This is a genomic window from Staphylococcus gallinarum (assembly GCF_029774255.1).
In the GTDB taxonomy this organism is placed as follows: domain Bacteria; phylum Bacillota; class Bacilli; order Staphylococcales; family Staphylococcaceae; genus Staphylococcus; species Staphylococcus gallinarum.
The window spans coordinates 1,614,799-1,672,469 of record NZ_CP069082.1; the positions used below are offsets into that span (position 1 = coordinate 1,614,799).

General features: G+C 33.5%; 53 protein-coding genes and 1 pseudogene (1 of these 54 running past the window's edge). 9 read left to right on the forward strand and 45 right to left on the reverse strand.

From position 1 onward, the window contains the following. The 3 genes from tkt to sosA form a co-directional block, all read right to left on the reverse strand. On the reverse strand, positions 1–1,811 hold the 5' portion of the coding sequence (gene tkt / locus JN168_RS07590; protein ID WP_042738779.1) for a transketolase. Its footprint begins 178 nt before the window's first position; the window shows 1,811 of its 1,989 coding nt (coding positions 1–1,811); the start codon lies at positions 1,809–1,811; the stop codon falls past the left edge of the window. A gap of 81 nt (positions 1,812–1,892) precedes the next feature. Continuing rightward, on the reverse strand, positions 1,893–2,138 hold the full coding sequence (locus JN168_RS07595) for a DUF896 domain-containing protein (RefSeq protein WP_229367166.1): 246 nt from the start codon (positions 2,136–2,138) through the stop codon (positions 1,893–1,895). A gap of 117 nt (positions 2,139–2,255) precedes the next feature. Next, positions 2,256–2,498, reverse strand: a complete 243-nt coding sequence (gene sosA, locus JN168_RS07600; protein ID WP_279525736.1) for a DNA damage-induced cell division inhibitor SosA — start codon at positions 2,496–2,498, stop codon at positions 2,256–2,258. A gap of 144 nt (positions 2,499–2,642) precedes the next feature. Between sosA and lexA the strand changes: the two genes are divergently transcribed. Next, the gene (gene lexA / locus JN168_RS07605; RefSeq protein ID WP_042738782.1) at positions 2,643–3,266 is read left to right on the forward strand and encodes a transcriptional repressor LexA; all 624 of its coding nucleotides are present in this window, start codon (positions 2,643–2,645) and stop codon (positions 3,264–3,266) included. Positions 3,267–3,473: 207 nt separating this feature from the next. Here the strand turns inward: lexA and JN168_RS07610 are convergent, their stop codons facing one another. The 3 genes from JN168_RS07610 to rpsN all read right to left on the reverse strand — a co-directional run bounded on the left by JN168_RS07610 (position 3,474) and on the right by rpsN (position 5,952). Continuing rightward, on the reverse strand, positions 3,474–4,439 hold the full coding sequence (locus JN168_RS07610) for a CAP domain-containing protein (RefSeq protein ID WP_405051317.1): 966 nt from the start codon (positions 4,437–4,439) through the stop codon (positions 3,474–3,476). 67 nt (positions 4,440–4,506) lie between these two features. After that, positions 4,507–5,484 (reverse strand): GMP reductase, encoded by a 978-nt coding sequence (gene guaC, locus JN168_RS07615; protein WP_042738784.1) that lies wholly within the window; start codon positions 5,482–5,484, stop codon positions 4,507–4,509. A gap of 198 nt (positions 5,485–5,682) precedes the next feature. Further along, the gene (gene rpsN, locus JN168_RS07620; RefSeq protein ID WP_042738785.1) at positions 5,683–5,952 is read right to left on the reverse strand and encodes a 30S ribosomal protein S14; all 270 of its coding nucleotides are present in this window, start codon (positions 5,950–5,952) and stop codon (positions 5,683–5,685) included. Between the two features lie 248 nt (positions 5,953–6,200). Between rpsN and rpmG the strand changes: the two genes are divergently transcribed. Continuing rightward, positions 6,201–6,350 (forward strand): 50S ribosomal protein L33, encoded by a 150-nt coding sequence (gene rpmG / locus JN168_RS07625; protein ID WP_042738786.1) that lies wholly within the window; start codon positions 6,201–6,203, stop codon positions 6,348–6,350. Positions 6,351–6,450: 100 nt separating this feature from the next. Here rpmG and JN168_RS07630 read toward each other — a convergent pair whose 3' ends face one another. After that, the gene (locus JN168_RS07630) at positions 6,451–7,938 is read right to left on the reverse strand and encodes a catalase (RefSeq protein ID WP_042738787.1); all 1,488 of its coding nucleotides are present in this window, start codon (positions 7,936–7,938) and stop codon (positions 6,451–6,453) included. A 223-nt stretch (positions 7,939–8,161) separates the two neighbouring features. Here JN168_RS07630 and JN168_RS07635 point away from each other — a divergent pair, with 223 nt between their 5' ends. Next, positions 8,162–9,607 (forward strand): amino acid permease, encoded by a 1,446-nt coding sequence (locus tag JN168_RS07635; RefSeq protein WP_042738788.1) that lies wholly within the window; start codon positions 8,162–8,164, stop codon positions 9,605–9,607. Between the two features lie 210 nt (positions 9,608–9,817). Further along, a complete protein-coding gene (locus tag JN168_RS07640) occupies positions 9,818–10,132 on the forward strand; it encodes a hypothetical protein (RefSeq protein WP_042738791.1) in 315 nt (104 codons plus the stop codon). A 458-nt stretch (positions 10,133–10,590) separates the two neighbouring features. Here the strand turns inward: JN168_RS07640 and JN168_RS07645 are convergent, their stop codons facing one another. From JN168_RS07645 to JN168_RS07660, 4 genes are read right to left on the reverse strand one after another with little or no spacing between them, the layout of a single operon-like run. Beyond that, positions 10,591–11,400, reverse strand: coding sequence for a Cof-type HAD-IIB family hydrolase (locus tag JN168_RS07645; RefSeq protein ID WP_042738792.1), 810 nt, complete (start codon positions 11,398–11,400; stop codon positions 10,591–10,593). A gap of 43 nt (positions 11,401–11,443) precedes the next feature. Continuing rightward, positions 11,444–12,364 carry a homoserine kinase gene (gene thrB / locus JN168_RS07650; protein WP_042738793.1) on the reverse strand — a complete coding sequence of 307 codons (921 nt, stop codon included), beginning with the start codon at positions 12,362–12,364 and terminating at the stop codon, positions 11,444–11,446. A 1-nt stretch (position 12,365) separates the two neighbouring features. Continuing rightward, a complete protein-coding gene (gene thrC / locus JN168_RS07655) occupies positions 12,366–13,427 on the reverse strand; it encodes a threonine synthase (protein WP_279525737.1) in 1,062 nt (353 codons plus the stop codon). Between the two features lie 5 nt (positions 13,428–13,432). Then, positions 13,433–14,713 carry a homoserine dehydrogenase gene (locus JN168_RS07660; protein WP_279526272.1) on the reverse strand — a complete coding sequence of 427 codons (1,281 nt, stop codon included), beginning with the start codon at positions 14,711–14,713 and terminating at the stop codon, positions 13,433–13,435. 190 nt (positions 14,714–14,903) lie between these two features. Between JN168_RS07660 and JN168_RS07665 the strand changes: the two genes are divergently transcribed. Next, complete coding sequence (locus JN168_RS07665; protein ID WP_042738795.1) at positions 14,904–16,271, forward strand: aspartate kinase; 1,368 nt, start codon at positions 14,904–14,906, stop codon at positions 16,269–16,271. A gap of 62 nt (positions 16,272–16,333) precedes the next feature. Here JN168_RS07665 and JN168_RS07670 read toward each other — a convergent pair whose 3' ends face one another. Continuing rightward, positions 16,334–16,948, reverse strand: a complete 615-nt coding sequence (locus JN168_RS07670) for a hypothetical protein (protein WP_042738796.1) — start codon at positions 16,946–16,948, stop codon at positions 16,334–16,336. Positions 16,949–17,023: 75 nt separating this feature from the next. Then, the gene (locus JN168_RS07675; RefSeq protein ID WP_279525738.1) at positions 17,024–17,479 is read right to left on the reverse strand and encodes a sugar phosphate isomerase family; all 456 of its coding nucleotides are present in this window, start codon (positions 17,477–17,479) and stop codon (positions 17,024–17,026) included. Positions 17,480–18,044: 565 nt separating this feature from the next. Here JN168_RS07675 and JN168_RS07680 point away from each other — a divergent pair. After that, positions 18,045–18,908 (forward strand): hypothetical protein, encoded by an 864-nt coding sequence (locus tag JN168_RS07680; protein ID WP_279525739.1) that lies wholly within the window; start codon positions 18,045–18,047, stop codon positions 18,906–18,908. A gap of 173 nt (positions 18,909–19,081) precedes the next feature. Here JN168_RS07680 and nucI read toward each other — a convergent pair whose 3' ends face one another. After that, positions 19,082–19,612: a thermonuclease NucI gene (gene nucI / locus JN168_RS07685; protein ID WP_107512968.1), complete on the reverse strand. Its 531-nt coding sequence runs from the start codon at positions 19,610–19,612 to the stop codon at positions 19,082–19,084. A 207-nt stretch (positions 19,613–19,819) separates the two neighbouring features. Between nucI and JN168_RS07690 the strand changes: the two genes are divergently transcribed. Beyond that, the gene (locus JN168_RS07690; RefSeq protein WP_042738800.1) at positions 19,820–20,011 is read left to right on the forward strand and encodes a hypothetical protein; all 192 of its coding nucleotides are present in this window, start codon (positions 19,820–19,822) and stop codon (positions 20,009–20,011) included. 574 nt (positions 20,012–20,585) lie between these two features. Here JN168_RS07690 and glnA read toward each other — a convergent pair. The 4 genes from glnA to hflX all read right to left on the reverse strand — a co-directional run bounded on the left by glnA (position 20,586) and on the right by hflX (position 25,060). Next, the gene (gene glnA / locus JN168_RS07695; RefSeq protein ID WP_042738801.1) at positions 20,586–21,926 is read right to left on the reverse strand and encodes a type I glutamate--ammonia ligase; all 1,341 of its coding nucleotides are present in this window, start codon (positions 21,924–21,926) and stop codon (positions 20,586–20,588) included. Between the two features lie 21 nt (positions 21,927–21,947). Continuing rightward, the gene (locus tag JN168_RS07700; RefSeq protein WP_162846345.1) at positions 21,948–22,316 is read right to left on the reverse strand and encodes a MerR family transcriptional regulator; all 369 of its coding nucleotides are present in this window, start codon (positions 22,314–22,316) and stop codon (positions 21,948–21,950) included. A gap of 254 nt (positions 22,317–22,570) precedes the next feature. Continuing rightward, positions 22,571–23,809 (reverse strand): methionine gamma-lyase family protein, encoded by a 1,239-nt coding sequence (locus JN168_RS07705; RefSeq protein WP_042738802.1) that lies wholly within the window; start codon positions 23,807–23,809, stop codon positions 22,571–22,573. A gap of 15 nt (positions 23,810–23,824) precedes the next feature. Further along, on the reverse strand, positions 23,825–25,060 hold the full coding sequence (gene hflX / locus JN168_RS07710) for a GTPase HflX (protein ID WP_042738803.1): 1,236 nt from the start codon (positions 25,058–25,060) through the stop codon (positions 23,825–23,827). A 104-nt stretch (positions 25,061–25,164) separates the two neighbouring features. On the opposite strand from hflX, the gene JN168_RS07715 reads away from it, so the two are divergent. Further along, the gene (locus tag JN168_RS07715; protein ID WP_042738804.1) at positions 25,165–25,638 is read left to right on the forward strand and encodes a glutathione peroxidase; all 474 of its coding nucleotides are present in this window, start codon (positions 25,165–25,167) and stop codon (positions 25,636–25,638) included. Between the two features lie 368 nt (positions 25,639–26,006). Here the strand turns inward: JN168_RS07715 and hfq are convergent. The 18 genes and pseudogenes from hfq to JN168_RS07805 form a co-directional block, all read right to left on the reverse strand. Then, positions 26,007–26,219 (reverse strand): annotated as a pseudogene (gene hfq, locus JN168_RS07720) (RNA chaperone Hfq). Between the two features lies 1 nt (position 26,220). Then, positions 26,221–27,171 carry a tRNA (adenosine(37)-N6)-dimethylallyltransferase MiaA gene (miaA, locus tag JN168_RS07725; protein WP_229367161.1) on the reverse strand — a complete coding sequence of 317 codons (951 nt, stop codon included), beginning with the start codon at positions 27,169–27,171 and terminating at the stop codon, positions 26,221–26,223. A 24-nt stretch (positions 27,172–27,195) separates the two neighbouring features. Next, positions 27,196–28,131, reverse strand: coding sequence for an alpha/beta fold hydrolase (locus tag JN168_RS07730; RefSeq protein WP_229367160.1), 936 nt, complete (start codon positions 28,129–28,131; stop codon positions 27,196–27,198). Between the two features lie 374 nt (positions 28,132–28,505). Further along, positions 28,506–30,179 (reverse strand): glycerol-3-phosphate dehydrogenase/oxidase, encoded by a 1,674-nt coding sequence (locus JN168_RS07735; protein WP_042738808.1) that lies wholly within the window; start codon positions 30,177–30,179, stop codon positions 28,506–28,508. A gap of 146 nt (positions 30,180–30,325) precedes the next feature. Next, positions 30,326–31,828, reverse strand: coding sequence for a glycerol kinase GlpK (glpK, locus tag JN168_RS07740; protein ID WP_042738809.1), 1,503 nt, complete (start codon positions 31,826–31,828; stop codon positions 30,326–30,328). A gap of 182 nt (positions 31,829–32,010) precedes the next feature. Beyond that, on the reverse strand, positions 32,011–32,829 hold the full coding sequence (locus tag JN168_RS07745; protein ID WP_042738810.1) for an MIP/aquaporin family protein: 819 nt from the start codon (positions 32,827–32,829) through the stop codon (positions 32,011–32,013). 170 nt (positions 32,830–32,999) lie between these two features. Further along, a complete protein-coding gene (locus JN168_RS07750) occupies positions 33,000–34,034 on the reverse strand; it encodes a S66 family peptidase (RefSeq protein ID WP_279525740.1) in 1,035 nt (344 codons plus the stop codon). Positions 34,035–34,163: 129 nt separating this feature from the next. Further along, positions 34,164–34,697 carry a glycerol-3-phosphate responsive antiterminator gene (locus JN168_RS07755; RefSeq protein WP_042738812.1) on the reverse strand — a complete coding sequence of 178 codons (534 nt, stop codon included), beginning with the start codon at positions 34,695–34,697 and terminating at the stop codon, positions 34,164–34,166. Between the two features lie 12 nt (positions 34,698–34,709). Beyond that, the gene (gene mutL, locus JN168_RS07760; protein ID WP_232165205.1) at positions 34,710–36,788 is read right to left on the reverse strand and encodes a DNA mismatch repair endonuclease MutL; all 2,079 of its coding nucleotides are present in this window, start codon (positions 36,786–36,788) and stop codon (positions 34,710–34,712) included. A 12-nt stretch (positions 36,789–36,800) separates the two neighbouring features. Beyond that, positions 36,801–39,512, reverse strand: coding sequence for a DNA mismatch repair protein MutS (gene mutS, locus JN168_RS07765; RefSeq protein ID WP_279525741.1), 2,712 nt, complete (start codon positions 39,510–39,512; stop codon positions 36,801–36,803). A gap of 396 nt (positions 39,513–39,908) precedes the next feature. Continuing rightward, a complete protein-coding gene (gene thiW, locus JN168_RS07770; RefSeq protein WP_042738815.1) occupies positions 39,909–40,406 on the reverse strand; it encodes an energy coupling factor transporter S component ThiW in 498 nt (165 codons plus the stop codon). Between the two features lie 29 nt (positions 40,407–40,435). Continuing rightward, on the reverse strand, positions 40,436–40,801 hold the full coding sequence (locus tag JN168_RS07775) for a YlbF/YmcA family competence regulator (RefSeq protein ID WP_042738816.1): 366 nt from the start codon (positions 40,799–40,801) through the stop codon (positions 40,436–40,438). Continuing rightward, a complete protein-coding gene (gene miaB, locus JN168_RS07780; RefSeq protein ID WP_232154963.1) occupies positions 40,801–42,342 on the reverse strand; it encodes a tRNA (N6-isopentenyl adenosine(37)-C2)-methylthiotransferase MiaB in 1,542 nt (513 codons plus the stop codon). Before miaB ends, JN168_RS07775 begins: the two co-directional genes overlap by 1 nt. A 192-nt stretch (positions 42,343–42,534) precedes the next feature. Further along, positions 42,535–42,831: a thiamine-binding protein gene (locus JN168_RS07785; RefSeq protein ID WP_042738818.1), complete on the reverse strand. Its 297-nt coding sequence runs from the start codon at positions 42,829–42,831 to the stop codon at positions 42,535–42,537. A gap of 125 nt (positions 42,832–42,956) precedes the next feature. Next, positions 42,957–43,586 (reverse strand): poly-gamma-glutamate hydrolase family protein, encoded by a 630-nt coding sequence (locus JN168_RS07790; RefSeq protein ID WP_279525742.1) that lies wholly within the window; start codon positions 43,584–43,586, stop codon positions 42,957–42,959. Between the two features lie 108 nt (positions 43,587–43,694). Further along, positions 43,695–44,561 carry a 2-oxoacid:ferredoxin oxidoreductase subunit beta gene (locus JN168_RS07795; RefSeq protein ID WP_042738820.1) on the reverse strand — a complete coding sequence of 289 codons (867 nt, stop codon included), beginning with the start codon at positions 44,559–44,561 and terminating at the stop codon, positions 43,695–43,697. Continuing rightward, entirely contained in the window at positions 44,562–46,322 is a 1,761-nt protein-coding gene (locus tag JN168_RS07800; RefSeq protein ID WP_279525743.1) for a 2-oxoacid:acceptor oxidoreductase subunit alpha, read from the reverse strand. Between the two features lie 114 nt (positions 46,323–46,436). Next, a complete protein-coding gene (locus tag JN168_RS07805; RefSeq protein ID WP_042738822.1) occupies positions 46,437–47,225 on the reverse strand; it encodes a TIGR00282 family metallophosphoesterase in 789 nt (262 codons plus the stop codon). Positions 47,226–47,386: 161 nt separating this feature from the next. Between JN168_RS07805 and JN168_RS07810 the strand changes: the two genes are divergently transcribed. Next, entirely contained in the window at positions 47,387–47,602 is a 216-nt protein-coding gene (locus tag JN168_RS07810) for a hypothetical protein (RefSeq protein ID WP_042738823.1), read from the forward strand. A 191-nt stretch (positions 47,603–47,793) separates the two neighbouring features. Here JN168_RS07810 and rny read toward each other — a convergent pair whose 3' ends face one another. The 9 genes from rny to yfmF form a co-directional block, all read right to left on the reverse strand. Beyond that, positions 47,794–49,353, reverse strand: a complete 1,560-nt coding sequence (gene rny, locus JN168_RS07815) for a ribonuclease Y (protein ID WP_107512619.1) — start codon at positions 49,351–49,353, stop codon at positions 47,794–47,796. Between the two features lie 399 nt (positions 49,354–49,752). Further along, positions 49,753–50,799, reverse strand: a complete 1,047-nt coding sequence (gene recA / locus JN168_RS07820) for a recombinase RecA (RefSeq protein WP_042738825.1) — start codon at positions 50,797–50,799, stop codon at positions 49,753–49,755. Between the two features lie 168 nt (positions 50,800–50,967). Next, positions 50,968–52,116 carry a CinA family nicotinamide mononucleotide deamidase-related protein gene (locus JN168_RS07825; RefSeq protein ID WP_279525744.1) on the reverse strand — a complete coding sequence of 383 codons (1,149 nt, stop codon included), beginning with the start codon at positions 52,114–52,116 and terminating at the stop codon, positions 50,968–50,970. Between the two features lie 188 nt (positions 52,117–52,304). Further along, the gene (gene pgsA / locus JN168_RS07830) at positions 52,305–52,883 is read right to left on the reverse strand and encodes a CDP-diacylglycerol--glycerol-3-phosphate 3-phosphatidyltransferase (protein ID WP_042738827.1); all 579 of its coding nucleotides are present in this window, start codon (positions 52,881–52,883) and stop codon (positions 52,305–52,307) included. Between the two features lie 37 nt (positions 52,884–52,920). After that, positions 52,921–53,313, reverse strand: coding sequence for a helix-turn-helix domain-containing protein (locus tag JN168_RS07835; protein WP_042738828.1), 393 nt, complete (start codon positions 53,311–53,313; stop codon positions 52,921–52,923). Positions 53,314–53,352: 39 nt separating this feature from the next. Then, the gene (locus JN168_RS07840) at positions 53,353–54,183 is read right to left on the reverse strand and encodes a DUF3388 domain-containing protein (protein ID WP_042738829.1); all 831 of its coding nucleotides are present in this window, start codon (positions 54,181–54,183) and stop codon (positions 53,353–53,355) included. Positions 54,184–54,380: 197 nt separating this feature from the next. Next, complete coding sequence (ymfI, locus tag JN168_RS07845) at positions 54,381–55,085, reverse strand: elongation factor P 5-aminopentanone reductase (protein ID WP_107527218.1); 705 nt, start codon at positions 55,083–55,085, stop codon at positions 54,381–54,383. A 3-nt stretch (positions 55,086–55,088) separates the two neighbouring features. Continuing rightward, a complete protein-coding gene (gene yfmH, locus JN168_RS07850) occupies positions 55,089–56,375 on the reverse strand; it encodes an EF-P 5-aminopentanol modification-associated protein YfmH (RefSeq protein ID WP_279525745.1) in 1,287 nt (428 codons plus the stop codon). Beyond that, positions 56,372–57,664: an EF-P 5-aminopentanol modification-associated protein YfmF gene (gene yfmF / locus JN168_RS07855; RefSeq protein WP_279525746.1), complete on the reverse strand. Its 1,293-nt coding sequence runs from the start codon at positions 57,662–57,664 to the stop codon at positions 56,372–56,374. Before yfmF ends, yfmH begins: the two co-directional genes overlap by 4 nt. Between the last annotated feature and the right edge of the window lie 7 nt (positions 57,665–57,671).

A 57,671-nucleotide genomic window follows, 5' to 3' on the forward strand; every position in this document is an offset into this window, starting at 1 on the left:
GCTGCTGGTAATACTGACTCTTTATATTCAGCTGATTGTTGATCAAATGCATTCCAGTTCGGCATAGAAACAACACGTACACCTTTACCTTGTGCTTCTAAATCTTTAGCAGCTTCGATAGCTAAGTTTACTTCTGAACCAGTTGCTAATAATAAATATTCTGCGTCTTTGTCAGACTCAAATACTACATAACCACCTTTACGTACACCTTCTTCAACTGTTTCTTTAGGAAGGTCCATAGCAGTAAGGTTTTGACGAGTCAATACTAATGAAGTTGGTGTGCCTTCTGATTCTAATGCTACTTCCCAAGCAACACGAGTTTCATTACCATCAGCTGGACGAATCACGTTCATGTTAGGAATCGCACGTAAACCTGCTAATTGTTCAATTGGTTCATGTGTTGGACCATCTTCACCTACAGCAATTGAATCATGTGTAAAGATGAATGTTGAATTTAAGCCCATGATTGATGATAATCTTAATGCTGGTTTCAAGTAGTCACTAAATACGAAGAACGTTGCACCGTATGGATGTAATCCACCATGCGCTGCCATACCATTAACTGCAGCACCCATTGCAAATTCACGTACACCGAACCAAATATTTTTACCTTCTGGTGTTTCTTTGTTAAAGTCACTTGCATCTTTAACATTAGATTTGTTTGAACCAGCTAAATCGGCTGAACCACCAAAGAATGAAGGTACTGATTTACTAATTGCTTGAATAACTTCACCAGAATCAGCACGTGACGCACCACTGTGTCCAGCTTCAAATTCAGGTAACGCTTCTTTGTAGTCCACTGGTAACTTACCACTAATAGCTAATTTGAATTCTTCAGCTAATTCTGGATATTTAGAAGTATAGTCTTCAACTAGTTTTTCCCAAGCTTCTTCTTTTTCGTTTGCACGTTTTAACATACTTTGTTGGAATATTTCATAAACTTCTTGAGGTACGTTGAAACGTTGTTCTGGGTCTAAGCCATATTGTTCGAAAGTTAATTTTCTTTCATCTTCACCTAAAGGTGCACCGTGCACACCATGTGTTGCTTGTTTATTAGGTGAACCATAACCAATAATTGTTTTTATTTCAATAATAGTAGGAACATCTTGTGCTTTAGCTTCTTCTATAGCTTTATCAATTGCATCGATGTCATTGCCTTCTTTAACTAAGATATGTTTCCAACCATATGCTTCAAATCTACCTTTAACATCTTCAGAGAAAGCCTTGTTTAAATCTCCATCTAATGAGATATCATTTGAATCATATAATACTATTAATTTATCTAATTGATTGTGACCTGCTAATGAAGCAGCTTCATGTGAAATACCTTCCATTAAATCTCCATCTGAAGCAAGTACATAAGTATAATGATCAACAACTTTAGCATCTTCTTTATTAAACTTACCTGCTAGATGTTTCTCAGCCATTGCAAAACCTACTGACATTGCAAACCCTTGTCCAAGTGGGCCAGTTGTTACTTCTACACCATCAGTATGTCTATATTCTGGATGACCTGGTGTTTTTGAACCCCATTGTCTAAATTGTTTTAATTCTTCCAATTCTAAACTACCAGAAACATGTAATAAACTATAAAGTAAAGCTGAGCCATGACCGGCTGATAATACAAATCGATCTCTGTCAAAGAAATCTTTTGATTGGGGATTAAAGTTTAAATGACGAGTCCAAAGCGTATATGCCATTGGTGCTGCGCCCATTGGTAAACCTGGGTGACCTGAGTTTGCTTGTTCAACTGCGTCGATACTCAAAGCTCTAATTGTATCTATCGCTAATTGATCTTTTTGATTATTCATCTTAAAATGACTTCCTTTCTTCTAGCTAGTTTAATTCCTATTATACATGATTTAACAGAAAATTAACAAAAAATTGAATTGCTATTTGCCTTGATTATTTTTTGAATCTAAAATATTTTTTACTTTTTCTGGAGTAACGTCATTACCTTCAGGGTCAATTACTCGTGTGCTTTCTAATTGTTGTTTAAATTTCTCTCTAAATGAGTCTAAGTATGCTTTTCTTAGCTTGGATTGTTCTTTAGCTTCGGCTTGAGTTAAGCCTTCTGTCTTTTTCTTCTTTGCGAGCTCATTAATTCTATCCAAGTCTACGCCATCAATGTTTCCCATAATAAACCTCCGTTATCATTAATATAAAAGAATATAACAAAAAAATAAGCGAAACTAAATAGTTTCGCTTATTTTATCCCATTTATTCTATTAACTTGTTCATCCCAAATAAATTGATTAGTTTACGGCAGCTATAAGTGGTGTAACTTGATGTTCGCTTTGTTCGCTGTCTTGATGATCACTTTGTGCTTTTTCTTTATCTTGTTTAATATTTTCAGTAACATTATGATCAGTCATTTCGTACGTTTGTTCTGTCCCATCACTATGATGTGCCGTTAATATAAATATAGTACATAATAACATTGTAGCAACTAATACCATTAGATACGTCTTAACTTGCGATTTATATAATTTAATCATAATTTCCACTCCTAGAACATTTGTTTGTATTAACAATTTATCAGAACATCTGTTCTTAGTCAATAGCAAAACGAACAAACGTTTGTAAAAATTGTTAGCCCATGCTATAATGTAACTAAATTAAAGCTAGGGAGTGCCTAAATTATGAGAGAATTAACGAAACGACAAAATGAAATTTTTGAATATATCAAGCAAACTGTTCAATCAAAAGGCTATCCTCCAAGTGTTAGAGAGATTGGTGAAGCTGTAGGCCTTGCTTCTAGTTCTACAGTGCATGGACACCTATCACGACTTGAAGAAAAGGGCTATATTAAACGAGACCCAACGAAGCCAAGAGCAATTGAAATAGTAAGTGAATCTATTGGCGAACCTGTGAACATGGAAGAAACAATTCATGTTCCCGTTATAGGTAAAGTTACAGCAGGTATTCCAATAACTGCTGTAGAAAATGTTGAAGAATATTTTCCACTTCCAGAGCATTTTACTTCTACTCATAATAGTGATATCTTCATTTTAAATGTCGTTGGAGATAGTATGATTGAAGCAGGTATATTAGATGGAGACAAAGTAATTGTTCGTAGCCAAACTATTGCAGAGAACGGCGATATTATCGTTGCTATGACCGAAGAAAATGAAGCAACTGTCAAACGTTTCTATAAAGAAAAAGCGCGTTATCGTTTACAACCTGAGAACAGTTCTATGGATCCAATATATTTAGAACAAGTTTCTGTGTTAGGTAAAGTGGTCGGTCTTTTCCGTGAAATGTAGATAGATATAACTTTTATTGGTTACAGTTATATATCAATAAAAATAAGAGGTTAAGCATAATGCTTAACCTCTTATTTCTCGTCTTTTTTCTCTAAGACTTCTTTAATTTTTTCTAGTATATCATCTGTTTTATCTGTTTTTTTTGTTGTCATAACTAACTCATCCTCTACAAGTTAAAGGATACCCTTTAAACAAGAAAATCAAACATTATCCTGTATAATTTTCTGTCCAATATGGTTGTCTATTATTATTAAATTCAACACCTACGCCAAGTGTATTGAAGTCTCGTTTCAGAATATTTTTCCGATGACCGAGTGAATTCATTAGTCCTTGATGCGCATATATACTGCTCGTTTGACCATATGCTAAGTTTTCTCCTGCTGCACTAAAATCATGTCCATCTGCTTCTAATCGATCAAATGGTGAATTACCTTCCAAGTCAGTATGATCAAAATAATTCTTATTAGCCATATCTTCACTATGCTTTCTCGCTGTATCAGAAATGCTTTCAGAATATTTTAGTGTCGGCAGTTCATGTTGTACTCTTTCAGCATTAACCAAATCAAAATTTTGTAGTTCAAAGCTGTGTGCTAATTCATCTGACGGCGCTCCATATTGTTGCTGCAATCGTGATTCCATTCTCTCACTCACTTGCAATATGGCAGTTAAATTATTATCACTATGTTTATCATAAAAAGCTGTTGTATATATTTGATCATCATGGAAAGTATCATACTCGTCATCTTTAATTTCATAATTTGTATGACCTTTTCTAATTTCAGTTATCGGCGTTCCTAATCTATCACGAACAGTAGATTTTGGTGTTCCATATTTTATTTTGCTTTTTGATGAGATTACGTTTTGATTGCTATACAGCCCGTTTACTTTATTATCAATATAACTTACCATTACAAACGATCTATAGTCATCAGAATAGTAAGTGTACCATTTTGTACCATATTCATTAGTGGTTATACGTTTGGGTTTCCCTAACTTTTCAGTAACAGTAGACTTATCCATATTCATTTGAATATTATTTACTGCAAAAGCTTGTTTGCTAGGTACTTTTAATGGCTTATTTGATGTCGTTGTTCCTGAAGTCCAACTGGCTACTTTAGACTTAAATTGTTGTTCAAATCCAACGACCGGCTTAAATTCTTTAACAGGTATCACTAATACAATTAATAATATAACAACGATATATCCTATTAATTTTCTAATTTTTTACACCTACTATAGTTTAGTCGCGATCTCCATTGAAAATTGAATTACGTACGATTACATAATCTACTTTTCTTAATGAATTAATATCTTTACCACCTGCATAAGAGATTGAACTTTGTAAGTCTTGTTGCATTTCTATAAGTGTATCGAGTAATGCACCTTTATGTTCAACAAACATTTTCTTACCTTCAACGTTTTTATGTTCACCTTTTTGGAATTCAGATGCACTACCAAAATATTCTTTATACAACTTGCCATCTAACTCAACCGTTTCACCTGGTGATTCTTCATGTGCAGCAAATAATGAACCTATCATTACCATTGAAGCACCAAATCTCATTGATTTTGCAATATCTCCATGAGTTCTAATACCACCATCTGCTATGATTGGTTTTCTAGCTGCTTTACTGCATTGATTTAAAGCTGCAAGTTGCCATCCGCCAGTACCAAATCCAGTTTTGATTTTAGTTATACATACTCTACCTGGACCAATACCAACTTTAGTAGCATCTGCTCCTGCATTCTCTAATTCACGAACACCTTCTGGCGTACCAACGTTACCAGCAATTACAAATGACTGAGGAATATGTGCTTTAATATGTTTTATCATTTTAATCACTGATTCTGAGTGACCGTGTGCAATATCGATTGTAATATATTCAGGAATAATTTCTTCGCTAGCTAATTGCTTTACAAAATCAAATTCGCCGGCTTTTACACCAACAGAAATTGATGCAAATAGTTGCTGTTCATGCATTCTTTTAATAAATGGAATACGTGCAGCTTCATCAAAACGATGCATAATATAGAAATAATCATTTTTAGCAAACCATTCTGCTAATGATTCATTCATGACTGTTTGCATATTTGCAGGTACAACAGGTAATTTAAAACTTCTTGGACCAAACTCAATCGTTGTGTCACATTCTGAACGACTTTCTACAATACATTTATTTGGTATAAGTTGGATATCTTCATAATCGAATATTTTCATAATAAAACAAACCCCTAACATTTTTTATATAACACTTGTACATTGGTAAGATTTTTATAACTATTCCATTCTATTACAACGTAAAATCTATTATATTTTACTTAATTCCCGAACAATAACTATTTATTCATCTTTACCATTAGATAATATACAATGTTTTATACTAAATGTAAATGGACTATAGTCGGAGTTTGAAAATTACCAACTTGATTTCTTCACACCAGGTATTTGACCTTTATATGCATGCTCTCTAAATGCAATACGAGACATCTCAAATTTTCTATAAACGCCTCTTGGTCGACCTGTCACTTTACAACGTCTTGTTAAACGCGTCGGTGAACTATCTCTGGGTAATTTACGCAATGCTTCATAGTCACCTTTCGCTTTCAACTCTTTTCTTAACTCAAAATATTTATTTACAAGTTCTTCTCGCTTTTGCTCTTTTACTATTTTAGATTTTTTTGCCATTTTATCTCTACCTTTCTCTTTAAATCGTAATCATTACGTTTTATATCGTAACATATTCTTTTATTTACGCAAATCATTTATTTTATTTTTGTTGAAAAAATTATCTTTAAAGTTAGAGATATGACATCATATCGTATATCTTCTATAATTAATGTAGTCCTTTATAACAACATTAAATTTGAAATCGTCATAAATGTATGCTAGAATTTTAAAACGTAACAATTCCTATTAAGAAAGAGGTGTTTATTTTGCGCGTAAATATTACTTTAGCTTGTACAGAATGTGGAGATCGTAACTATATCACCACTAAAAACAAACGTACGAATCCAGAGCGTATTGAACTTAAAAAATACAGCCCAAGATTAAATAAATATACTGTACACCGCGAAACTAAATAACATTCTGTTGTTAAAATTACTTTTTTAAATACGACAAATTAAAAAAGAAGTCACACATGTTAAACATGCGTGACTTCTTTTTAGTTTATATAGTAGCAAACTAGTCTGCCACTTCTAAATCAACATCATTAATATCAATACCTAACGCATTCGCTACACCTTTACCATACTCTGTATCAGCTTTGTAGCAATGACGGATGTGACGGTGTTGAACTTCTAATGTTGTACCCTGCATCTCATTGGCAGTATTTTCAAAAATGCGTTGTTGTTGCTCTTTTGATTGTAATCTAAACAATCTACCTGGTTGTTCGAAGTAATTATCATCATCTTCGCGATAATTATATTCATAAGCTTCACCTTCGACTTCTAGGCCAGGTTTTTTAAATTCAGGTTGATCCTCAAAACTTCCATCACTATTAGGATAATAGTGTGTTCCTCCACCTTGGTTATTATCTAAGATACGCATTTGACCATCTCGGCTGAATGGGCAAATATTTTCAACTCCAACACCTTTTGGTTGGTTTACTGGTATTTGCCAGTGATTGACGCCAAGTCTATAACGTTGAGCATCACCATAAGAGAATATACGACCTTGTAACATTTTATCTGGAGAAAAATCTATACCAGGAACAATATTTGTCGGTGCAAATGCTGCTTGTTCTACATCTTGGAAGTAATTATCTGGGTTACGATTTAACTCAAACTCACCAACTTCTATAAGTGGATAATCACCTTTATACCATACTTTTGTTAAATCAAAAGGATTGTCTTTATGATTTTTCGCTTGTTCTTCAGTCATTACTTGAATATACATTTTCCATTTTGGGAAGTTTTTGTTTTCAATTGCTTCAAACAAGTCACGTTGAGATGATTCTCTATCATCAGCAATGATTTTCGCCGCTTCATCTGGTTGTAAGTTTTCAATACCTTGTTGCGTTCTATGGTGGAATTTAACCCACACACGTTCTCCTTTATCATTATACATTGAATACGTATGTGAACCGAAACCATGCATATGTCTATAGCCGTTTGGAATACCACGGTCAGTCATTAAAATTGTTACTTGATGTAACGCTTCAGGTAATGATGTCCAGAAATCCCAGTTATTTTGCGCACTACGCATATTTGTTCTTGGATCTCTTTTTACAGCATGATTTAAGCTCGCAAATAATTTAGGATCTCTAAAGAAGAATACCGGTGTATTGTTACCTACTAAGTCCCAGTTACCTTCATCTGTGTAAAATTTTAACGCAAATCCTCGAATATCTCTTTCAGCATCCGCTGCGCCACGTTCCCCTGCAACAGTTGAAAAACGCGCGAACATCTCTGTTTGCTTGCCTACTTCTGAAAAAATACTAGCAGATGTATATTGCGTAATATCATTTGTTACTGTAAAAGTACCAAACGCACCAGAACCTTTAGCATGCATTCGTCGTTCCGGAATTACTTCTCTGTCAAAATGAGCCATTTGTTCTAAAAAATACCAATCTTGCATCAACAATGGTCCTCGAGGTCCAGCAGTCATACTATTTTCTCTATCTGAAACCGGTGCACCAAAAAGACTAGTTAAATTTCTTTTATTGCTCATAATGTTTCCCCCTCACAAATAGTAAATAATAATAATTATTATCTAGCACTAATTTTAAAGTATACACATACGAAAAGCAATTATGTTACTTCTTATAATATGAAATATTTCTGAATATTTAAAATTTTATTGCTCCAACTCTCAAAAAATGCATTGATTGTAGTCATTAAAAGCATTAAAATGTAAGGTATATAAATTTTTATAGATTATAGGAGATTTTAATATGGGACAAAACAATATGAAACGTGGTCTCAACTCTCGACATATTTCAATGATTGCAATAGGTGGTGCGATTGGCACTGGACTCTTTGTCGCTACAGGTAATGTTGTATCACAAGCTGGTCCAGGCGGCGCGATTCTAGCTTATTTAATCATTGGTATCATGCTATATTTCTTAATGTCTTCAATCGGAGAACTAGCTACATTTTATCCTGTATCAGGATCATTTAGTTCTTACGCTACACGATTTGTAGACAGTTCCCTCGGCTTTACAATGGGATGGTTATATTGGGTGATGTGGGTATTAGTAACGAGTGTTGACATCATTATTGCATCAAGCGTATTAGATTATTGGGAAGTATTTCACTTTTTCAGCCCTGTTACTTGGAGTATTTTGTTTCTTTGTTTACTATTTGTACTGAATATTTTTACAGTAAAAGCATTTGGTGAAACAGAATTTTGGTTATCTTTAATTAAAGTACTTACAATTATCATCTTTATAGTAATAGGTGTACTAACAATATTTGGCATTTTAGGTGGTAAATATTATGGGTTTGAACATTATACAACAGGTGAAGCGCCATTTGTCGGTGGCATTTCAGGTTTCTTAGCCGTGTTACTCATCGCTGGTTTTTCAGTTGGTGGTACTGAGATGGTAGCTGTAACTGCAGGTGAATCATCGAATCCGCATAAGTCAATGCCAAAAGCTATTAGACAAGTATTCTGGAGAATATTGCTATTTTACGTTTTATCTATTGCTGTTATTGCCGCAATTATTCCTTACAGTGATCCTCTACTATTAAACAAACATGAATCTGTGACTCAAAGTCCATTCACAATAGTATTTGATCGTGTAGGTATTGCTTTTGCTGCATCTGTGATCAATGCAGTTATCCTAACATCGTTACTGTCTGCTGCAAATTCTGGAATATATACAACAAGTCGTATGTTATTTTCAATGGCAGAAGATAAACAAGCACCGAAGTTTTTTGCAAAATTAAACAAAACGACGAAACTACCTATTATTTCTATTTGTACAACATTTGTAATCGTGTTAGTAGTAATTGTATTAGCGCAATTTAAATCAGATATTGTCTTCTCACTGCTCAATATTATCGGTTCATTAGTTATCGTAATATGGGCATCAAGTATTGTCGCTCAAATCAGATTACGTTCTGCAATAAAAAAACAAAACAAACGTGCAGAAGATGTATTACCATATAAAGCAGCGTTATATCCATTAGGACCAATCATTGTAATAATTGCATTGCTATTCCTATTTTTCGGAAATTCCTTTGGCGCTTTAATGGCAGGCGATTATGGCTCTGTTATACGAAACATTGCACCAATCATTATTCTAGCAATTGTTTATTTATCACATAAAGTAATTAGAAAAACAAAAATAGTAAAACTAGAAGACGTTGAATTAAATACAACTAAAGAACATTAATTGTAAAAGCACTGGTATATAATCAGTGCTTTTACTTTGCCACTTTAATTAATGATAAACATATTACAAAAACAGTTAGAATTATACATATATACGTATTTGTTTATTCGAGTAAAATCAATGCTTAACACATAAGAGTTGAATATTTTCAGTGCTTAAAAAGTATAGTATAATATAATTAACAATATTGGTTATATTGAGGTGAAAACTATGATTGGGCAAACAAATTTATTTGATGATATTTTAGAAACTGAAGAGCGTTTCGTTATTGTTGTGCAATCACTTGAAGAAAAGAATAATCAATTGCTTAAACGAACTTTAAGAGAGTATGGTAGCTTAGAACATTCACAAATGGAAAGTCTTTTTGAACATCTTAAAGATGTCTTTTTAGAAGAATCGTTTGAGGATAATCAATCTGCATTCTCTATCACAGTATATACAAATTTAGATTATGCTGCGGATAATGTGTATGCACATGTTAAAAGGCATAGAGGCAAACACGAGTGGACACATACAGCAAAATAATTCTTTCACTTCAGAACTTATCTATCAGAGTTAACTTACTCTGATAGTTTTTTTATATTTGCATTTGCTGCTATCTTAGTATCATCAATAAATACTGAGTTATCAGCTGTGTTCAGAAATTAATAAAAAGTGACTTGATCAATCCATTTGTAGAGTAAACTGAGGCATGTTTTAATTTTTATAGATAAGCTGCTATATTAATTTAATTTAGTGGAATTTATTAAATTATAAGTAAGTGTCTTATTTTTTGTAGTAATAACATATATATGAACTTCGAATTGTTTGCGAGACGCCTAAGGGTGTAGGATGAGTGTTGAGACCAAGGCTCGACCCATCCCCCTAGGAAAGCGAGCAATATTGATATAAATTACAAGCCCATCAAAGACCAAAAATCTTTGATGGGCTTAGTGCTAGGTATTTATGTCATAGACACTTTTGTATTATATATATCAATCTAATCAAGAATCAAGCAATGCTTTTAAAGCGTGAGGAATACCATCCTCGCCATTACTTAAAGTAATTTCGTCAGCAACTGCTTTAACTGCTTCATTAGCATTACCCATTGCTACTGCATGTCCGACGACGTTAAGCATTGAAATATCATTTGAACTATCACCAAATGCAATAACTTCAGACAAGTCAATATTGAGCTTTTCACAAAATGCAGCTAATGCATTTCCTTTCGAAACATCTCTAGCCATAAATTCTAAAAAGTACGGCTTACTTGTTGTAACGTCTACTTCCTCATTAAAATGACCAGCTAATTCAATGTTTAAACTTGTAATATTCGGAACATAATCCACACCCATTACTTTAGGTACATCAGCTTGAATATATGCTTTGATATCATCGACCCGTTTCATCGGCAAACCTGTCAATTCAGACTCTATATTCATATATTCGTGGTCACCTTCATATATAATAAATCCTTCATGATATGTTAAAACAAACAATTTGTGTTCTCTACAGAAATCAACAATTGCATCAAAATCTGCCTTAGTTACACTCTTACTCACTTCAACATGTTCATCTTTAACAGCAATTGTCTTACCACCATTATAGCTTATTACATAACTATCATATTGATCTAACTTGAGTTGCTTTGCAACAGGTAGCATCCCTTCTGTAGGACGTCCTGAAGCCAAGACAACATGATATCCTTGCTGCTGAATGTCAATTAAATAACGTTCAGTTTCTGGACTAACCTCATTATCTGGATTCATTAAAGTGTCATCCATGTCCATAACAATCATCTTATATTTACTCATGTTTGTATCTCCTTTCAACACCTTAACATTATACTACAATAATTTAACGGCGTTGGTACAGAATTTTCGACACAACTCCACTTTCATTAATTGTCACTAACTCCGATCGACAATCCATAAATGTTCCTTTAAGTTCTCTAACGAGTTCGCCACTCCGTTCTGGAGCAACTAATGTTAATACGGTTGGACCTGCACCACTGATTACAGTCGCATAGGCGTTATGTTGTTTCGCAATCGCTTTAATTTCTTTAAACTCAGGTATTAAATGTTGTCTGAATGGTTCATGAAAACCATCTTGTTCCATCATTTTTCCTGCCAACTCATAGTTATGTTGTATCAATGCACTAATCATTGTGTTACTAATCGCACTATTTTGAACTGCCTTTTTATGTGAAAATGTTTCCGGTAATGTATTTCTTGAATCATCTGTACGTAGTTCATAAGATGGAATCGTAATAATAATATCCACACGTGGTGGATCAATATATGATACATCTGTCACCTTTGTCTCAGGATTAAAGTAACCTAATACCAAACCTCCGTAGATTGTTGGTGCCACATTATCAGGATGACCTTCGATTTCAGTAGCTAATTGTAGTAATTCATATTTTGATAATTCAATATCACCAAAATAATTAGCAATATATAATGCGCCAACTAATGCTGATGCAGAACTCCCTAAACCTCTTGCTAAAGGGATTTCACTTCGCATTTCTATATCTAAACCAGGTAATTTAACATCATATTTGCGTGCAACTCTTTGAGCAATTTGATAAATATAATGTCTATTGTCTGTTGGCAAATCTTCTACATTTGGTCCGACGTGATTAAACGTCCACACATCGCTGTCGTTCTTCTTTACATCTAAATATAAAAATTTATTTAATGCCATACCTATAGAATCAAAACCGACACCTAAATTAGCTGTAGATGCCGGTATTTTCAAATGCAACATGTCACTCATGTTAGAGCGCTCCTTTGATATAATCTAAGATGCTTTCTCTATCGTTAGGCAACGGTTTGATTGGATTATCCAATAATGAAATTGCAGTGTCTGGATCTTTCAGACCATTACCAGTTAATACAGCAACCACCTTTTTACCTTGTGGTAACTTGCCAGCACGGTGTAATTTTATCAAACCTGCTATAGATGCATTACTTGCCGGTTCACTAAAGACACCTTCTTTACTTGCCATCAATTGATATGCTTCTAAAATTTCTTCGTCTGTTACGCTATCAATTAGACCATCTGATTCACTTAAAGCATTATTAGCTTTGTCCCAGCTTGCTGGGTTACCAATTCTAATAGCTGTAGCTACTGTATCTGGATTCTTAACCACTTTGTTCTGTACAATTGGTGATGCACCTTCAGCTTGGAATCCAAACATATGAGGTAATTGTGTTTGATTTTTATCGTGATACTCTTTGAACCCTTTCCAATATGCTGTAATATTACCTGCATTACCAACAGGAATGGACAAGATATCAGGAGCTTCTCCTCCTAATTGTTGAATGACTTCAAAGGCGCTTGTTTTTTGACCTTCGATTCTATATCGATTTACAGAGTTTACTAAGGCAATTTCACCGTTTTCCGCTACTTCCTTAACAATCTCTAATGCTTCATCAAAGTTACCTTCGATAGAAACAATTTCAGCACCATACATCACGGCTTGAGATAATTTACCAAGCGCAATTTTACCTTCAGGTATTACGACAATTGCCTTCAACCCTGCACGAGCAGCATATGCTGCAGCAGATGCAGAAGTATTACCTGTCGACGCACAGATAACAATTTTCTTACCTTCTTCTTTAGCTTTGGCCATCGCCATTACCATACCTCTGTCTTTAAAAGAGCCCGTTGGATTAGCTCCTTCGTATTTTACATGTAATTCAATGCCTAACATTTCAGATAAATTTTCACAATAAATTAAAGGTGTATGTCCTTCATTTAAAGTTAATTGTGGTGTATTTTCATTTACAGGTAAAAACGCTTCAAATTCCTTCACTAAACCTTGCCATTTTTCCATTTCTATTAAACCCCTTCTACTGGATAAATTTTATTTACAACATATCCTGCCTCTGTAATTGCCGATTCAGGAGACTCATCTAAGCCTACTACAATCAAACCAACCGTTCTGGCATCTCTTTCAGTAACGGCTAATGATTTATGGAAAGGTAACTCCGCTTTAATTAAAGCTTCAACCTTACTCGGTTCCTCACCATCTGTCTGAATGACAACATAATAACTTTCTTTTTCTTTAAACGATATTGTATCATCGCTATCCATTAATTCTTTCGTTTGTTCCGTCTTCAATTCAAAATGTGGTGGTAATGTATGCAGATTAGACTCAAAATGCAAGGTAACGTTAAGCAAGTCACTCACAACTGCACTTCCAGTTGCTAAACTACCAGCTCCCTTACCATAAAACATCGTCTCTCCAACAGCATCACCAATAACATAAATTGCGTTGAATTCATCTTCAACTGCAGATAATTGGTGTGCAGTACTAATAAGTGTTGGTGCTACTGAAGCATTAACTTTACCTTGCTCATAAGTACCTTTACCAATTAATTTAATCTTATAACCTAGTGCTTCTGCTGCCTTAATATCAGCAAGTTCAACATCGCTAATACCGTGTCTATCAACATCTGATAAATTAATCACTTGGTTAAAAGTTAAATAAGAAGTAATGACTACCTTTCTTGCGGCATCTACACCTTCCACGTCATCTGTAGGATCTGCTTCGGCAAACCCTAATCTTTGCGCTTCATCCAACGCATCTTCAAACGATGTATTCTCACGCGTCATTTTACTTAAAATAAAGTTAGATGTTCCATTTAAAATACCCATAAATTTAGTTATATTATTTGCATTCAAACCATTATTAATCGCATTAACGATTGGAATACCGCCTGCAACACTTGCTTCATATTTTAATGCTACGTCATTTTCTTGTGCTAAATCTTCTAACACATTTAAATGCACAGCTAATAAGTCTTTATTGGCAGTAATAACATGCTTTTTCTGACTTAATGCACGTTTTAACCAATCTACTGTCGGTTCAACGCCACCCATAACCTCAACGATAATGTCTATAGAGTCATCATTTAAAATTTCATCTACATCTTCTGTTAGATGATAATTCGATACGTTAATGGGTCTCGATCTAGATTTATCACGAACTAAGATATGTCTAATGTTGATATCTTTGTCCATTGTTTCTTTAATTTGTTCTCTATTTTCTTCAATTATTTTCACTACACCTGAACCTACAGTACCTAAACCGAGCAGGGCTACATTTAATTCCTTCATCATTTCATTCCTCCGATTGTTCATTCAAAAAATACAATTGTACAGTTGAAAAATACTAGAATATGGTATAGTATAAATTCATTCATTATTTTTGTAAAGGTTGAAAATAAAAACCGTATATCTATACTATCACTCTCGTGATAAAAACTAAACAAAATTTTCTGATTTTTTAGAAAGGTTGTAGCTCATTATGAAAGTAGCGAAATTTGGAGGAAGTTCTGTTTCAAATGCAGAACAAATAAAGAAAGTATTAAATATAGTAAACTCTGACTCAGACAGAAAGATTATCGTCGTTTCAGCACCCGGAAAAAGACATGCAGACGATGTAAAAACAACGGATTTACTAATTCGACTTTACGAAAAGGTTATTGCCGGATTAGATTATCAAGCAAAGAAAGAAGAAATTATTCAGCGTTATGCTGATATTATTTTAGAACTTGAAATGACAGATTCACTGTTATCAACAATTGATGAAACTTTAGAAACATATATTGCCACATTAAAGGAAAAACCTGCTCGTTTATTAGATGCGTTACTTTCATGTGGTGAGAACTTTAATGCCCAACTCATAGCTGAATATAACAATAGCCAAGGTATACCAACACGTTATGTATCACCTGGTGAAGCGGGTATTACTGTCACAGATTTACCTCAGAATGCTCAAATTTTAGATCAATCTTATGAAGCACTCTATAGCCTTAGAGAATACGATGAAAAATTAATTGTTCCAGGTTTCTTTGGTATTTCTCGTCAAGGTTATGTTGTGACCTTCCCACGTGGTGGATCTGATATCACTGGTGCAATCGTTGCTCGTGGTGTTCGTGCTGACTTATATGAAAACTTCACAGATGTTTCAGGTATTTTTAGAGCTAATCCAACAATAGTAAAAAATCCAGAAGTGATTGATGAGATTACTTACCGTGAAATGCGTGAATTATCTTATGCAGGATTTGGTGTGTTCCACGATGAAGCATTACAACCATTACACAAAGACCGCATACCAGTGGTAATTAAAAACACAAATCGTCCAGATGATACAGGTACTTATATTCGTCATGACCGAGAAATCAATTCTTCAAATATAGTCAGTGGCATTAGTTGTGACAAAGACTTTACAGTGTTGAATATTAAGAAATATTTAATGAACAGACAAATCGGTTTTACTCGAAAAATATTAGGCGTACTTGAAGATTATGGAATTTCATTTGACCACATGCCTTCTGGAATTGATAGTATTAGTATTATTATGCGCTCAAAAGAGATACAAAACAGAGAAGAACAAGTATTAAATGATATTAGAGAAAAATGTGATGTCGATGAATTAAACGTCGAACACAATCTTGCAATTCTTATGATTGTTGGCGAAGGCATGCACCGTATTGTAGGTACTGCCAATACAATTACACATGCACTTGCTGAAGCAAATATAAACTTAAAAATGATGAACCAAGGTGCTTCTGAAATTTCAATTATGTTTGGAATCGATGTTGCTGATGCTGAAAAAGCAGTTAAGTCAACATATGAGTATTGCTATAATGGCGAATATCTAAAGGTATAAAAAACAAACCCACAAATCACTTTGTTCAACTGTTACGTTGACCTACTTGTGATTTGTGGGTTTTACATTGCTGATTTCTCTGAAATTAGAGCTTGGTTGATACGTTCATCACCAACTACTAATCTCAACATTACAAATTGATAATAGCTTAAAGAATCTATCACACTTTTATAGTTAGGAATTTGTTGGTAATCTATTGGATCCAATAATTCATACATTAAGACAATTTCCGGTTTAATGTAATCGACATCCCATTTAATCGAATGGAAGTAGATATTTTTTTCAGGTAGCCTAATATTATGATTCCATCTAAACATCCATTCGTCATTTTCAACATCATATACAATCACAGTCATAATTAAATCATCTGCTTTATAAATGTTGGCATGCGTTACCTCTGCAAATTCTATTTCAGTATAATTCGTTGTCGATGTATGGTCATCATATAACTTAACAGTATAAGTTTCTGGGATATGCTTTAACACTTCTGCCAAATACTTTCTTTCAACACTGATATCTACCTTACAGCATAGGTTGAATTCATCTCTCATAAAAAGCTGCTTTGCAACTTCTCCGTTATATTTAATTAAATTGCCAACTTTACTATTTATTTGGCTTACCAATGCTTTTACGTGTTTGTCCAAACAGGCACCTCCTCTTGAAGTAAGCGTTTCCATTGAAATACATTATATAATTTGTCTAGTTATTTTTCAATGCATTCTACTTCAAATATAATAAACTCATATATTTTTTTAAAATTGACCAATTTTTATATAGCGATGCCCATGCGTATGATCTAAAAATTGTGGTCTATTAATAACAAAACTATACTCACTATTTTGCTTAAGTACACGTTGTAATTCAGCAATTTCTGTTATATCTTGATATAAATCTTCTTCATAAATATAAGGAACACGTAGAAAGTAATAATTAATTTTATATTTTGAATAAGAATCAATAACATCTGTTCCTGTAATGATATGAAAAGCACTATTAACAGTACCATTCGGTAATATAATATTAAAATCCGTATATTTAGATACATATTTGATAATATCAGTTGAATAAGTAATAACTGATATTTTTTTATTAGAAAAATATAATTGGTCTATTATTTTAAATGATACGGGATGATTATCAAACGCAATTATATCGTTATGATTTATACGTTCAACTAGTTCGTTTAGATAGCTTTTCAATGCACTCAAAAAATAATCCCCCAAAATTAATAATTTCACACATACTTTATTATATCTATTTATACAACTTTGTGTAAACTAAACGCTTATTAAAATTCAGTACTATTTATCCAGAAATGCGTTGAACCTCTCATTAAATATATTTTTGTACTATATGTTACATTCCCTTTTAATTATTGCATATTTTAGCAACTGCTAAAAAACATTATTCTACTACTTAAACATCGAACTAGGTCTACCAAAAATAATATATGCTACTAAAACTATAAACTATATGTTTCTATTCATTGCATAAACCAAACGCTGCTATGCGAAACTACTTAAATCCAATTACAAATCATATAAAATCATGTAATAATAGTTAAAATACTATAAAAAGTCATTCATTTTATAAATTCTCCATTAAATTATCGTTTAATTTAAGTTAAATCCATGAATACCATTGATAAACAACTGTTAATACGAATATAATCTATATATAGCTACAGTTTAACAGGTCGAATTTGTACAACAGTGTATAAAAGAGTAAAATAAACTGTAATTTCAAATATTAATAAAGATTAGGATGATAATCATGCTACTAACATTCATTTTACTTGTAATTGTTATTTTGCTCATTATTGTGATGATTATAAATCAAAAAAATATGCAACAAAAATTAGAAACTGAAAAGTATTCTAAAGAACAATTAGTAACTAAAATTAGTTCTGTTACTCGTGAAAATACTCAGTTAAAAAATCAAATGTTGCACTTTGATGGTAATAATGATTCGAACCATCACGGCTTAAGAAAGGCAAAACAAAACTTGAAAGATATTCTTGAACAATACAAAACAGCCGGTACTATCAAAGCCTATGATATTATCGCCACTGGTAATCTTGCCGTTAAACACCCTTTATTCGAATATGCGAGAGCATTTGATTATATCGTGATCACTGACAAAGGCGTGTTCAACATTAATGTGAAAAACTGGAAACAAAAAACGTTTTATCACTTTGATATTGATTCTGAAACAGAGATTTCAACTAATAATGAATCCTCAGTACATCAAACTGTGGGACGCTATATTGCACAACAATATCACAGTCAATTTAACACGACACGTACAGGTTCATACACTTTTATAGAACGTGTAAAAAATAATTCTGTAATTTACGACTTTTATAGTTATGATCCTTTTGAACAAACTGCAAAGAATACAAAGGAATTAGAAGCTAGAATTGCAGAGAGATTAAATCATCATATTAAAAACATTGGTTTAGTTTACTTTACAGATGGAAGTGTAAATATTATAGATGGACCTAATATAAGAGAAGATTATACTGAAACAGTTTCATCTAAATCTTCATTAAAAGACGTCATCGGTGATACACTTAGCAATGCAAGCGAGTCCATTACTAAAGAGCAATATGACAAATTAGTCGAACGTTTTCATTAATTAATATAAAAACGAGTTATAATCACAACAGTTTAAAGTTGTTGTTTTATAACTCGTTTTTTTGTGTTTCATTTAAAATAATTAATACATATTTCAGTACACCTTGTCTATTCAAAGGAAATTTATGATGACGTTTCAAAATGATGCTATGTTTTTTCCACTAAGTAGATAATCTAACTCCAAATATTTAATTTATCTTGTTTAGCTTGATGTTCAGCTTGCTTAAAAACATTTCTATATTTGCCATTAGGCGCAAAATATTTTTCACGAGCCAAGCCTTTTTTCACTAATTCTTCATTAAACATTGTCTTTTTATCTAACCAAACATAGGCTAATTTTCGTCCGTATTGGTCTTCTGGCTCTTTATCATATTCTAAATAGACATCCTTGTTCGTTAAGTGCTTCTTTGAATAATCCGAAGCTTCTTTACCATATGGTTGGACCGGTGTATTTGGTTTAACTGTTTCCGGTGTATCTATTCCAATTAGTCGAATTTTAATATTCTGTTCTTGCTCATTACTACCTACCAATGTATCTCCATCTACTACTCGATCGACATGTACTTTTTCAGTTTTACTTGGACCAGAAGTTGTGTCTGAACCACTATTTTGAAATGGACCACTGTGATTAATAAATTGGAAAAATAAAACACCGATAACAATGACTATCGCAATAATACCGGTTAATGCTTTTGTTGATTTCATAGTTGCACCCACTTCTTAAACTTTGTCCAAATCATCATATATAATTTATTCAATAGCGTCAAGAATCATTTTTATTATCTAAGGTGACTTTTAGAAATTCACCCCACTTGAAAGGAAATATTTCACAATTATATTAACAAAGTTATTTATTTAATTTAACTCAATGTCTATAACATGCTATAATACCCATGTTAGGAGTGAACGTATTTGAGTATGTTTAAAGAAAATATGATTTCTACAATCGCCATCATTGTAGCGATAATCATCGGACTTGTCTTACAATTTCAATTTGACTTACCTCCACTTGTTGCGGCTGTATTAGCAATTTTTATGGGCATTTTTGTAGGGTTTATTATCGTAATTATTCAAGGCATTGTGAATAAACGCAATAAAAAGTAAATACACAACTATAAAACATGACACGAGTCTAGGACGTAAATTCTAGAAATAAAGCATTCAGATGATTTAATTCATCTGAGTGCTTCTTTTTTAATTTAAAATAATATATTGCTCACTTCCCTAGCGAGCTAGTTCGATCTCGGTCTCTTCACGCATCATACTCCCTCATGTGTCTCGTAAAAATACGTCGCATCCATATGGCCATTTGTAAATTATTTAATACATCTTAAGAAGTGAATTTAACATGGGCGATTATGTATATAATCATTAACATGACACAAGCAAACATAAACTAGGGTAATCTTCAGTGATTATGACCACAAACGCTATATCTAGATATATTGATGATCTCATTGAGACAATCCTTGAAGATGAATTCGATTCATATTCACTGTATGATAGCTTTATTCATTCATTGCTTTATAATATTTAAAAATTCTCCCCAAATAATACCTAAACTGCACCCAAATCGTTCAATAAAATAAAAGTGGGTGCAAAAAAAAAGCAACCCTAATATTCATAAAGAATAACAGGATTGCTTATATACCTAGTGTTATACCCCTTTGTCTAGCACCTAGTATTGTTTAATATATTGTTCTCTTTCCCATTCAGATACTTGTGTTCTGTAGTAATCCCACTCGATAGATTTAGAATTAATAAATTGGTTATAAATGTGATTACCTAAAGCATCTTTAATTGGTTGATTTTCTTTCATTGCTTTAATTGCAGTGTATAATGTTGATGGTAAATCTTGAATACCTACTGCTTCACGTTCCTCACGATTCATTTCGTAGATATTTTGGTTAACTGGTTCTGGTACTTCTAATTTGTTTTCAATACCATCTAAACCAGCTTTTAAGATTGCAGCTAAAGCTAAGTATGGGTTCGCAGCTGGGTCAACTGAGCGTACTTCAACACGTGTAGATAAACCACGAGAAGATGGTACACGGATTAATGGTGAACGGTTTTTACCACTCCATGCAATGTAACATGGTGCTTCATAACCTGGCACTAAACGCTTATAAGAGTTAACTAATGGGTTACATACGCCAGTGAAACCACGTGCATTTTTAAGGATACCTGCAACAAAGTGGAATGCATCTTTTGTCATTTGCATATCACCATTAGGATCGTAGAATGCATTTTCTTTACCTTTAAATAAAGATACGTTAAAGTGCATACCGCTACCGTTTACACCAAATAATGGTTTTGGCATGAATGTTGCATGTAAGTTATGTTGGCGAGCAATTGTTTTTACAACAAGTTTAAATGTTTGGATATTATCACATGCTGTAATTGCATCAGCATATTTAAAGTCAATTTCATGTTGTCCTGGAGCAACTTCATGGTGACTTGCTTCGATATCAAAGCCCATGTCTTCTAATTCTAATACGATATCACGACGACAGTTCTCACCTAAATCAGTAGGTGCAAGGTCGAAGTATCCACCATCATCATTTAATTCTAATGTTGGTTCACCTTTTTCATCTAATTTGAATAAGAAGAATTCTGGTTCTGGCCCTAAATTAATATCTGTAAAGCCTAATTCTTCCATGTCTTTTAATACACGTTTCAAGTTAGCACGTGGGTCACCTTCGAATGGTGTACCGTCTGTTTTATATACATCACAAATTAGTCGAGCTACTTTACCTTGACCTGCAGTCCATGGGAAGATTACCCAAGTGTCTAAGTCAGGATATAAATACATATCTGATTCTTCGATACGTACGAAACCTTCGATTGAAGATCCGTCAAACATCATCTCGTTATCTAATACTTTTTCTAATTGACTAACAGGTACTTCAACGTTTTTGATTACACCTAAAATATCTGTGAATTGTAAACGTAAGTATCTTACATTTTCTTCCTTGGCAAACTTATGAATGTCTTCTTTAGTAAATGAACGTTTTGGCATTGTTAATGTCCTCCAGTAAAATTATTTGATAAAACGTGATAAATCCCCACGGTTTATCGGAATTGCTTCTCGTTGTGGTTTCTGTGTAGCATCAACTATCATTTGTTTTCTAGTTTCTTGTTCTTCATCAGAAAGGTGTGCTTGATCATCATGAATAATTTGTTTGATCCCTTTAATATTGAAGCCTTTTTCTATAAGACTTTTAATTTCAAGCAATCGTTCCAAATCATTCAATGAAAATAATCGCTTATTTCCTTCCGTACGTTGCGGTTTAATCAGTTCATGTGTTTCATAATAACGAATTTGTCTTGCGGTTAACTCGCTCAACTTCGTAACAACACTCATAGAGAAGACAGGCATATTACGTCGTAAAGTATCATTTGACTTCAATCCAATCACCTCTATTTTTGAACTTGTTATTAATTTAGCACAATTATCAGACAAATACAAAGATATGTCAGGTTTTCTTACATGATGTGCTAAACCCCGAAATGAATGGGTTTATGTACATCCATTAATCTATTGTTAATCATTTTTCCGAATATTCTTTAAAATTATTTTGGATTTTTTAAATACAACACTAAAAAAAACGCTAAATGATTTCTTTCAATGAATCATTTAACGTCTTGTATGATTAATATAATTTAAATTAATTGATTAGCTTTTAATGATTGTGCAGCTCGTGTAACTGCTAATTTAACATGTTCATATGTTAATCCACCTTGAACATAGGCTTCGTATGGCGGTCTGATTGGTCCGTCTGCAGATAATTCAATAGAAGATCCTTGTATAAAGGTCCCCGCAGCCATAATTACATCATCTTCATAGCCAGGCATATAAGCAGGTTCAGGACTAAAGTGTGCATTGATTGGAGATGCGTGTTGGATGCTTTGGCAAAACTGTATCATTTGTTCTTTTGTATCAAATTCGACAGTTTGAATTAAATCTGTTCTAGGTTCGTGAAAGGCAGGTTTTGTACGCATATTTAACTTTTCTAGTAATAAACTAGTAAACAATGCGCCTTTTAAACTTTGACTCACTACATGAGGTGCTAAAAAGAAACCTTGATACATTTCTTGTAATGAATACAGCGAAGCGCCTGCCTCTTTACCTATACCTGGAGCAGTTAAACGATAGCCACAACGCTCAATTAAATCCTTTCGACCAGCAATATAACCACCGATTTTAGCAAGTCCACCACCTGGATTTTTAATTAAAGAACCCGCTATTAAATCTGCACCACATTCAATTGGTTCCTTTAATTCTACAAACTCACCATAGCAGTTATCTACAAATATAATAATATCAGGATGCGCGGATTTAATGGCTGAAATTGCACGTTCTATTGTAGCTAGATTAATGGATGGTCTTTGATCATATCCCTTAGAACGTTGGATAGCAACAACTTTAGTGTTCGGCTTAATTGCATGTAATACATGATCAATATCAATTTCATTTCCCTTTAAATCAACTTTGTTATAACTTACTCCATGCTCTTGTAAGCTTTCGATGCCATTGCCATTGATGCCAATGACTTCTAATAAAGTGTCATATGGATTACCGGTAATATATAATAACTCATCTCCATATTTCAATGTACTTTGTAAGGCCAAAGTAATGGCATGGGTACCGGAAATGATTTGAGGTCTTACCAAAGCGTCTTCGGCTTTAAAAGCATGTGCATAAATTTCTTCTAAATGATCTCTACCTATATCATCATATCCATAGCCAGTTGTGCCTTGCAAGTCACTTTCAGATGCTTTGACCGCATGAAAGGCATCTAAGACTTTCTCTTGGTTTAAATATGCTGTTTTTTCTATTTCTGTAAAATACGGCTTTAACGTAGATTCCACTTCATCTATCAATTGTGTCATATCGTTCATTTATAATTACTTCCTTTATTCTTTTTTATAACCTTTAATCTCATATTTAGCAGTGTCTTCATTAAAGTTCAATTCAGTTACCAGTGTGTGTTGTTTCAGAAAGTACAAACGATGGGCATCTGTACTAGCAACATGTTCCTCATAATAACTAAGTATCTGCTTAATTTGATCAAATAATAATTGTTTAACAGCATCAATATCATTGGAATATTGAGTTGATACATAAACGGAGGGTAAATTGGTTGTCGGTGCGATATCATGATTTAGATCTCTTTTATTAAATATAATAGCTTGTGGAATATGAGCCATATCTAAATCATCTACAATTTGATTCACAGTATCCATTTGACCACGATATTCAGGATGACTACTATCTACAACATGTAATAATAAATCGGCATCTTTCGCTTCTTCTAAAGTTGATTTAAATGCTGCAATCAGTGTAGTTGGTAGCTTTTGAATAAAGCCCACTGTATCTGAAATAATTAAATTAAAACCGTTATTAATCTTTATTTGTCGTGTCTTAGGATCTAGTGTAGCGAATAATAAGTCTTTCTCATAAGTAGATTCATGTGCTAATTTATTAAACCACGAAGACTTTCCAGCATTGGTATATCCAACTAAAGCAACTTGAAATACTGCGTTCTGTTCACGTTTATTTCTATAGCGTTCCCGATGTTCAACTACAGTATTTAATTGATGTTTGATTTCATTCATACGTGTTCTAATATGACGTCTGTCCATTTCTAATTTTGTTTCACCAGGACCTCTTGTCCCAATTCCACCGCCCAATCTAGACAAACTACGGCCATGCCCTTGTAATCTAGGCATTAAATAATCCAACTGAGCTAATTCTACCTGTAGCTTACCTTCCTTGCTACGGGCTCTTAATGCAAATATCTCTAAAATCAATTGCGTTCGATCAATAATTTTCACATTAAGTTGACCATTTAATGATTTCGATTGCGCAGTAGTTAATTCATCATTTGTTACAACCACATCTATATCATGGAATTCTACATAATCTTTAATTTCTTCTAGTTTACCTTTACCAACATAGTATTTATGATCGAAATGTTGTTTATTTTGAGTAAATTGCGCTTGAACATCGAGTTGACATGTCTCAGATAAAGATGCTAATTCCTCCATCGTTGACGTAAAATTAAATTCATCATCTGTTTGAGCATGTACACCAACTAACACGGCAGTTTCTAATTGTTCTTCTGTCTTGTGTAACGATTGCTGTGTCATTACATGCACCTCTTTTCAAAGTTTTCTTTGCTATTCTATCATAGTGTGTATATAAAGACTATAGAGACAAATTGTGTTAAATTAAAACTAAGAGGTGAATAAATATGACGATTTACGATATAGAAGTACAAAAACCAAACGGCGAATCATATAAATTAGCAGATTATAAAGGCAAAGTAATGTTAATTGTAAACACTGCCAGTGAATGTGGATTTACGCCTCAATTTGAAGGTCTTGAAGCGTTGTATCAGAAGTACAACGATCAACCATTTGAAGTTCTTGGCTTTCCATGCAATCAATTTGGCGGACAAGAACCAGGCACAGGTGAAGAAGCAACACAATTTTGCAAAATCAACTATGGTGTTTCTTTCCCAATGCATGAAAAATTAGATGTTAAAGGTGAAAATCAACACCCATTATTTAAATATTTAACATCTGAACAGAATGGTTTTTTTAATGAAAAAATCAAATGGAATTTCACTAAGTTTTTAGTGGATAAAGAAGGTAATGTGGTTAAGCGATTTTCACCACAAAAGAAGCCAGACCAAATTGAGTCTGATATCGAAGCTTTATTATAAATTAAATAATCATTTGAGCAACACATCTCAAGCTAAGCATCGACAATTGCTATTTCATATAAAGCATAGTCGATGTTTTTTTATGTTTTAGAGAAATGTGTTTTATCAATGCTGTAGCAGTCAATGTGCAATAGATCCGTTACTTAGTTCAATTTAATTATATAATCACTGTTCGTTTATCGATATTTATTCCAACATTGGTATTTCACGTAAGCGCAACACATTGGCATACATATACAGCGACAAAAAACTGCCGACAAGTTATTACTTTACCGACAGTTTAAAAGCTTATTCATTATGTATTGGATTTAATCCCTACATCATCTATTGATAGATAACATCGGTCCAATCGGTTAAATCATTAAAAACTACTCTTCTGAATCATCAATTGTGAATGTACTAATTGCATGTTTGTATATCATATGTTCTTTACCTTGAGATAATAAACATACCAGATATTTATCAAAATCAACAATCGTACCTTACATTTGGAATCCATTTACTAAAAAAACAATAACTTTTGTTTCTTCAGATTTAAATTGCCCTAGGAATTTGTCTTGGATGTTTTCTGTTGTATTCATGTTATGTACTCCTTTTATTTATTTGGGCTGAAACCTTTCGTAACATTGATGAAAGTGTGAGTGCTTCTTTGTCTAACCAGATGACATCTAGTTTATTTTTAAACCATGTCATTTGCCGCTTAGCATAATTTCTTGAGTGTTGCTTTAATTTTTCCGTAGCTAATTCTATCGTCATTTCATTATGTATGACTGGTACAATCTCTTTATAACCAATCGCTTGCATGCTTTGACATGATTCGTATCCCTGTTCGACAAGATACTTCACCTCATCTATTAACCCGCGTTCCAACATTATATCAACTCGGTTATTAATTCTATTATATAATGTTTGACGCGACATTTCTATCCCTAGTAATAATGTATCATAATTTTCTGTATATTGCGCATTTTTCTTACGTGAACTTAAAAGTTTTTTTGTTTTTTGGTAATATTCAATCGCTCTAACTACTCTTTTTCTATTATTTGGATGAATAGCTATAGCAGATTCAGGATCAAATTCAGCTAAGTAGTCATGTAGTGCTTCATTTGACAGTGGCTCTAAACTTGCCATTTTTTCTTGTACACGCTTGTTATCTGTTTCTGAAATTGTTTCTTCATCTTCAAATGCATAGTTATGAATCAATGATTGAATATATAATCCCGTTCCCCCTGCGATAATTGGAGTCTTGCCACGTTCTGTAATTTCTGTAATTAATTTTTCAGCTCTGCTTTTAAACTCATATGCTGAAAATGCTTCATCTGGATTTAATATGTCTATCATATGATGTGGGATGCCTTCCATTTCATCGCTTGATATTTTAGCAGTCCCGATATCCATATGTCTGTACACTTGCATTGAATCACCGCTAATAATTTCACCATTAAATTGCTTTGCCAATTCAATACTAAATTCAGTCTTACCAACTGCTGTTGGACCGACTAAAACGATGATAAATGGTTTAGTATTTACCACTAATATTCACTCTCTCTTTTTATTTTACTTTGTATTGTCATACTTTTTCAAAATCTGCTTTTCAATCCATTCATACATATGTTGCCATGTTTGTGTATAACCTTCTTCAAATAAAATTTCATTTCTCTTGAATTTATACAATTGGACTGTCACATGATTTAATCCGCCCTTTTTATAATATTTTCCTAACTGACGAATGCCTTCTCCGTAATTACCTAATGCATCCTCTTTGCCTGAGATTAATAACACTGGTAAATTTTGATTCATTTGCTTAATATTTTTTATTTTACTCGTGCGTCTTGCTTGTCGCATTGTATCATAAATTATTTGATTTGATACTAAATAGCCTGCATTAGGATCGTTATTATATGCTTCAACTTCTGAATCTGTACTTGAAATCCAATCAAATTCTGTTTGTTGCGCATCGATTTTCTTATTGAATGTACGATTCATTAAATTGTTTAACCACTTCAATTTACGTCGTTTACCACAAATAATCGTGATTAATTTTAATAATGAGGATAATAATAAACCCATCCCCTTATTATGCTGCAATGTTCCCGTTAGGATGAGCCCTTGTAATGATAAAGGGTATTTTTCGGAAAATACACGAGCCACAATCGATCCCATTGAATGACCAATAACAATATAAGGTATATTATTATAATTTGTACAAACAGTCTGAGCAATTTCATAAGCATCTTCTGCAAGCTGTTCAATTGAATCAAAATGTCCACGCTCATTATCTGCAATACCTATACCATGACCTCTATGGTTATGTCTGAGCACATCATAACCTTGTTGATTTAAAGAAGCGACTAAGCGGTCATATCTATCCATATAATCTGCCATACTATGAAACAAATGTATTACACCAATTGTTTGTTGCTTAGCTTTATCTAATTTCACATCAATCATTTTCCCGTCAGAAACTGTGATTTTAAATTCTTTTAAATTCATAATCTGCCTCCAAACCATGAAAGTTTTAAAATAGTCTTTATTAAATAATATACCCTCTTACGAAACCACTATCAAATAGCAAACAACATTATTATCATATTATATTTTGAGCATATCTACTTATAAGCTTTATTTAGTTAACATAATTTTTTTATAATCAACTCATATCTACAGCTATACAATTTATTATTTTCACTGTAGTTTAGAACAACACCAGCCTTTACTTTCGCAAATGATGATTTATAAATGAAAAACCATTAACGCATTTATCATAAATAACACAAGAGACCTACCAGAATTTCTATAATTCTGATAGGTCTCTCTTTAACTCAGTTATAAAACAATAGTGCTTTTATAAGAATGATAATACTTTATTATTCTTTTTCAGCTGGTTGTTCATTACCTGTTTGTGCTTCTTCTAAAGCAACATTCAATTCTTTAGTATAAAGTTGTTGTTGAACAGTAGAATAACCTAATAATCCAGCCATTACACTTATCACTTGGTCTTTATAATTAATAACGTCATCAATTTTGAAGTAAAGTTTACCAGTACGACGTACAAAGAAGTCAGTTGGACGATAAACCATTTCATTTTGAATTGAGTAGATTAACTCAGTATAAATATCTAATGGTAAACCTGATTCTTGGTATTGTGCTGTTTGTGCAATTTTAAATAATTCTTCAGCATTTGAACCGTATTTTGAAGCAAAGTGACGTGCAGTTGCTTCATCAATTTGGTAAGCTTTTGCTTCTTCTACCTTTTGATTAATAAAGTTTTCGAAGTTTTGACTACCACCAACATCTCCACCTGAGATTGTTAAGTTTTTAGTTGCACAAGGTTTGAATTTCAATCCATATTCTGATTTCAAGCGTTTTGATAATAAGTCTACAATTTCAAGTGCCATGTGACGGTAACCAGTTAATTTACCACCAGCAATTGTTAATAGACCAGATTTACCTTCCCAAACTTCATCTTTTCTTGAAATTTCAGAAGGGTCTTTGCCTTCTTCTAAAATTAATGGACGAATACCTGCCCATGATGATTCAATATCTTCATCTTTAACATCTACATCTGGGAACATGTAGTTAATCGCATCGATTAAGTAATCTCTATCTTCTTGTGTTGCAAGTGGTGTTGTTTTGTCATTGTTGTAGAAAGTATCTGTAGTTCCTACATATGCTTTACCTTCACGTGGAATAGCAAAGATCATACGACCGTCTTTTTCAGTGTCGAAATACACTGCTTGACCTAATGGGAATTTAGATTGATCAATAACAATGTGTACACCTTTAGTTAAACGTAATTGTTTGTTATTTCTAGCGTAATCACCACTACGTACTTCATCAACCCATGGACCACTCGCATTAATCACTTTTTTAGCTTTAATTGGGTAAGTTTCACCAGTGATTTGATCTTCAACATGAATTCCATTTACTTTTTCATTTGAGTCATAAGTGAAGTGTACAGATTTTGTATGATTAATAACTGTAGCACCTTTTTCAACGGCACGTTTCATAACTTCAATTGTTAAACGCGCATCATCTGTTCTATATTCAACATATGTGCCGCCACCTTTAAGACCATCTTTTTTAACAAGTGGTTCTTTTTCAAGTGTTTGTTTTGAATTTAACATTTTTTTACGTTCTGATTTTTTTACGCCTGCTAAAGTATCATACATTGTTAAACCGATTGAAGTTGTGAACTTACCGAATGTGCCACCTTTGTGCATTGGTAATAACATACGTTCTGGAGTTGTAACGTGTGGACCATTTTCGTAAACGATAGCGCGTTCACGACCAGTTTCAGCAACAACGCCTACTTGTAATTGTTTTAAATAACGTAAACCACCATGTACTAATTTAGTTGAACGTGAGCTTGTACCTTGTGCAAAGTCTTGCATTTCAACAAGAGCTACTTTCATACCTCTTTCACTTGCGTCTAATGCTATACCTGCTCCTGTGATTCCGCCACCAATGATGACTACATCATAAGAGTCATTTTTTAAATCTTTTGTAATCTGTTCTCTTTTCAATGTTGATAAACTCATAAACCTAGCGCCTCCTATAGATAATAAAAAAAGAGAGACCTATCCCATACATATATAAATTGTACGAACAGAATCTCTCATTTCTCATCTTGATATTATTAACTTACCCACATTGTAGCATAAATAACTACAATACGTCTAATTTTTTATTCTTCATCTAATTTAAATACTTGAGTAGCTTCTACTGCTTTTTTCCAACCTTTGTAAAGTTTTTCTCTTTCTTTTTCTTCCATGTCTGGTTTGAATTCTTTTTCAAGTTTCCAACGATTTGCAATTTCGTCTTTACTATCCCAGAAACCTACAGCAAGTCCAGCTAGATAAGCAGCACCAAGTGCAGTTGTTTCATTAATTTCAGGACGTTCAACACCTACATTAAGTAAGTCAGATTGGAATTGCATGATGAAGTTATTTTTAACTGCGCCACCATCAACACGTAAATTGTTAACTTCTATATCTGAATCTTTTTCCATAGCTTCTAAAACATCACGTGTTTGATAGCAAAGAGATTCTAAAGTCGCACGAATAAAATGTTCTTTTTCAGTACCGCGTGTTAAACCAAAGATTGCACCACGTGCATCTGCATCCCAGTATGGTGTACCTAGACCAACGAATGCTGGTACTACATAGACACCTTCTGATGACTCTACACGTTCAGCATAGTTTTCTGATTGAGGTGCAGAATTTATCATTCTCAAACCATCTCTCAACCATTGAATTGCTGAACCAGAAACAAAGATTGATCCTTCTAAAGCATAATTCACCTTGCCATCTAAGCCATAAGCAATCGTTGTTAACAAACCACTTTCAGAAGCTACAGCTTCTTCACCTGTGTTCATTAACATGAAACCACCAGTTCCGTAAGTATTTTTTACATCACCACGGTTAAAGCAAGCTTGACCGAATAGTGCTGCTTGTTGGTCACCTGCAATACCAGCGATTGGAACTTCTTGACCGAAGAAGTGGTAATCAATTGTATTGGCATAAACATCACTTGAAGCTTTAACATCAGGTAACATTGATTCAGGAATTTCAAGAATTTCTAGCAATTCTTTATCCCATTCTAAATCATGAATATTATAAATTAATGTTCTGCTCGCATTTGTGTAATCTGTGATATGTGCTTTTCCACCAGATAATTTCCATACTAACCAAGAATCGATTGTACCGAATAATAAATCACCATTCTCTGCTTTATCTCTAGCACCTTCAACGTTATCTAAAATCCATTTCACTTTAGTTCCTGCAAAGTAAGGATCTAATAATAATCCAGTTTTCTCTCTGAATTTGCTTTCTAAACCTTGTTCTTTTAATTCTTGACAAATACCTTGCGTTTGACGTGATTGCCAAACGATAGCGTGGTACACAGGGCGACCAGTATTTTTATCCCAAACAACTGTCGTTTCACGTTGGTTGGTAATACCAATACCAGCAATTTGATCTGCGCCAACATTTTGTTCGTTTAATACCTCTGCCATTACAGCTAATACAGATGTCCAAATCTCGTTAGCATCGTGTTCAACCCAACCAGACTTAGGAAAATGTTGTTTGAATTCTCTTTGTGCAACACCTTTAATTTCTCCATCTTTATTGAATAGAATTGCGCGTGAACTTGTAGTTCCTTGGTCAATTGATAAAATATATTTTTCCATAATGTAACGCTCCCTTGTTAATCTTTATTGTTGTCTGAATATATGCTAAATATGTTTATGACTTCATCTCAAAGTTACACATTATTACCCAATACCCACAACGGTTTAGCTCAAACTTTTAAAAATTTGCAACATAAGACCTGTCTATATCAATAAATATAAACAGGACAAATTTAAAACTTTTAATAAATAGATTCAATGCCTTTTGCATCTTTACCTTTATTTAATACTAGTCCAAGAACAATTGTAACAATTAATAAGACAATTGCAACAACAGACATCGCATCAAAAGCACCTTTATAGAATAATCTATAAATAACAGCACCCATCATACCACCAGTAATAGGACCAAGAACTGGTACAATTGCATATCCCCAATTTGATTTTCCTTTACCGGCAATTGGTAAAATTGCGTGCGCAATACGTGGACCTAGGTCACGAGCAGGGTTGATCGCATAACCTGTAGGACCACCTAAACTTAAACCGATAGCAATGATTAAGCCACCAACGATTAAAGGATTTAAACCGTCAGCTATTTTGTTCATACCAATATATAATAATGCTAAAGTTAAGATTGCTGTTCCGATAATTTCACTGATAAAGTTTGCTAAATAGTTCTTAATTGCAGGAGCAGTAGAAAATACGCCTAATTTAGCTCCTTTATCCTCTGTAACTTTCCAATGTGCTAAATAAGTTAACCAAACTAAAACGCCACCAAAAATACCACCTAGAATTTGACAAATGATATAACCTGGTACCATAGACCAACTTAATGCGCCATCCATGGCAAATGCAAGTGTTACTGCTGGATTTAAGTGTGCACCAGAAATATTTCCAACTGCATAAGCACCCATCGTTACCGCAAGCCCCCAACCTGCAGCAATGACGATCCAATCAGCACCATTACCATTACTTCGCTTTAAGTTAACGTTTGCACAAACGCCACCCCCAAACAAGATTAGTATTGCTGTTCCCAAAAATTCAGCAAAATATACATTCATTGAGATTCCTCCTAAAAAGACAAAGAGACTTCTACAATAGTTTCCAGTTGTGAACCACCGGTCTAAGTACTGTAGAAATCTCCCATCTCTGTTCTAATTATTAACTTAACTTTATATTACACTTATTTTGTAAGCGTTGTCAACTAAATTTTGTAACTAATTTGACACAATTAGTTACGGGATACAGTAGACTCCAATAATTTAAATATTTTGTTTTTGCAATCGATTTCACCATACAATCCATAAGGTAGTATCATTTTCGGTTCATTATGGCCAAATGATAAATTGTATAAAATTGGAATATCTTGATTATTACTTTGTTTGATTCGTTTAATAAATGCATTTTTATAACATTCATAATTGCGATTGAGATATGGTTTACCTATTATAATTCCTTCAATGGCTTCAAGCACCTCATCGGTAAGTATTACGTTTATTGCTTTAGTTATCATTTCAAGTGACGGCACTATTTCAGATGTTTCAAGAAATAAAATTGTACCCCTTAGTCGTTCTACAATTGGGTAAATATCGTCATTAACCACTTTTAATAAAGTTTCTAAATTACCACCAAATAATTTACCTCTTGCTGTGCCGTTACCGTTTAACACTTCATAATTATGATTCGGCATTATCCCCCTTCTCATTTTGCCCTTAGCACTTCCCCAATCACCACTGTTCGTTCTAATGTATTTTGCTGGATAAATATTGTGTGAATCATGCGTTTCAAACCAACAGTGTTTGATATGTTGAATTGTATATTCATCCATCGTTCCATTTTCGGCAAAGTCTGTTAGAAGTGCTGGACCGTAATAACTCACTATACCCATTTTATAGAATAATAAATGCAGTGAAGTTGTATCAGAATAACCACTAAATATTTTAGGATATTTTTTAATATTTTGACTATTAATAAATGGAATTATCGTATGTGCATCATCCCCACCAATACAATTAATAATACCTTTGATTTCAGGATCAACCAATGCCTCATTTAAATCTGCAGCTCGGGCTTCAGGATGTTCTTTTAAATATCGACTACCTTTCAGTGCATTAGGCATCACTTTAACTTGCAAGCCAAATATTTGTTTTAAGTTATTTATACCCTGTAAGGTTCTCCAAATATATTGATGATCACCCGCTATACCTGATGACAATGAGACAATTGCAACCGTATCACCTGATTTAAGTCGTGATGGTTTAATCATATAATCACCTCCACTTTTAATTTAATTACTAATTTAAAAACGGTTATAGCGATAATAATTGCATAATTACAATATTATTGCTATAACCGTCAACTTAATTCTTATATAATTTTTTTAATATATCTATAACTACCATAAATCTCTATCACTCGTAGTAATATATTTAGCACCGTGCTCCACTGCAACATTAACCTCATCTACATCGTTAATTAATCCACCCGCAATGACTTGTGTATTCGTTTCTTCGTTAATAATTTGAATTGCTTTGGTGGCAACACCAGGTAAGACCTCAACATAATCAGGTTCAACGCGCTTAATCAAATCAATACTTCTCGATAATGCTTGACTATCTAGTATAAACACTCTAAATACAGTTGTAGTATTTAATGCTTTGGCCTTATTAATTACCTTTGTCTTGGTAGATACAATACCTTTCGGATGATAATGCTGGATTAAATATTCACATGCAAATTCATCATGACTCATACCTTTGATTAAATCAATATGGATATAAGTTTCAATTTTATTCTTTTTCAATAGATCCATAATACTCTTCAAATGACCAATATGTGTATCTAACAATACACATTCTTTATAATCTGTTTTTGTCAGCTTTTCTAAGTCTTTCATCGAACGAATTGCTGGTAAAATATGTGGTTTCAAGCCACTAACCTCCTACATAATCCTTTTGAATAATCGTTCTATTTCATAGTTTGAAAAATTAATAATAATCGGGCGTCCATGAGGACAAGTAAATGGATCTTCCGTTTCTCTAAGTTGGTTAACTAAATCTGCCATTTCATTATTTTTTAAGTAATGATTTGCTTTGATTGATTTTTTACAACTCATCATGATGGCTGCTTCTTCACGTATTTTTTTCACTGAAACTGTTTTATGCTCTAATACATATTCAATCATATCTTTTATAATTTCTTCTGCTTCTTCTGGTGGGAACCAAACAGGATAACTATCAACAATATAATCATGGCCTCCGAAAGGTTCAAGGTGGACGCCTACTTTCTCTAGTTCATCTTTATGTTGATCAATAATCATTAGTTCATCTTTTGAAAAATGGAAAGTTAATGGAATCAGTAAGTTTTGAACTTCATTTGTCACTTCTCCAATTTTATCTCTAAAGTATTCGTATTTAATACGTTCTTGTGCAGCATGTTGATCTATCATAAACATACCATTTTCATTTTGAGCAATAATATATGTCCCATGTACCTGACCAACAATTTCCATGTATGGAACACGACGGCTTGGTGTCTCACTAACACTCCCTTTTATATCCTGTTGTTCTTCAGCAGTTGTAGTACTTTCTCTATATGTTTGCTGTTCTGTGTCTGAATAATCAACAGCTTTCTCCTCATCTGTATTATCCATTGCATTGAGCACATCTCTTTGACTTCGAATATAATCTGAATCTACGATATCTTCAGCATGATTATAACTGTCATACTGAGCATAACCTGATTGATACTGTTGCTGTCCAATCATTGAATCATTATTGTGCGTAGAATATAAATCATCTTTTGTTATTGCTTGCTCACCATGTTCAATATTTGCTGTACTCTGTTGATCTACAATTGATTCGTCTGGGTGTGATTGGGTGTATTTTTCATTGCCACTGACATTCGTAGTAGACTTTGGATCGTTTGTAAGATGGCGCTGTTGTCTTTGTTCAAAATCCATTTTTTGTTGTTCAAACTGACTTAATACCTTATTTTTTTTAGTGAATTTCGTCATATCGTTTTTCGGTATTAAAATGCGATCCTTAAATGCCTCTTGTATCTTTTCAACAATGAGTGCATACAATTGATCCTCTTTAGATAATCTTACCTCTAATTTTGTCGGATGCACGTTAACATCAACTAAAATAGGATCCATTTCAATGTTAATGTAACAGATAGGATAACGGCCAATTGTTAAAAGCGTGTGATATCCTTCTACAATTGCTTTATTTAATAAAAAATTCTTTATATACCTTCCGTTTATAAAAATGGAAATATAGTGTTTATTACTTCTAGAATGTTCTGGTTTAGCTACAAATCCTTCAATATGATAATCACTCGTATCCCCGGTAATTTGAACCAAATCTTTGGCAACTTTCATACCATATATTTCAGCCATGACTTCATTTGTTCTTCCAGAACCATTGGTTTTAATAATCGTCTTGCCGTCTGATACTAATGAAATTCTAATATCAGGGTGACTCATTGCCATTCTATTAACAATATCAGTAATTTTACCTAGCTCTGTATATAAACTTTTAATATATTTTAAACGTGCCGGCGTATTATAGAAAAGTGATTCAACTAAAATATCAGTACCTCGTTTTGCTTTTGCAGGTTTCTGTTCTAAGATGGCTCCATTTTCAACATAAATTTCCTGACCTTCTGCATTATCAGTACATGATTTTAATGTTACTTTCGCAACAGAGGATATACTCGCTAATGCCTCACCTCTAAATCCTAATGTACGTATATGGAATAAATCTTCATCGTCGTCTAATTTACTCGTAGCATGACGATGAAATACTAAATCGAAATCATCTGCCTCAATACCAGTACCATTGTCTACTACTCGAATTGAAGCGACTCCAGATTGCTCAACTTCAATATTGATTTCAGTCGCTTGGGCATCGATTGCATTTTCAAGTAATTCCTTTACAACAGAACCTGGTCGTTCTACCACTTCTCCGGCTGCAATTTTATTTGCTAACGATGTCTGTAATTCCTTAATTTTACCCATTTGACTTCACCTCTACTTTAACTGTTTTTGTAATTCACTTAGTTTAACTAAAGCGTCAATAGGCGTCATATTTGATAAGTTTAGTGCTTTTATCTCTTGTTCAATCTCACTTTGTTCAACTGGTGCATCAAATAGTTCAAATGCCGCCTGTTCAAATTGTTGTGTGGCATCAGCTTTATTATCTCTCGCTATGTCATCCTCTGGGTGTTGCTTCGACACATTTGTTTCGAAAATAGCGTGAGATTGATCTGATGACACAGTTTCTTCCATTGAATCTTGATTTGTCGCATCATCTGCGCTATGTGAAGATTCATCTAACACTTCCACCTTATTCACTACAACTTGGTTATCGTGCAGTTGGTCACTTTTTTCAAATGCATCTAAAATAACTTGCGCCCTAGAAATTACTGCATCTGGTAGATTAGCCAATTTAGCAACTTGAATACCATAACTATCGTCTACAGCACCTTCTTTTACTTTATGTAAGAAGATTAACTCACCTTTATATTCATTGGCAGCTACATGCACATTTTTCAAACAAGGTAAAGTTTGATCAAGCGCAGTTAATTCATGATAATGCGTCGAGAATAATGTTTTTGCATGTGAGGTATTTGCCACATATTCAATCATTGCTTGTGCTAATGCTAAACCATCATAAGTTGATGTTCCACGACCAATTTCATCAAAAATAATTAAACTATCTGCTGTTGCATGAGCTAAAGCTTTTTGTGCTTCTAACATTTCTACCATAAAGGTACTTTTCCCAGAAACCAAATCATCTGCTGCACCAATTCGAGTAAATATTTGGTCGAAAATAGGTAGTACAGCTTGATCACAAGGTACATAAGCACCCATTTGTGCCATTATACTTATAATTGCTACTTGTCGCATATAGGTCGATTTACCGGACATATTTGGCCCAGTAATTAAATATATATACGCCGCTTCATTTAATTCACAATCATTTGGTACATAATCATTATAATCCATAACACGTTCCACAACTGGATGACGTGAATTTGTTAATTCAAGCGTCTTATCTTTACTAAAGTGCGGTCGAGTATAGTTATATTTTTGGGCAATTTCTGCAAAGCTTTGGAGACAATCAATTTCTGAAATGATTTTAGCTTGACGTTGTAATCTTTCAGTATAACGTTTCACTTGTTCTCTTAATTGCACAAATAATTGATACTCTAATTCAATTGCTTTATCTTCTGCCCCTAGAATAATATCTTCTTTTTCTTTCAATTCGTCAGTAATAAAACGCTCTGCATTAGATAATGTTTGTTTGCGTTGATAGCCGAAAGCATTAGGATCAAAACCTTGTAAATTGGCACGTGTAATTTCTATGAAATAACCAAAAACTTTATTGAAACTTATTTTTAGTGATTTAATTCCAGTACGTTGTCTTTCTTTAGTTTGTAATTCAGCTAACCATGTTTTTCCATTTTTTGACGCTGATTGATAACTATCTAAATCTTGATTAAAACCTGCTTTAAATAACCCACCATCCTTGATAGAAATAGGTGGTTCTTCTACAAGACTGTCTTCGAGTAATGCCAGTAATTCATCTAGTGGTTCTAAAGCTTGGAATTGTGTGGCTAAGTTATCATTTAAACCAGTTATTAATGTTTTGATATTAGGTATTTCAGAAATAGAATGTTTGAGTTGAATTAAATCACGTGCATTGACATTACCATAGCTCACGCGGCCTACTAATCGTTCTATATCATAGACTTGATTCAAATAATTTCTGAGTGTATCACGTTCGATAAAATGATTGATAAATTGTTCAACGATATTCAATCTATTTTCAATGTTTTGTTGATGAATTAAAGGTCTATCTATCCATTGCTTTAATCTTCGTGCTCCCATTGGCGTCTTTGTTTCATCCATTAACCATAGTAACGTTCCTTTTTTGGATTTCAATCTAATGCTTTCTGTTAACTCAAGGTTTCTTTTAGCATAAAAATCCATTTTCATAAAATCTACGGCTTCATACTTAATGACTGTCTCAATATGGGATAAATCTCTTTTTTGTGTATGGTGAATATAGTCTAGCAATAACTGTGTAGCATTAAACAAATGTCGTTCTGTCATTTCATTAACAGCATACTGTGCATCAGAAATTGCTTCTCTTAATGTAATTGTTTCCGTCGTCAAGCTGATTTGGCGACGTAATTCTGGATCCAGTTTTTGATTTACAACAATCTCATTAGGATTAATAGTCGTAATTTCATTGATTAATGTTGCTTCGTCTTCAAAGTGTGTAACTTTTAGTTCCCCAGTTGAAACATCACAATAGCTTAATGCATAGATGCCTTCTAATTTAATAAAGCTCAAAATATAATTATTTTGCTTTTCATCTACCCCGCCTTGATCCATAACCGTACCGGGCGTCACGATGCGTACTACATCACGATGAACCATGCCCTTTGTCTGCTTAGGATCTTCCATTTGTTCACAAATAGCGACTTTATAACCATTATTTATTAAAGTTTCGATATAACCATCAGCAGAATGATATGGTACACCACACATTGGAATCGGATTCTCTTTTTTAGCATCGCGTTTAGTTAATGTTATTTCTAATACTCTAGACGCTTCTTTTGCGTCTTCAAAGAACATTTCATAGAAATCGCCTAATCTAAAAAATAATAAACAATCTTGATATTCAGATTTTATTTTTAAATATTGTTGCATCATTGGCGTTTGGTTCGTCATATTGTTACTTCACTATCCTTCTACAAATTCTTTTGTTTATTCATTTTATCGTTATACGCATAAAACACTTCACATTGTTCAATTATAGAACTAAATATGAATGTCAGTACAATTGCGTTTACTCACTTGTGGACAATAGCTATATATGATTTTTAGCTATATTCCTAACGTACTTTATTTATCCTTTTAACTCTTAAATTTTAACATAACTTTTATTACTACGCTCATTTAATAAAAAATGGTTGCATCCACATAATTATGAAATTTTAAATTATGGCTTTCCAGCTATGAAATATAAAAAAGATTGAGATAAAATAACTTTTATGCCCACTTCAAGCGTCCAAAAATACAGATACTTAAAGTGAAAAACACAGTTATTTTAAATCTCAATCTTAGTTAATCTTTATTGAAAAATTTCTTTAATATCCCTTTTTTCTTTAAAATCATTAAAATGATATAACTGATAATTGCACCAATTATACTAGATACTAAAAACATAAGCATCAATGGTTTAACTGCAAAATCAGCAAATCCTAAAATAGCTGCTAATGGAATACACATTACACTACCAATGATTCCAGTACCAATTACTTCACCCACCGCAGCCATAAAGATATGTTTACGATAATGATAAAAGGCACTAGCAAGCAATACACCAACCATACTTCCAGGAAAGGCAAAGAAACTACCTGTACCAAAAATAATGCGAATTACTGATGAAATAAAGGCTTGTGCTAAACCAAACCATGGTCCTACTAATACTGCACATAACACGTTTACTAAATGTTGTATTGGCGCTGCCTTTACTGGTCCCAAAGGAATGACAATAATACTACTTAATACGACATTGAGCGCAATTAATATAGCAGTTAACGTCAATTTTTGTGTCTTCATTCATCGCTCCCCTTTCCTGAAAAATACAATTACGTATTGTTATTATCTTCATTATGTTCATTTAGTCGATCTGACATTGTACTGATTAACATTTGTAGTAAATCATTCGCCTCTGCTTGAGACTCTTTAAATTCTTCAACAATTGGTAAAATGTTAATATTTTGTTCAATTTCTTGAATCTTTCCTTCAGATTGTTTCAATGCTTCCGTCTTTCCATAATTTTGTAAATTGACAGATTGTTTTTGATTCTTTTTTAAATCTTTCATTTTCTGTTCAATTTGTTTATTATTATGAATTTGTTGTTCTACACGATGATATTCCTTTACGATATCTAAGTCTTTAATATGCTCACTTATTCTATCAGCTTCAGCTAAAATTTCATCTTTATTATACATTAAGGTGTCACCACAGCTTTTCCACTTTCACGAATAAATGTACCATTCAATGAATACTGCTTCGCTTCATCGATTTGAACTTCAACTATTTTACCTATCATGTCCTTTGGCGCTTTAAAGTTAACTAATTTATTCTTAGCAGTATAACCTGCTAATACAGTATCATCCTTTTTACTTGCACCTTCGCACAATACCTCTACTGTTTGGCCTTCATATGGTTTCATTGCCGCTTCAGAATACTGTGATACTTTCTGATTTAAACGTTGTAGTCTATCTTTCTTTACATCCATCGGTACATTATCTTTCATTTTAGCAGCTGGTGTACCATCCCTTTGTGAATAAATATAAGTATACGCGTGCTCAAATTCAACTTCATCATATAAGGTTAATGTTTCTTCAAATTGAGCTTCTGTTTCGTTTGGATAACCCACGATAATATCTGTAGTTAATGCTACATTTGGTATCTGTGTTTTAATTCTATCGACTAAATCTAAATAACTTTCACGTGTGTATTTACGTCCCATTATTTTCAACACTGCATTATTTCCTGATTGCACTGGTAAATGAATATGTGGCACGATGTTACCACCATTTGCAATAACTTCAATCATACGATCTGTAAAATCCCACGGATGACTCGTAGTAAATCTTACTCGTGGAATATCAATACGTGAAATATCCTCTAGTAAATCCCCTAATCCATATTCTAAGCCATCAATGTCCTTACCATATGAGTTTACATTCTGACCTAGTAGCGTGATTTCTTGATAACCTTCTCGTGCAAGACCACGTACTTCTTCGATAATATCTTCGGGTCTTCTACTACGCTCTTTACCTCGCGTAAATGGCACGATACAATATGTACAAAATTTATCACATCCATACATGATATTAACCCATGCCTTAATATTACCTTCACGTACTTTCGGTAGATTTTCAATGACATCGCCTTCTTTAGACCATACTTCTACTACCATTGCTTTCGATAAATATGCTTCCTCTAATATTTCAGGTAAGCGATGAATATTATGTGTACCAAAAATCATATCTACATTTTGATATGACTTCAATATTTTATTCACTACTGATTCTTCTTGTGACATACAGCCACAAACACCAATTACCGTTTCAGGCTTTTCCTTTTTCAAATGCTTTAAGTTTCCAATTTCGCTAAACACTCTGTTTTCAGCATTTTCACGAATGGCGCAAGTATTTATTAAAATCACATCTGCTTTATTAATATCTTCGATTGGTTTATAACCCAATGCCTCTAAAATACCCGCCATAACTTCTGTATCATGTGCATTCATTTGGCAACCATATGTTTTAATCAAGAATGTCTTTCCTTGACCCATATTGCGATATTTTTCATCTATTTGAAAGTCTCTATTATAATTAATTTCTTCTTTCCCACGTTTACGTGCCTCTTTTAAACTTGGCGGCTGATATACATGCTCGAAATACTTACTATAGTCTTTAGCTTTTTTATCACGTTCAGCTAAAATATCTATCGAAGTACTTTTTCTTTGTTCTTCATTCACTTTACAAAATCCTCTCTATATCATATAAACTAAGAACAAAATTAAAATTAACCAACAATGCTACTCATTGCATTACCGTTCTAAGTTCAATATATAATCATCTCTTCATTATATTAAATTTAGCACTAAAGTGCAAAATGCCGTTTAAGATAACAAACCGATCCAACAACATTAAGTTGAACCGGCAAAGCACTATAATTCATCATATTTACCAGTTAAAGTTTCAATCGTTATACCTTCTGGAACATGATAAAATTTAACCTGACAAATGGTGCTAGGTACTTCTAATTCGACCATACGTTCATTTAACTTTTGTATTAAAATGAGGCACTCATTCATCTCGCCTTGTACTGTTGTTTCTAAAGGTCCTACACGATATGCTAACCCAGAATCATCAATCACTTTAATCGCTTCATCAACATATGGAATCACGTCTTCACCGTTTGGTGTCTTTGGAATAATTTGAACGCTCATTAATGTATCATGCATATCTATCACTAGCCCTTCATTCGGAATATCAATTCATTTCATTTTAACAAATTATTCATCAAATAAATAGTAATCGTTAGCTTTTTCAACTTACATATTCACAGTATACATTTGAATGATGGTACTTAACTTACTTTACAACGTGTCAACGCGTTATGTATTGCCTCCGAGAATTGATACATCAAATCATCCCAATTATTTTTATCTTCACGAGCTGATAAAGTGAATTTACGATTTTTAAACAGGCTTTTTCTCAATGCAACTGTCAATTCAAGTTGCACGCCTGCCTCCCGCTTACAACAGTTAACAAAGTTATCTCTATGGAATCCAGATATATGACTTGGTGCATCTTTCACTATAATATTAATGTCTGCTAATTCATTTTTGATGGACGCAATTAATTCTAGGTCACGTCCACCAATATAAACTTCTGACTTATCGCCCATGCAACCATGTATTGAAACTGCAAATTGACTATCCTCAATCATTTGATATAATTTTGGTTCGTCAAAGTGACGCGAAGTTACATGTAATTCATGGTTTTTGTTTTTTCTAACACCTTTAAATGTGTAATATTTATAATCACCTAAATCACTTAGGCAATCAGCCAATTCTGAAGTACCACGTTCGATTGCCCCTCCATGCACTGCAGTTATAATAACTGGTTTTGTTGCCTCTCTTGTTACGATATCCCAATCATCACCTTGCTTAGTTTTGGTTAATAATTCTCCCATAGTCCTATATTTATCTACCATCATATACTCCTTATTTTAATTTCCATATTTATTAAAAAAAGCTGATATAACACAGTATCTTTGACACTTGAATTATATCAGCTATAAAAATATTTAAAAGTCCTTCGATTACACAAATTGTTTCGTTAATTCATTAAATTGAGTTTCATCCAAATGAATATCTTGTTTTGCTAATGCTTCATTAGACATTTCATCAATTTGAGACTCAAATGATGGCGTATCAGTGTCTTGATAGACAATACCCTTAACTAGTGAATTGTATTCTAGCACCTTTTGTGTTGCCATTGTTTTATCCGTAAAATCATATCCATCTATGTCTGCGATATCAGTTAAGTTTTCCTTAAACCAATCATATGTGTTCACTTTATTATAAGTTACGCATGGTGAGAAAACATTCACAAATGAAAAGCCATCATGATTTATTGCATCTTCAATCATTTTCGTCAGAGCTTTAATATCACTAGAGAAACCTTGGGCAACAAATGTAGCTCCAGATGACAAAGCAAGTTCTAATGGTGCTACATTTTGTTCTATATTCCCTTTTGGTGTTGATTTCGTGACAAAGCCTTGCGCTGAAGATGGCGATGTTTGGCCTTTAGTCAGACCATAAATTTGATTATCCATTACAATATATGTCATATTCATATTTCTACGTAAGGCATGTATTGTGTGTCCCATACCAATGGCGTAACCGTCTCCATCACCACCTGAAGCGATAACTGTTAAATCTTTATTAGCCATTTTAACACCTTGTGCAAGCGGTAAGGCTCTACCATGAATTCCATGCACACCATAGGAATTTATGTAGCCTGATAAGCGTCCAGAACAACCTATACCAGTGATAATAGCTACTTCTTCAGGCTCCAAGCCTACATTAGCTGCTGCCTTTTGAATAGCAGCTTGAACAGAGAAATCTCCACATCCCGGACACCAATTGGGTTTAACATTATTTCTGAAATCTTTAAATGTTGCCACTTACACCAACTCCTTTAACTCTTCGGCAATTTCTAATCCTTTTTGTTCTATTTCTTTAGGTAAAAATGGCGTGCCATCATATTTAGTCTGATTAATTAATTTATCACCTAAATTTACATTCATTTTTATAATATTTGCTAGTTGGCCTTGGTAATTATGTTCAACTACTACAACTTTCGACACTTTATCTATTTCTTGCTGTAGTGTTTCTTTAGGGAATGGATGTAATTGTCTAATTTGAACATGATTCACTTTTACACCTTGTTCTTCTAGTCTATCCTTACCTTCTTGAATGGCACCTTTAGTTGAGATAAATCCAATATATAATATATCTGCAGTATCATGAACAACATCCGCTTCAACGGGCTCATTAATTAATAAATGTTCAACTTTGCGCATACGCTTATCCATTTGTTGATTACGATTATCTGCTGCTTCACTTGGCTTACCTTCTTCATTGTGTTCAACACCAGTCACATGATGTATACCACCTTTAACTCCTGGTAACGGTCTTGGTGATACACCTGATTCCGTAAGTGCATAACGCTTGAAATAAGATTTGTCATCTTCTTCTCTTTCAATATCAGACTGGACAATTGCGCCACGTTTAATCTCAATGCGATTATAGTCCAATTGATCGACAGTTTGTTTACCTAAAGATAATTGTAAATCACTTAATACAATAACTGGACATTGGTACATCTCGGCTAAATTAAAGGCCTCCATAGTTAGGTAAAATGCATCTTCAGCATCTGTAGGTGCTACAACAATCTTAGGTATATCGCCATGTGTACCATAAATCATCTGCATTAAGTCTGATTGCTCTTGCTTCGTTGGCAAACCAGTTGAAGGTCCTCCACGTTGTGTATTAATCACAACAAATGGCGTTTCTGTCATTCCAGAAAGACCAATTGCTTCCATCATCAACGACAGTCCAGGTCCAGCACTTGCCGTAAATGCACGTACTCCCGCATAGTTTGAACCGATAGCCATATTTGCTGCTGCAATCTCATCCTCTGTTTGTACTACAGTTCCGCCTACTTTTGGTAAATTCTCAATCATATACTCCATAATTTCAGAAGCAGGTGTGATTGGATATGCAGCCATAAATCTAGAACCAGCTGATAATGCGCCTAAACCTATTGCATCATTACCAATCATATATAAATGAGGATTATGGTTTGTAGGTTCTAATCCAAAGTCTCCAGTGATATGTTCAAGTTGTTCGCTCATCAATCGATAGCCTTCTTTTAAGGCTTCGATATTCATTTCAACTACTTTTTCACCTTTTTTCGTAAACATGTTCGTGATTAAACTCTCGAAATCACTTAATTCTAAATCCATAACTGCACACGTTGCACCTATCGCAACCATATTTTTCATTAGAGCCGTACCTAATTCCTTTGCAGTTGCAGTTAATGGTAAATCTATCATCTCAGCTTTGCAATCTTCAGGCTTTTGTGGTTTCGCCTTACTATCAGCGATAATGACACTATCAGATCTCATCTCATGATGATTTAATTCAATCGTTTCTTGATCAAATGCAACTAATATATCTAGATCGTCACTAATTGCATGTACAGGTGTTGTTGATACTCTTATTTTATTATTTGTGTGGCCGCCTTTAATTCTACTTGAAAAATGACGATAGCCATATAAGTAGTATCCTTTACGGTTCATAGCAGTAGCGAAGATTTCCCCAGTCGATTCTATACCTTCACCTTGTTGACCGCCCACTTTCCATGATACTTGTGATTTCATATCATCTTGCCTCCTAGTGGTATTAATAATTCATCTTTCATCATATCAAAATGAACCACCCTTTTACTATGTAAAGAGTGGAACATTTTAAAAATCATACTAATGGACGATAGCTTAAAAAGGGTGATCATCATTAATTAATACGCGTTCAATATGTGTCGTTTTACCTTCTTTATTTAAGTCGATAATAACACCAGACAACACACTTCTACCTTCATCAGGTACAACATGTCGTTGTGGCAGACTCGTTAAAAATCGATTAATCACTTCAGCACGATTAATTCCTAAAATGCCATCATAATACCCTGTCATTCCAACATCGGTAATGTATCCTGTACCTCCAGGCAAAATTCTCTCGTCAGAAGTCTGTATATGTGTATGTGTACCAACAACTGCACTTGCTCTGTTATCTAAATACCAGCCCATAGCATTTTTCTCAGATGTTGTTTCTGCATGAAAATCTACAAAGATATAATCTGTTTCTTGTTTCGCTTGTGCAATTAATTCATCTGCTTTGGTAAACGGATCATCAATATCTTGCATAAATGCACGACCTTGTAAGTTAATTATTGCTAATTTCAACTCATTTATTTGAATGAATCGCATACCGACACCGGGTGCTGCATCCGGGAAGTTAGCTGGGCGTACCATGCGCTTAGCATCATCTATAAAATCATAAATTTGTCTTTGACCATAGGTGTGATTACCCATTGTCATGAAATCTACGCCTTCTCTTAATAGTTCTTTATAAATTTTCTCGGTTAAACCTTTTCCGTGTGCAGCATTTTCTGCATTCACTATTGTAACCGTTGGGCGATGTGTTTGCTTTAACTTCGGTAAATATGTTTTAATAGCATCTCTTCCTACCTTACCAACAATATCCCCAATAAAAAGTATTCTCATTAACAGTTCATCCTCTCTTACTGATAGTTTAATGTAATTTTTTTATTATGAAAAGTGAATGTGAAAAATATATTCAATTTTCTAAGTTTTAAAGTGATATGACGTGGTAAATAATGTACTGTAACATTAATTTAACTAGATATAGGAGTTGTAATTTATAAATGTCAATAAATATTGATCCACAAAAATTTGCTGACTTAGTAGTTACAGCAAATCCATCAAAAAGTGACAATCCAGAAGATATCGCTAAAGACAGTTTAGAACTCTATGTAAATGCCTATCGATTAGCCGAAAGACATTCTAACATTTCAACAAACTGTTACGACACAGCTGAAGTTTTAAAAGAAATTAAAGCAGCAGATTTAGAATTAACTTAGTACTTATTAATTGCTAATTGAAGATAATTTATTTATATCCAAGCTATACTTCAACAATAAAAGCTATCCTCAAATATTTGAGGATAGCTTTTATTGTTTTCATAACTACTAACATTATAAAAAGTTAAAGCCTATCCAAAATCATGGATAGGCTTTAACTAAGTTCTAGAATTCATTAAATATCTAGAACGTTATTTTGCATATTCAATTGCTCTAGTCTCTCGAACAACTGTCACTTTTATATGACCAGGATATTGAAGTTCATCTTCAATTTGGTTTTTAATATCTCTTGCTAAGCGGTGTGATTTTAAGTCGTCGATAGTATCTGGTGATACAATAACTCGAATCTCTCTACCAGCTTGGATAGCAAATGCTTTTTCAACACCATCATAACTTTCTGATAATGTTTCAAGTCTTTCTAATCTTCTTATATAATTTTCTAATGTCTCTTTACGAGCTCCAGGTCTAGCGGCAGATAATGCATCCGCTGCTGCAACCAAAATAGAAATTATTGAAGTAGGTTCAACATCACCATGGTGGGAATGAATTGCATTAATAACTGTTTCACTTTCAGCATATTTCTTAGCTAATTCAACTCCTATTTCAACATGGCTACCTTCAACTTCATGGTCAATCGCTTTACCAACGTCATGAAGTAGACCAGCACGTTTAGCTAATGTAACATCTTCACCCAATTCTGCTGCTAGCATACCTGCTAAATGAGCAACTTCAACTGAATGTTTTAGTACATTTTGTCCATAGCTTGTACGATACTGTAAACGACCTAAGATTTTTACTAAATCTGGATGCATATTATGTACATTTATTTCAAATGTAGCTTGTTCCCCAGCATCTCTAATAATATCGTCTACTTCTTTTCGAGCTTTATCTACCATATCTTCAATTCTTCCAGGATGGATACGTCCATCTGAAACAAGATTTACTAATGCTGTTCTAGCAATTTCACGTCTAATTGGGTCAAAACCAGAAAGTATAACTGCCTCTGGCGTGTCATCTATAATTAAGTCAATACCAGTTAACGTTTCTAACGTTCTGATATTCCTTCCTTCACGACCAATGATTCGACCTTTCATTTCATCATTCGGTAAATTAACAACTGATACTGTTGACTCGGAAGTATGTTCCGCAGCTAAACGTTGAACAGTTGTTGCTAATAATTCTTTAGCATTTTTATCGACTGCTTCTTTTGCTTCTTTCTCTTTTTCCTTAACAAGTATTGCAATATCTTGTGACAATTCATCTTCTACTCTTTGAAGTTGTTCTTGTGCTGCTTCTTCTTGAGAGAGACCAGAGATGCGTTCTAATTCTTGTTCATGCTTATTTATTAACGTTTGAACACTACTCTCTTTTGCATCTACTTGTTGTTGTCTTTCTTCAAGTTTAGATTCTTTTTGCTCTAAAATCTCATCTTTTTTGTCTAATAGATCAGATTTTCGCTCTAAGTTTTCTTCTTTTTGAAGAAGTCGGGCTTCTTGCCTTTGAAGATCACCACGTCTTTCACGAAGTTCATTTTCACTTTGTTCTTTTAAGATTTGATTTTCTTCTTTAGCTTCAAGGAGCTTTTCCTTCTTGATATTATCTGCTTCTTTTTTACCTTGTTCGACAATATCTTCGGCAGTTTGTCTTGCTTGTAATTGCTTTTGATGCAATAAATTACGGGCTATAATATACCCTACAACAACTCCGAGAATAATACCTAGCAAAACGAGTAGGAGGCCTAATAAATTCACACAAACACCCCCTTTTTTCTAGGATTTTGCTCTGTATATCAAATTCAATATGATTATATGAAGTTATATAAGAATCATACAATGTAATTGTACGGTTTAAAGACAAGAAGTGTCAAGGTTTCCACCTACATAAATTCAATATTAGAGACCTCTCTTTTACACTTTATTTACTATAGATGTTGATAACACACGATTCGCCTTATTTTATGGAAAATCAGAATAAAATTTTTCACATAAATTTAAATTATTATTTTACTACTTTCAGTATAATTAGTCCCGTATTCAAAAGTTAGACACTCAATTTGAAAGCTTTTTATAAAAATATCCCGAGATTAGATATCTAATCTCGGGATATGACACGTGCTTTAAAAATATTTGCATGTATGCACTAAGTTCAACTTATTCATCTTCAAATAGTGAAGTTGGTTGTTCTTCTTCACTCTCTTCGACATCACCATCAAATATACCTAAAGTTTCACGTAACTTTTGATTGATTTCATTCTTAACTGCTGGATTTTCCATAAGGTAAGTCTTAACATTTTCTTTACCTTGCCCCATGCGTTCTCCATTATATGAATACCAAGCACCTGATTTATCGACGATTTCGTTCTCAACGCCTAAGTCGATTAATTCACCTTCTTTAGAAATACCTTTACCATACATAATATCAACTTCTGCAATTCTGAAAGGTGGTGCTACTTTGTTCTTAACAACTTTAATCTTAGTTCTATTACCAACAATTTCTTGACCTTGTTTCAATTGTTCTGCACGTCTAACTTCTAAACGAACTGAACTATAGAATTTCAGTGCTCTTCCACCAGGTGTAGTTTCAGGGTTACCAAACATAACGCCGACCTTTTCACGAATCTGGTTGATGAAAATTGCCGTCGTATTTGATTTAGAAATGGCACCTGACAATTTACGTAACGCTTGTGACATAAGTCGTGCTTGTAAACCGACATGCGTGTCACCCATTTCTCCTTCTATCTCTGCTTTAGGTGTTAAAGCGGCTACCGAATCGACAACTACAATATCTACTGCACCACTACGAACGAATGCTTCTGCAATTTCTAGCCCTTGTTCACCATGGTCCGGTTGTGATAAGTATAAATTTTGGATATCTACTCCTAATGCTTCAGCATACACTGGATCTAGCGCATGTTCTGCATCGATAAATGCAGCTACACCACCATTTTTTTGTACTTCAGCAATAGCATGCAATGCTACAGTAGTCTTACCAGAACTTTCTGGTCCATATATTTCTACAATTCTACCTTTAGGGTAACCACCTACTCCTAAAGCATTATCTAATGTGACTGAGCCACTTGAAACACTTGAAACTTTACGTGCTTTATTGTCACCAAGTTTCATTACTGCGCCTTTACCAAATGACTTCTCCATATTTTTAATTACTGTATCTAAAGCTTTTTGACGATCGTTATCCAATGCTGGACCTCCTAAATGAGTTTTGTCTCTGAAAATTATCTTACCCATACTATACATGTATTTTTATTTTAGTGCAAGCATTTTGCGAATATTTGTTCGCTAAAAATACTGTTCGTTTTGTCTAATATAGAACACACGTACTGTTCAAAAACAAAGATAAATATTGATTTATTGGGATTTTAAACGATTTAACAATCTAATTAATACATAATTTTGTGTTCGGTGTTTAAGTAAATTGCGTTGTTGTATCATTTTAAAATGTTGTACAGACAATTTGCCTTCCTTAAGAACGCCTAAATACACCGTATCTTTATTATATAGTAATGATATTGCAACTTCAGATTTATATAAATCCTTTACAATATTCGTTGAAATTGATAATTGTCTCTTTATATCCAAGTCATTACTTATAAATTGGTTATTATGTGGCAACATGCCTAATAAGCGATCTTCTTGGTCAAAATCTTTTAAACGAGAATATAAATCTCCATCAGTAACACCATCATATATCGCAAATGTACGTTCGATATTTTGCATCAATGCTTGTTCTAACTTAATATCGTCAGAACCATAATAGAAATCACCAATTCTCTTTAGAATCTCTGTTTTAATTGGATCAATCAAAGCTTTACAGCTTTCAACTGTTTCACCATTTGCAGTTAGTCTGATATTCACTTCATGAGTACCTGCTAAAGGTGCTATTGTAGGATTTGTTTGATTATCGATTAAATCTAATAATTCTGTTTCAACTTTAGATTCACCGATACCAGCGAAACGCAGTAATTCTGAGAAGATAATTTGTTCGCCATCTAATAAATATGGCAATAGTTCATTTTTAGCCATAGGTTGCATTTCTTTTGGTGGCCCAGGGAGTAGAATCACTTTCTTATTCTTATGTCTAACTAACATACCTGGCGCCATGCCAAATTTATTTTCTAACACTTCTGCCCCTTCTATTACAAGTGCTTGTTGACGATTATTAGGCGTCATTTCAACGTTTTGCTTGATAAAATACTGTTCAATATCTTCTAAAGCAGCACTATCTGTTACTAATTCACGACCAAGCACCTCCGCTACTGTATGCTTTGTCAAATCATCCTTTGTAGGACCTAAACCACCAGTTAGAATCACTGCATCATTGTTGTCTAGTGCTGTATTGAATACACGTTTTAAACGTTCTGGGTTATCACCAATAACTGCATGTTCCACCACACTGTGACCAATCCCATTTAATAATTGTGATAGATATTGACCATTGGTATTAGCAATTTGTCCTAATAATAATTCAGAACCCACTGCGATTATTGATATATTCAAGAAAACTCCTCCTTCATACAAGCTACACTATATTTAACATAGTTAAATTATAAAACGAAGTACAAGCAAAAACGAAATATTTCGTTTTTAATTGATAAAAAAGTATGGTTAGTCTTTTCAAATCAAAAAAAGTCAGATGATTTATCTGACTTTAGTAACTTTTAAATGCTTTCGACAGCATTTCGACATTATTTAGCTTTAAACACATCTCTACCTTTATAGAAATATTCAATTCCAGATAAGATTGTAAAGAATACACCGATATATAATAATGTTTGACCTAGTGAAAAACCAATCCAATTTGCAAGTGGATCGCCTAATAATATCCAAACAATTGCTACCATTGTAACGGCCGTTTTGATTTTTCCTAATTGTCCAGCAGCACTGACAAATCCTTGCTCAATTTGCAATAATCTTAAACCTGTGACTGCAAATTCACGTGCAATGATGATAATTGCTACAACCGAGTTTGTTAAATCAATTTGTACCAATGCTATTAATGCGCTCGACACTAGTAATTTATCTGCTAATGGGTCTAGAAATTTACCCATATTGGTAACTAACTCCCACTTTCTAGCAAGATAACCATCTACAAAGTCACTCAACGATGCAATGATAAAAATAACACCACTAATCAATAATTCAATTCTAATATCATTTCCACCGATAAAAGAAACTTTACCAAAACCAAAATCTGCTAATGCAAATACCATAAACACTGGAATTAGTATAACTCTAAAAACGGTTATCCAATTCGGTATATTCATATAAAATGCCTCATTTCTATTTATAACTTAAATTCATCTACAAGAATAATACTGCTAATACCCACAGTATAGCTGTAACAATAACTATAAAACTAACGACTACAGCAAGTTGTAGTGGTTCTTTATCTTTACTTCTATATGTTGGTTTATGCTCACCTGAAAAAGCCGCAATGACTTGATCCAAATCATAATCCGCATTGGGAATTTCTTCTTTGTGTGCTTCAATAAGTTGATCCGAATCGATATTCACTGCCTTAGCATACTTTATAATAAAGCCTTCAGCATAGTTTTGATTTTTCAGTGAAGCAAAATCATTATTTTCAATCAATGTCAGTGTTTTTCTTTTAATTTGTGTACGAGACTCTAATTCATTTAATGTCATACCTAAACGCTCTCGGCGACCTTTTAAAGTTTGACCTATTGAATTCAAAGTTGTAAAGCCTCCTTTAATAAAATGTAATTAATTTGATTATTCAAAAAAGCCAAAACCGCCACCAAAACCATCATCGCTAAAGTCTAAATTGTTTTTACTTTTAACTGTTTGTTTTTTCATTTCTTCATAATGGATTTCTTGATTTTTATTTTCTCTTAATTCAATAATATAATCAAAATCTTTCATTTCGTAATCACTTGTTTCAACAAATAAATCTGGATGCTCAACTACCTTAATAGCCGGCAAACTCATTACTTCCTTCACAAGATCCTGGTGCTTTTGACTTGATTCACGTGCTGTAACTGCACCGTCAATAATATAGACATGGTCTGAGTCATATTCACCTTTAATCAACGAACTTCTCACAGTTTGCTTGATTAAAGTAGAACTGATAAACAACCATCTTTTATGTGCACAGACACTTGCTGCAACGATAGATTCTGTCTTTCCTACCCTTGGCATACCCCTTATACCAATTAATTTATGACCATCTTCTTTAAATAATTCAGCCATAAAATCGACAAGTAACCCTAAGTCTTCACGTTCAAAACGAAATGTCTTCTTGTCATCGGCATCTTGCTCTATGTATCTACCATGACGGACAGCTAAACGATCACGCAGTTCTGGCTTTCTCAATTTAGTAATCGAAATATCATCAATTTCCATTACAATGTTTTCAAAGCGATTTACCTTTTCTAAACTATCAGTCTTGATAAGTAAACCACGTCTACTTTCTTCAATACCGTTTATAGTGACAATACTAATCCCCATCATACCAAGTAAACTTGAAATATCACCTAATAATCCAGCACGGTTCATTGTTATCTCATATTCTAAATACCATTCTTTTCTAGTAGCGACTGCCATGAAATAAACACCCCTTCGTTTCAAAACAACAGTTATTATTTATAATAGCTTTGATAAAAATAAACGTCTAGTAGAAACAATAAATTAAAATTTATTATAAATATAGAGCTATTCATTTGTTACTTTATCATTTATTGTAATCACATTATAGCACTGAATGTACATGAGTTGGATTGTTTTTTCAACAGTATTTAAATTTATAAATACCAAGCTCCATTAACTTTTTGAACAGTACCCGTGATGCTCTTGGCATAAGGATGACAAAGATAACTACATGTATGCGCAATTTCTTGAGGGTCAATCAAACGCTGTTGTGGCAATGATTCAACCATTTCTGTTAATGTATCATCATCAAATACTTGTGTCATGCGCCCACTGACAAAGCCAGGTGCAATCGCATTAACTGTAACAGTGCTTAAGGCCAATTCTTGACTCAGCGCTTTAACAAAACCGATTTGTCCAGCTTTCATTGCGGAATACACCGATTCTAAACTCGCACCAGTTTCACCCCAAATGGATGAGACTACAACAATGCGACCGTTTATACTTTGTCTCAATTGATCAATAAAGTATCGACAAATACGCATGAGTTGACGAAGATGTAACGTATAACTTTCATCAATCATCGCATCTGTCATATCTTGTAACATACCGTATAAAGCTTGCCCACTGGTGTATATCAAACAGTCTAAATTTTGAACAAAATAAAAATATTCATCTAAATTGTCTACTTTACTTAAATCACATTGTACAAATTGTACTGCTTGTCCTTGATAGTGCTCTTGTAATGATGATAAATCAGCTTGATTGTAGTGAACAATAACTTCATAGCCATCAGACAATAGGCGTTCGGTAATCGCTGTACCAATTGACCCAGAGCCACCAATCACTAATGCTTTCATGTATTATTTCATCTCCAGTCGACTGTCGACCATCTGTTCTAGATTCAGACAAGTCTTCGCTGTTTCATTCACACTTTCCAAAGTAATACTTTCTACTATGTCTAATAAATCAAATAGACTGACACCTTCAAAGTGAAGTTTTGTATATTGATTTGCTATATACTCTGGAGAATTTAATCCTGAAATAAATTCTCCTATAAATTGTTTCTTCAATAATTCAAATGCATCATTATCCTCAATATTACCTAACTTATGCTCTAATTCGGTAAGTAATAATGCTTTTAATTCACCTGGTTTTTGTGTTGCACTTGTCACGATAGAGAAACTGTATGTAGGTTCAAGTACAAATTGATATCCAAATGTCTCGTCAATTAAATCTTGATTGAGTAACGTTTGATAAAAATCTGTCTCTTCACCGAATACCATCTCGAAAAAGAGTGTCATTTCAAGGTCACGACGTACGTATGTCTCTGATGGTTCATTCTGTGGAACCTTATTTTTAAATCCAAGCATTAGACGTGGTGATTGTAATTTCATTGTCTCAGTTACAACAGCTTCACTTACTTTCTCTTGTTCAATCAGAGGATCTCTCACTATTTCAGGTTGATACTCTTTATCTCTCATATCCTCATGTTCAGCTACGACACGATAAATATGCTCAGGATCTACATCTCCAACAACGAATAGCACCATATTTGACGGATGATAAAATGTTTCATAGCAAAGATATAAATCATCTTTAGTAATTTGATAAATACTTTCAACACTACCTGCAATATCGACACGAATTGGATGTGTTTGATACATTGCTTTTAGCGTGTTAAACATTAATTTATATCCTGGCTGTTCTTGATACATTTTAATTTCTTCAGCAATAATACCTTTTTCCTTATCAACAGTTTCCTTTGTAAAGTAAGGTGTCTCTACCATAGTCAATAATCGTTTAATATTGCGATCCACGTTATCAGTCGCACTAAACAAGTAACTTGTACGGTCGAAACTCGTAAAGGCATTAACTTGTGCATTATCTTCTGCAAATGCAGTAAACAAATCTTCTTCTTCATTTTCAAATAATTTATGTTCTAAAAAGTGCGCCACACCGTCTGGTACTGTTACATATGTATCACTGCCATGAGGCTTAAACTTATTATCTAACGATCCAAATTGAGTAGTATATGTGACAAAGGTCTTTTGGAATCCTGCTTTTGGAATAATAAATACCTTCAAACCATTTTCTAATTCTGCTTCAAAGACCCGCTCATCTATTTGATCATAGTATGTTTCCTTCACGATTCACTACCTCCTTTCGTCAATATATATATCGTATCGAGCACTGTTGCTTGTGCAACCTTGATGACATCTTCTCTTGTAACATGCACTATTCCTTCAATATACATATCTTCGGTTAAATCCTCATTTAATAAAATATTATTATTTAAAATCTCAATAATACTCTTTGCTCTATCTTGTGACTCTTGTCTTTGTGAAACGATAACCTTTTTGGCTAATGCCAATTTACTATCATCAAATTGACCTGCTTGGATTTTATTAAATTCTTCAATAATGGTATCTTTTGCAACTTCATATTTATCACTCGAAACACCACTTAATACAAACATATATCCATTTTTACCATCAATTTGAGAATGAATCGAATACGCTAAACTTTGTTTTTCACGGACTTCATTGAACAGTACTGAAGAAGGGTCGCCTCCAAACATAATGTTAAATACAACCACTGCAAAATAATCTGCTTCTCCATATACTGTTGGCAGTTTAAAGCCCATATTTAACTTAGCTTGGTCTACGTCATCTTCTTCAAGGATTGTCTGAGGCAACTCATGATTCGTTAACATTGGTGTCACAGTAGTAAGTTCAAATGGTACTGTTTGAATATTAAAATATGTGTCTATTTGAGATTTTACTGTTGTTTCATCCACATTACCGACTACATAAACGGCACAAAAGTCGTCAGATAACATAGATTGATATGTATGGTATAAGGTTTCCGGTGTTATGTTGTTAATATATGAAACTTGACCAGTTGCAAGATGTCTGTATGGGTGGTCTCCAAACATATGCTTTAATAAATTTAAAAATGATATCTGTGATTTATTATCGACCATAGCTTCTAATTTCTTGGCTAATAATGTTTTTTCTTGTGCTACAAAGTTCTCATTGAACTGATTGTCATTTACGAGAGGATTCCAAACAATTTCCTTTAGTAGTTGTAATCCCTTTTCAAAAAGAGGTGTTTGATCCTTTAAGTAACGTTCATTTACGAGTTCTAAAGATATGGTAATTACATGTTTATCTTTAAATTTTGTAACGAAACTATTAACATATGCACCATATAAATTAGACAAATGACGATTAAAGTCTTTATCCGTCGGCCATTTTTTAGTTGCTCTCACTAATAATTTACTTAGTACTGACCTTGCTGTCATGGTTTCATTATCTAGTGGTGCCATAAACTTTAACGTAATGGTGGTTGTCTTAAATTTAGACGTTGGCATTACTTTGATATGTAAATCATTTTGTCGTGTGTTTTTATTCAAATTGTCATGCCTCACTTTCATAATTTTG

Excerpts from the sequence above, each read along its gene's own strand:
- JN168_RS07595 (WP_229367166.1), bottom strand. The coding sequence starts at position 2,138 with ATGGGAAACATTGATGGCGTAGACTTGGATAGAATTAATGAGCTCGCA.
- sosA (WP_279525736.1), bottom strand. The coding sequence starts at position 2,498 with ATGATTAAATTATATAAATCGCAAGTTAAGACGTATCTAATGGTATTA.
- lexA (WP_042738782.1), top strand. The coding sequence starts at position 2,643 with ATGAGAGAATTAACGAAACGACAAAATGAAATTTTTGAATATATCAAG.
- guaC (WP_042738784.1), bottom strand. The coding sequence starts at position 5,484 with ATGAAAATATTCGATTATGAAGATATCCAACTTATACCAAATAAATGT.
- rpsN (WP_042738785.1), bottom strand. The coding sequence starts at position 5,952 with ATGGCAAAAAAATCTAAAATAGTAAAAGAGCAAAAGCGAGAAGAACTT.
- JN168_RS07630 (WP_042738787.1), bottom strand. The coding sequence starts at position 7,938 with ATGAGCAATAAAAGAAATTTAACTAGTCTTTTTGGTGCACCGGTTTCA.
- JN168_RS07635 (WP_042738788.1), top strand. The coding sequence starts at position 8,162 with ATGGGACAAAACAATATGAAACGTGGTCTCAACTCTCGACATATTTCA.
- JN168_RS07640 (WP_042738791.1), top strand. The coding sequence starts at position 9,818 with ATGATTGGGCAAACAAATTTATTTGATGATATTTTAGAAACTGAAGAG.
- JN168_RS07645 (WP_042738792.1), bottom strand. The coding sequence starts at position 11,400 with ATGAGTAAATATAAGATGATTGTTATGGACATGGATGACACTTTAATG.
- thrB (WP_042738793.1), bottom strand. The coding sequence starts at position 12,364 with ATGAGTGACATGTTGCATTTGAAAATACCGGCATCTACAGCTAATTTA.
- thrC (WP_279525737.1), bottom strand. The coding sequence starts at position 13,427 with ATGGAAAAATGGCAAGGTTTAGTGAAGGAATTTGAAGCGTTTTTACCT.
- JN168_RS07660 (WP_279526272.1), bottom strand. The coding sequence starts at position 14,713 with ATGAAGGAATTAAATGTAGCCCTGCTCGGTTTAGGTACTGTAGGTTCA.
- JN168_RS07665 (WP_042738795.1), top strand. The coding sequence starts at position 14,904 with ATGAAAGTAGCGAAATTTGGAGGAAGTTCTGTTTCAAATGCAGAACAA.
- JN168_RS07670 (WP_042738796.1), bottom strand. The coding sequence starts at position 16,948 with ATGGAAACGCTTACTTCAAGAGGAGGTGCCTGTTTGGACAAACACGTA.
- JN168_RS07680 (WP_279525739.1), top strand. The coding sequence starts at position 18,045 with ATGCTACTAACATTCATTTTACTTGTAATTGTTATTTTGCTCATTATT.
- nucI (WP_107512968.1), bottom strand. The coding sequence starts at position 19,612 with ATGAAATCAACAAAAGCATTAACCGGTATTATTGCGATAGTCATTGTT.
- glnA (WP_042738801.1), bottom strand. The coding sequence starts at position 21,926 with ATGCCAAAACGTTCATTTACTAAAGAAGACATTCATAAGTTTGCCAAG.
- JN168_RS07705 (WP_042738802.1), bottom strand. The coding sequence starts at position 23,809 with ATGAACGATATGACACAATTGATAGATGAAGTGGAATCTACGTTAAAG.
- hflX (WP_042738803.1), bottom strand. The coding sequence starts at position 25,060 with ATGACACAGCAATCGTTACACAAGACAGAAGAACAATTAGAAACTGCC.
- JN168_RS07715 (WP_042738804.1), top strand. The coding sequence starts at position 25,165 with ATGACGATTTACGATATAGAAGTACAAAAACCAAACGGCGAATCATAT.
- JN168_RS07730 (WP_229367160.1), bottom strand. The coding sequence starts at position 28,131 with ATGAATTTAAAAGAATTTAAAATCACAGTTTCTGACGGGAAAATGATT.
- JN168_RS07735 (WP_042738808.1), bottom strand. The coding sequence starts at position 30,179 with ATGAGTTTATCAACATTGAAAAGAGAACAGATTACAAAAGATTTAAAA.
- glpK (WP_042738809.1), bottom strand. The coding sequence starts at position 31,828 with ATGGAAAAATATATTTTATCAATTGACCAAGGAACTACAAGTTCACGC.
- JN168_RS07745 (WP_042738810.1), bottom strand. The coding sequence starts at position 32,829 with ATGAATGTATATTTTGCTGAATTTTTGGGAACAGCAATACTAATCTTG.
- JN168_RS07750 (WP_279525740.1), bottom strand. The coding sequence starts at position 34,034 with ATGATTAAACCATCACGACTTAAATCAGGTGATACGGTTGCAATTGTC.
- mutL (WP_232165205.1), bottom strand. The coding sequence starts at position 36,788 with ATGGGTAAAATTAAGGAATTACAGACATCGTTAGCAAATAAAATTGCA.
- mutS (WP_279525741.1), bottom strand. The coding sequence starts at position 39,512 with ATGACGAACCAAACGCCAATGATGCAACAATATTTAAAAATAAAATCT.
- thiW (WP_042738815.1), bottom strand. The coding sequence starts at position 40,406 with ATGAAGACACAAAAATTGACGTTAACTGCTATATTAATTGCGCTCAAT.
- JN168_RS07775 (WP_042738816.1), bottom strand. The coding sequence starts at position 40,801 with ATGTATAATAAAGATGAAATTTTAGCTGAAGCTGATAGAATAAGTGAG.
- JN168_RS07785 (WP_042738818.1), bottom strand. The coding sequence starts at position 42,831 with ATGCATGATACATTAATGAGCGTTCAAATTATTCCAAAGACACCAAAC.
- JN168_RS07790 (WP_279525742.1), bottom strand. The coding sequence starts at position 43,586 with ATGGTAGATAAATATAGGACTATGGGAGAATTATTAACCAAAACTAAG.
- JN168_RS07800 (WP_279525743.1), bottom strand. The coding sequence starts at position 46,322 with ATGAAATCACAAGTATCATGGAAAGTGGGCGGTCAACAAGGTGAAGGT.
- JN168_RS07805 (WP_042738822.1), bottom strand. The coding sequence starts at position 47,225 with ATGAGAATACTTTTTATTGGGGATATTGTTGGTAAGGTAGGAAGAGAT.
- JN168_RS07810 (WP_042738823.1), top strand. The coding sequence starts at position 47,387 with ATGTCAATAAATATTGATCCACAAAAATTTGCTGACTTAGTAGTTACA.
- pgsA (WP_042738827.1), bottom strand. The coding sequence starts at position 52,883 with ATGAATATACCGAATTGGATAACCGTTTTTAGAGTTATACTAATTCCA.
- JN168_RS07840 (WP_042738829.1), bottom strand. The coding sequence starts at position 54,183 with ATGGCAGTCGCTACTAGAAAAGAATGGTATTTAGAATATGAGATAACA.
- ymfI (WP_107527218.1), bottom strand. The coding sequence starts at position 55,085 with ATGAAAGCATTAGTGATTGGTGGCTCTGGGTCAATTGGTACAGCGATT.
- yfmF (WP_279525746.1), bottom strand. The coding sequence starts at position 57,664 with ATGAAAGTGAGGCATGACAATTTGAATAAAAACACACGACAAAATGAT.